This window comes from Nostoc sp. DSM 114161, from assembly GCF_052692665.1.
The window spans coordinates 7,395,172-7,452,842 of the sequence record NZ_CP195141.1; the positions used below are offsets into that span (position 1 = coordinate 7,395,172).

A 57,671-nucleotide genomic window follows, 5' to 3' on the forward strand; every position below is an offset into this window, starting at 1 on the left:
CCAGATCTGCTCAGATTCGCGAACAGTTGGGTTATCCCATCATCGATACTGATGTGCATACCCAGGAATTTGAGCCAGCAGTCTTAGATTATTTGGAGCAAGTTGGCGGAACTAAACTTGTTGAACGTTTCAAAGAAAATTTACCAGGGTCTTCCCGCTTTAAGTGGTACAAGCAAACTTGGGAAGAACGTTTTGCTTATCGGACTAATCGTCCTAATTGGTGGGGTCGTCCGACTAAAGATACTTTGAATTTGGCTACCATTAGCTTGCCTAAGTTGCTGCACGAACGCCTGCAAGAGGCTGGTACAGATTTTGCTGTGGTATACCCCAATTTGGCAACTATGGCGCCAAATATCGGTAACGAAGAAATGCGGCGTGCTGTTTGTCGGGCAGTTAACACTTACCATGCTGACATTTTCCGCCCATATTCTGATAAGCTAACACCGATCGCTGCCATTCCAATGCACACTCCCGAAGAGGGAATTGAAGAGTTGGAATATGCAGTTAATGTGTTGGGACTCAAAGCAATTCAAATCCCCGGTTATGTGCGTCGTCCGATTCCCGCTTTTGAGAAGTACGGCCCAGAAGTGGCTAACGAAGTGGTTTGGATTGATAACTTTGGTTTAGATAGCCAGTATGATTACGATCCATTCTGGGAGAAGTGCGTAGAATTGAAAGTTGTACCCACAACCCATGCTTCGAGTCAGGGTTGGACGACTCAGCGATCTGTGACCAATGCCCAGTACAATCACATTAATCACTTTGCTTTCGCAGCAGAAGCATTGTGCAAATCTCTATTCTTTGGTGGTGTAACTCGTCGCTTCCCCACCTTAAGATTTGCCTTCTTAGAAGGTGGTTCTAATTGGGGTGCTAGTCTATATGCAGATATTATTTGGCATTGGGAAACCCGCAACAAACAACATTTGTTGTCAGATAACAATCCTGCAATTATAGATAAGGAAGCACTAGTAGAGTTGTACGCTCGCTACGGTGGCGAACTTGTGGATGGACGCCTAGATCGAATTGGTGATGGACTGGGATTCCACCATCAACTATTAGCCCCAGAAGATCCAGGCGAACTCGATGAATTTGAACTGGCGGGAATTGAAAAGCCAGAGGATGTTCGCGATCGCTTTTTGAATCATTTCTACTTCGGTACAGAATCAGATGATACCCGTGTTGCCCAAGCCTTTAATTGTGCAGCTAATCCATTTGGCGATAGAGTTAAAGCCTTCTTGGGTTCTGATTCGGGTCATTGGGATGTGCCTGATATTACCACTGTCACTGCCAACGCTTACTCAATGGTAGAACAGGAAATCATTACCGAAGAAGACCTCCGCTACTTCCTATCAATCCACCCATTGGAGTTGTACACCAGCCTCAATCGTGATTTCTTCAAGGGTACAGGTGTTGAGAAAGCCGCAGATGAGTTTTTGGCTAAGAAGTAGGGAGTAGGGAGATGGGGAGATGGGGAGATGGGGAGATAGGGAGACAAGGGAGAAAAATTGCTACCTTGTGCCCAATGCCCAATGCCCAATACCCCATGCCCTTCTTTAAAGTGTTCCATGTTCCATTTCCTCTGTTTAGTCGTAGGGTGAGTTTTGCTCACTCTACATTTCTCCTAAATTCTATATAGCAAATTGGGAAAATATAACTAATAGGAAACTGCATATTAATAAACATTCTTCTGTATTTACTTTAGTTACGAATTATAAAAAGGATGATTTTTTATGGTGCTAGATATTACAAAACCAAAGGATTACATTGATGTAGCAGCTTCTTTATCTCAAGAACTTGCCCAATCGGCAGTTGAAAGAGATGCCGAAGCGGGAGTTCCAGAAGAGGAAATTAATAGGCTGCGCGAAACTGGATTGTTACCATTGATTGTGCCTAAGCAATATGGTGGAATTGGTGCAACATGGATTGATGCCTTAAAAATTGTGAGAAAACTATCAAAAGCTGATGGTTCAATTGGTCAGTTATATGGTAATCATTTGAATTTGACAGCTTTGGGTCATGTTTCTGGCACACCAGCCCAAAAGGAAAAATATTATACTGAAACTGCTAAAAATAACTTGTTTTGGGCAAATGCAATTAATACGCGGGATACTAGGCTTAAAATTAGCCCAGAGGGGGAAAATTTTCGGGTTAATGGTGTTAAAAGCTTTGGCACAGGTATTGCTGTTGCAGATTATCGGGTATTCTCGGCTTTGCAAGATGGTGTAGAATTACCCTTTATATTTATAATTCCTAAAGATAGAGAAGGCTTAGTTTCCAATCAAGATTGGGAGAATATTGGGCAACGTCGGACTGATAGTAGTAGTTATACATTTAATAGTGTTCTAGTAGAAAAAGATGAAATATTAGGGCCGCCAGAACCAGCTGATAATGCCTTTTCAACTTTTCTTGGTATTATTGCCCAGCTAACAAAAACTAACGTTTATCTAGGAATTACCAAAGGAGCTTTTGCTGCTGCTCGTGAGTACACCAAAACTAATACTCGTCCTTGGATTACATCAGGAGTAGATAGTGCTACTCAAGACCCATATATTCTGCATAATTACGGTGATTTTTGGGTTGAAATTCAAGGTGCGATCGCTCTGGCTGATTCAGCAGCCGAAAAGGTGCAAGCAGCTTGGGACAAGGATATAGCCCTCACTCATCAAGAAAGAGGAGAAGTAGCGATCGCAGTTTCCGCAGCCAAAGCGTTAGCTACCCGTGTAGGTATAGATGTTACCAATCGCATCTTTGAAGTTACGGGAACTCGTGCCACCGCAACCAAATATGGATTTGACCGTTACTGGCGGGATTTGCGAACCTTTACCCTCCACGATCCTGTGGATTATAAATTACGAACTATAGGCGATTGGGTACTTAACGACCAGTTACCTGTGATTACGCAATATTCTTAGGATATTTGTCTCTTTATCTACCCTACAAAGACGCGATGAATCGCGTCTCTACAAAATCTAAAATCTAAAATCGATATGACTCAAGTTAAAACACTTCCCACCTATGACCCGACCTTGTTTGAGGGAGCTGCTGAAGGCTACGCTCAATATAGAACGAAATATCCGGCTGTTGTATTCGACAAATTAGCGGAAATATTTAATCTCAATGGTCAAGGACGATTGCTAGATTTAGGTACCGGGCCGGGATTGATTGCAATTGGTTTGCGGACGAGATTTGAAGAAATTGTGGCGATCGATCCCGATCCCGATATGCTTGCAGAAGCTAAACGCCAAGCAGCAGCAGTCGAAGCAAATAATATTACTTGGCTGCAACAAGGAGCAGAATTCATCGACCCTAGTTTAGGAACATTTAAATTAGCCACTATTGGCCGAGCTTTCCACTGGATGGAACGTGAATTAGTGCTTGAGCGCCTTTATGAATTGCTTGCTGATGATGGTGCAATAGCACTGCTGAATACTGGTGATAATCCTTGGGAGAGTTCTCTACCTTGGAAACAAGCTGCTCTTGGAGTCGTGAAGAAATGGTTAGGCGATCGCCGACGCACTGGACTGCGAGGAGAAGGTACTCGTAAGCCAGTCGATCCTCCCCATGAAGTTGTTATTGCCAACTCAGCTTTTGCTCGTCAGGAAGTGTATCAAGTGCCATTTGAGAAATCTTGGACTGTCGATAGCTATCTTGGCTACTTATATACAACAGCTTTTTCTCTGAAAATTTTCTATGGTGATAATGCTCCAGCATTTGAAGCAGACCTCAAAGAAGCATTGCTACAAGTTGAACCCTCTGGGCATTTTACAGAAGAACTCAAAGCTACAATCTTAGTCGTTTGGAAGAAATAAGACTACTACTTTGAAAATTAAAATTCCAAAACTTTTGATTGCGGCATACATAACCTCAATTTCAAAACCAAATTATCAAGGTTTATTGTGAATTCTGAATCCTGAATTCTGCTACAATTTTCAACTTTCGACTAGCACAACCCTGGAGTGGGTTCTTCTCACTCCATTTTCTAATTTTCCGTTTCCTAACTGTTAAACTCAAGTTCCTCAAGTCGTTATAGAGTGGGCATAAGCCCACTCTAATTCCTATATTTGAATTAATTTTAGTTGCCAAAAATTAATAAATAATTTTTTTTTGCTTTTTAAGTTCGCGATCGATCATAATTTTGTAACTACCTAATACAACAATCAATAAAACAACCCATGCCAGCTATAAAACAAAAGTTTGATTTTAGTAAAAGTCACAAAATAACACGTCGTTCTTTATTATTTGCTCTAGGCTACTGCTTAGTATTATCGACGACCTTATCCAGTTGCAGTGAAGCCAAAAATAACGCTCAGCAATCTCCTGCTTCTCCTGATTCAGCAGCCTCATCTAACACTGCTTCATCTAACACTACAGAAAAGCAAGTAGTACGAATTGTCCGGTCAAAACAACTCACCGGTTTAGCTGTATTAGAAAAGCAGGGAAATTTAGATAAACGATTAGAATCTCTAGGTTTTAAGGTTCAGTGGCCTGAGTTTGCAGCTGGGCCGCAACAGCTAGAAGCTATAAATGCAAACGGACTTGATATTGCATCAACAGCGGAATCACCTCCTGTATTTTCGCAAGCAGCAGGAGCGCCTCTTGTTTATTTAGCTACTACATACCCCAGTGGAAAAGCAGTTTCACTTTTAGTTCCGGTAAACTCTCCAATTAAAAGTGTCGCTGACTTGAAAGGTAAAAAAATAGCTTTCCAAAAAGCTTCTATAGGACACTACTTATTAGTCAAAGCATTAGAAAAAGGAGGACTGAAACTAAGCGATGTCCAATCAGTTTTTCTCCCACCACCAGATGCTAATGTGGCTTTTAGTCAAGGAAAAGTAGATGCTTGGTTTATTTGGGAGCCATTCGTTACCAGAAATGTGCAAAACAAAGTAGGCCGTGTTTTGGTAGATGGAGGTGAGTTACGGGATACTGGCAACTTTTACTCAACTTCACGTCAGTTTTATGAGGCACATCCTGATGTAATTAAAGTATTTCTAGAAGAACTAGAAAAAGCAGAAATCTGGACTAAGGAACATCCGAAAGAAGTAGCACAATTACTTGCTCCTGTAACTCAATTAGACCCACCTACCCTAGAAATTATGCATAGTAAGTATAGCTATGGGGTGCTACCAATTATTGACAAAACTATTACCAAGCAACAAGAGGTTGCAGACAAATGGTACAGTCTCGGACTTATACCAAAGAAGGTGGATGTAAAAGTTGGTTTTTTGACGCCTGAAGAGTACGCCAAAATCACTCCTGCTGAGGTTTTAGCTAATAAGTAGGCATCGATTTTGGATTGAGAATCTCTTTTTTGGAAAGACTACTGTGAATGAATTTTTCAAACTGGTATTCTGACCAATAAAATACTAAAACAGAGGAGAATATTATGCCTACTGCAACTTTAACAGAAGTAAAAATCGCTCCTATTAATGCTCCATTAGGAGCGGAAGTTACTGGTTTGGATGCGAGTCAACCTATTGCACCTGAAGTCATATTACAACTTAAGGAAGCTTTGCGCGATCGCCATATCCTCATCTTTAAAAATCAACAAATTTCTGACGAACAATTGTTGAATTTTTCTCTATACTTTGGCGCACTTTTTGTACCGTCTCATGAAACTCCAGTACTAGCTTCTAAACCTGGAGAAATTCCTGTAGTGATTTTAATTTCTAATGTCGATGGTGGCTATACTGGTACTGGAGAATTAAGTTTTCATTCCGATCACAAATGGACTCCTACTCCATCTAGCGGTTCGCTTCTTTATGCTATAGAAGTACCTTCTCAAGGTGGAAATACTTATTGGTTAAATACCAATTTGGCTTATGAAGCTTTGGATGAAGCTACCAAAAAACGGATTGCTAATTTACAATTAATTACCTATAATCCGTTTTTACAAAATCGCAATGCACCCCGTCCCTTGTATCGTTGGGACAAAAATATCCCATTAGTCAGTCCAGTCTTCCCTCACCCTCTAGTACGGACACATCCTGAAAGTGGTAAGAAGCATCTTTACTTAGATATTGCTACTGAAGTAGAAATTGTAGGCTTAGAACCTGAAGAAGGATCTAAACTAATCGAACAGTTGCGTCAACATCTAAATCAGCCCCAATTCTACTATCAACACAAATGGTCTGTAGGTGATATAGTCTATTGGGATAATCAAGCTACTTTACACTACCGTCAAGCATTCGATCCCAATGAACGGCGGGTGTTAAAACGAGTTAGCCTTGCAGGTAGCCGTCCTTTTTAGTTTAGGTAATTGAAGTAGAGACGCAGTTGTTTGCGTCTCTCGAAAATTTAAATATTGCTGAGAATCATCAATAGTCACCGTGGCATTTTAATGATGCTAAATATTTAGTATCAATCTAAAGTTTTTCGCTATTACTATTTGTATATCGTGTTAATGAATAATTTTTCAAAATTTAAATTTTGAAAAGTATGTCCTGTTTAAAGTATAGCAAATATCAAATTTTATTTTTTAAATTTTGTCATTTATAATCAATATTATTTTATAGTATGTATGAAAGTATCTTATATTTTCTCGTAGTAATTAGTGTTGAAAAACACTTTATTAAAATACAAAACTAGATAATATTTAAACTTGAAATAACATTTTAGACTATTAATAATCAAAGGACAAAATGTGATTAAAGTTTTTTCTGATTTACTATACTTTCAGTCATTTACTAATAGCTCTTCACAATCTAAAACTGCAAATATCAAGCCAATCTCTAAACAAAATCTAAATATCTTAGATTTTAAAGCCAAATCTAAAATTAACCGAAATTATTATGTATCTTTACTAATAACTGCTTGTTATTTCGCAATACCGATCGGCATAGTAGGTTGCAGTAACGAAAATCAAGGTACTCAGAACCAAGCATCTTCTATTAGTAAACAAATCACAAACCAATCAGTTTCTAATACTACAGAAAAGCAAGAAGTACGAGTTGTTTATTCTAAGCTCGGTTCTCTTGCAGTTATGAGAAAACTGGGGACTTTAGAAAAAAGTTTAGCTGCACAGAATTTCACCGTTAAGTGGCTGGAGTTTGCTGCTGGGCCGCAAGCTTTAGAAGCGTTAAATGCTGGTTCTCTTGACATTGCGGCCACTGCTGAATCACCTCCTATATTTGCACAAGCGGCAGGTACACCTCTTGTTTACGTAGCTAGTACAGCCTTTAACGGTAAGGGAGTCTCTTTTCTTGTACCAGCAAATTCTCCCATTAAAACTGTTGCTGATTTTAAAGGTAAAAAAGTTTCTTTTCAAAAAGCCTCTATTGCCCATTATGTTTTACTAAAAGCATTACAAAAAGAGGGGCTAAAACTCACTGATGTGAAATCTGTTTTTCTACCGCCTCCAGATGCAAATGTCGCTTTTAGCCAGGGTGGACTTGATGTTTGGATAACTTGGGAACCCTACATTACAAGAGCTGTACAAAAAAATATTGGCCGTGTCTTAAGAGATGGGCAAGGACTCCAGAATCTCGGAGGTTTTTATTCTACGTCGCGTAAATTTGCCAAAGAACATCCTGAAGTTTTAAAAATTTTCTTGGAAGAACTTTTAAAAGCAGATGAATGGTCTCAGAAAAACCCCGATAAATTGGCAGAGCTTCTTTCTCCTGACGTTGGTATTGATATCCCTACCTTAAAACAAATTCAAGCCAAATCAGCGTATGGGCTGATACCAATTACTGAAGAAGTTGTTAATAAGCAACAACAAATTGCTGATTTGTGGTATGCTCAAGGACTTTTACCCAAAAAAGTTAATGTTAGAGACGGTGTATTAACTCCAGGAGAATATGCTGCTTTTACACCAGAATCAGTCAAGGCTAATTAACAAAGTAAAAATTACTTTGAAAGAATTATTTAAGGGAAATTCAATTATTGAAAATCTAATTACAAAGTAATTAGAGGTCAGATTATCCAAAGGTGTAAAAATGTTTAGCAATACTGTAAGAACAAAAGCAACAATAATTAGAAAACTAGCATTATTTGTAATGCCTGGTTTTTTGGCTTTATCTAGTACCTTAATAAGTTGCACTCCAAACAGCAATAATACAAATACTGCTAACGAACCAAAAGCAGATACAGCAGCAACAAAAACCGTTAGTTTTAAAACAAAAGTGTTGCGAATGGGGTATCAAAGCTCCGGTGATTTAGTTCGAGTCAGAGGAGTCTTAGAAAAACGTTTGGAACCCTTGGGCGTAAAAGTCGAGTGGGCGCAATTTGCCCAAGGGCCGCAACTTATGGAAGCGATGAATGTTGGCAAAATTGATGTTGGTTCGGTTGGGGAAACTCCTCCTATATTTGCTCAAGCTGCCGGTGCGAGAATAGTCTATTTGGCTGGTAGACGCATTACTCCAACTTCAGGTAAAGGAAGTGCGATCGTTGTTCCCAAAAATTCTCCAATTAAAACTTTAGCTGAAATTAAAGGTCAAAAAGTAGTCTTTCAAAAAGGTTCAGCTTCTCACTATTTTATTATTCAAGCCTTGAAAGAAGTAGGCTTAAAATATAGTGATATTCAAGTCTTAAGTATGCCCAATGTAGAAGCCCGTGGTGCATTTATTCAGGGGACTATTCCTGTTTGGGTAACAGGCGATCCTCATTTAGCTTTAGTGGAAAAACTCCACGGTGCGCGTGTGTTGCGAGATGCTACAAATATTGGTACTCCAGGTGGATATTATGTAGGAACACGCGAGTTTGCTAGAGACAATCCAGAATTAGTTCGCGTCATCTTAGAAGAAATTGACAAAAATGGTCAATGGGCAGAAGCAAATCGTAAAGAAGTTGCTAAGCTAATAGCACCTGTACTCAAAATCGATCTACCTATTCAAGAAGTAATTTCCGAACGCGCTAATTATCGCCTTAAAGGAATTACCCCAGAATTGATGAAAGCTCAACAAAACGTTGCAGATTTGTTTTATACCGAGAAAATTCTGCCTAAAAAGATTGATGTTCAGGAAGCATTGCTTACACCTAAAGAATATGCAGCGATTACTCCACCAACGCTAATTAGTGAGAAATAGAGGACTACTGGCTAAAGTATCCTGGCTCAAAAACTCAAATTCCCTACTTACCAATTCTTTGTCAACTTGCACTAAATAATTCTTAACATATTTCTTTGCTTGCGTATCTTCTATTTCGTTTAAGCAATATTAAGTGCATTTACATACAGAATTAGTACAAAAAGACAGTAGAAATTCATAATTTCTACTGTCTTTTTTATGTTGGTAGGAATTTTCTGTTTTGGCTAATAAAGGTATCTTACTTTTTCTCTTGTGGCAAAAATTAGACTAGCTTTGTTTTTGCAAAAGTCAGGAAACAAGGAACAAGCTCATCAATAATGTCATTTATTAAACAAATATTTAGTTTTATTGAGAAATTAATTTTTTCTTAAACTTATGGGCAGTTTAGTAAAAGAACAAAAAAATTTATTTGGCAACTTGACTTTTTTACTCTTACGAATGGATAAAGCTGAATGTAGCTATAAATTTTAGATTGTTCCTATTGGTGTTAAATCTATACTGAATAGATTTAACTATAGTTAATAACTCATATATTTTACCTTGCACCTATATAAAAAATATGCAAAACCTAAGTATGTTAACTTTACCTGGCTATACAATTTTTAATCAAATCTACGAAAGCAATAATTCTTCAGTTTATCGAGGACATCGAGATCGAGATTACCAACCTGTAATTCTCAAATTTTTAAAACAAGATTATCCCACTCCATCAGCATTAGTGAGATATAAACAAGAATACGAAATAACAAAAAATTTAGACTTGGATGGAGTAATTAAGGTTTATAGCTTAGAAAAATATCAAAATAGTCTGGTAATGATATTAGAAGATTTTGGTGGTGAGTCTTTAAAAACTCTAATTAATCGCCAAAGATTTACCTTAACAGAATTTTTATCGCTGGCTATTCAAATTACTAAAGCTTTAGGTAAAATCCACCAAAAAAATATTATTCATAAAGATATTAACCCTGGCAACATTGTTATTAATTCTACTACATCCCAAGTTAAAATCATAGATTTTGGCATTTCGACTGTATTAACTCATGAAAATCCCACTATTAAAAATCCTAATGTTTTAGAAGGAACTATTGCCTACATTTCGCCAGAGCAGACAGGTAGAATGAACCGGGCAATGGATTATCGCACCGATTTTTACTCGCTTGGTGTCACTTTTTATGAACTACTAACACAACAATTACCCTGTAATTATGTTGATGCAATGGAGTTAGTCCATTGCCACATTGCCAAACAACCAGCTTCACCTCATGAAATTAATCCGGAAATACCCAAACCTATTTCAGAGATTGTAATGAAGCTGTTAGCTAAAACAGTAGAACAAAGATATCAAACTACTTGGGGAATTATTGCTGATTTAGAAATGTGCCTAACACAATTACAAACTCAAGGTTATATTTCTGATTTTGTACTTGCACAACAAGATATTTCTAGTAAATTTCAGATTCCACAAAAACTGTATGGTAGAGAACAAGAAGTTGCTGCCCTGTTAGCAGCTTTTGAACGCGTGAGTGCTGGAACAAAAGAAATGATTTTAGTATCGGGATACTCTGGCATTGGCAAATCAGCATTAGTACAAGAAATATATAAACCAATTACTAAAGCTAGAGGTTATTTTATTTCCGGTAAATTCGATCAATTTCAACGTAATATTCCTTATTCAGGTATAGTTAAAGCCTTTCAGTCATTAGTTAAACAATTATTAACTGAAAGTCAAGAACAACTAAATCAATGGCAAGAAAAACTTTCCAACGCTCTTGGTGCTAATGGTCAGGTGATTATTGATGTAATCCCTGAAATCGAACTGATAATTGGTAAACAATCTCCAGTACAAGAACTAGGTGCTTCAGAAGCTCAAAACCGCTTCAATTTAGTTTTTCAAAATTTTATCCATGTATTTTGTTCGTTAGAGCATCCTCTAGTAATTTTTTTAGATGATTTACAGTGGGCTGATTTAGCTACTTTGAAATTGCTAGAAGTAATTATGACTGATGAGGAAATCCATTATCTGTTTTTAATTGGAGCATATCGAGATAATGAAGTCGATTCTAGACATCCATTGGTAATGACTCTTGATTCTCTGCGCTCTCAAGCAGCTATTATCAACGATATTACTTTAGTTCCTTTAGAAATTACACACGTTAACGAGTTAATTACTGAGACACTGCATAGTAACAATTTTACTATTCAACCGTTAGCTGAATTAGTTCTACGTAAAACTTCTGGAAACCCTTTCTTTGTTAATCAATTTATTAAAACTCTATATCAAGAAAATCTTCTAATTTTTCAACCTCCATCAGCAAGCAGTAAAGCTTTATGGCAATGGAATATATCCAATATTGAGGCAGTAGATATTACTGATAATGTTGTAGAGCTAATGATTGGGAAATTAAAGAAACTCCCTGATGCAACACAGCAACTTTTACAGTTAGCTGCTTGTGCAGGTAATACATTTGATTTGCATACACTTTCTATTATTAGCGAAAAATCAGCATCAGTAGCTTTTCAAGACCTTTTACCAGCAATTCAAGAAAGCTTAATTTTACCTCTTTCGGATCTAGAAATTACGTCAGAAGAAGTAATTAATGCTCGTCTGGTAATTTTCAGTTTTAGATTTCTGCATGACCGGGTGCAACAAGCAGCTTACGCACTCATTCTCCAAGAACATAAAAAACAAGTTCATCTCAAAATTGGTCAACTACTTTTTCAAAATACTAGTGCTACTGAACTGGAGGAAAAAATATTTGATATTGTTAACCATCTTAATAGCGGCGTGGAGTTAATCGATGATTTAAATCAAAAATTTCAATTAGCCGAGTTAAATTTAATTGCAGGTAAGAAAGCTAAAGATTCAATGGCTTATGCCGCTGCTAGAGAGTATTCGATCGCGGCTATAGATTGTTTAACTGTAGATAGATGGAAGCAAGATTATGATTTAACTTTTAAAATTTACAAAGAACTAGCAGAAATTGAGTACTTAAACGGAAATTTTGAGCAATCTGAAGCATTAATCAGATTAATATTAACTCAAGCAAAATCAGCTATTGAAAAAGCAGAAGTTTATAATATCCTGATTGTACAGTATACCTTACTAACTAAATATGAAGAAGCAATTCAAGCTGGACGGGAAGCACTAGCATTGCTAGGAATTAATTTACCAGAAAAGGTAGAAGATTTGGAAGCGGTACTTCCTGGGGAAATAGCTGAAGCTAAAGCTTATTTAGGAGATAAAAAAATTGCTTCATTAATTCATAAAGAAAAAATGAAATCTCCCAAACACAAAGTGGCATTAAAAGTATTGGGTCACATGGGGCCACTAACATTTTTTTCTCATCAAGCTTTATGGAAAATTACTGTTATTAAAGCAATTAACCTGTCTTTTGAATATGGTTTTGTGGCGGGGGGTTCTTATTGCTACTCTTGCTATGGCATTATGCTAAGTTGCATCTTAGAAGATTTTCAGTCTGGCTACGAGTTTGGACTGCTATCTTTAAAATTAAGCGAACTGACAAATAACTTAGCCCAAAACTGTCAAGATAGTGTGATATTTGCTAACTATTTAAATTGTTGGATGAATCACGTTAAAACTACTGCCGATATTAACAACGAAGGTTATAAAATCGGGTTACAGTCTGGAAATTTGCAATGGGCGGGATATAATCGCATGTTTCAAACCATAACCCTTTTCTTCCAAGGGCTAAATTTGGAACTTCTTTTAGAAAAAATAGCTAGTTTTATTTTATTTTGTGAAAAAACTCAAAACCAATGGGCTGCTGATATTATTTTAGCCAATAAGCTAGCTGTATTAAATTTGATGGGAGAAATAGATGAATTAAGAGATTCTCAGTATCTAGAGATGTTCCATCAGCATAAGAGTATGGCAGCTATTTGTGAATACCATGTTCTAAAATCTCAGGTTTTTTATAATTACGATCGCTACGATGAAGCCCAAAAATGGTCAAGCTCGGCTGCGGAAATTCTCGATTATTTAATGGGGCATATTTCTAGCTGTCATCATTATTTTTATTACTCATTAACTCTAACAGCAATTTATTCATCTGCTTCTCAATCAGAGAAAGAAAGATATTTTAATTTATTAACTGATAACCAGACAAAATTAAAAAAATGGGCAGAACAATGCCCAGATAATTTCTGGCATAAGTATTTGTTAGTAGAAGCAGAAATAGCGCGGATTTCTGGTAAAGTTGTAGAAGCAATGGAGTTGTATGATAAAGCGATCGCTTCTGCTAGAGACCATGAATTTATCCAAGATGAAGCTTTAGCTAATGAACTTGCAGCTAAATTTTGGTTATCAAAGGGTAAAGAAGATTTTGCTAAAACTTATATGATGAAAGCTCACTATAGTTACCGACTTTGGGGAGCTTTCGGTAAAGTAAAAGATTTAGAAACAAAATACCCGAAATTGTTGATTAGAGAAGTAGCCAAGACAACTACGAAAATTAAGGATATTGAAATTACAACTGCTTCTACTACTACTAGTATGGGAGTCACTCTAGATTTAGCCACAGTCATGAAAGCAGCACAGGCTATTTCTGGTGAAATAGTTTTGAGCAATTTACTTGCTAGATTAATGAGAATCGTAATTGAAAATGCTGGCGCTCAAAAAGGTTGTTTAATTTTAGAGAAACAAGGAAATTGGCTGATTGAAGCTGAAGGTGCAGTTAATAATGATGATGTAACTGTACTACAATCAATTCCTGTAAGTTCAAAAATAGCTTCTGAAGAAAAACCAAAACTCTCGGATGCCATTATTAACTATGTGATTCACACTCAAGAAAATGTCGTTTTAAACAATGCTACTCAAGAAGGGCAATTTACTTCCGATTCTTATATTATAGCTACTCAACCTAAATCCATTCTTTGCACTCCTTTACTATACCAAGGTAAAATTACTGGAATTCTCTACCTAGAAAATAACCTGACTGAAGGAGCTTTTACTACAGATAGGCTAGAGCTTTTAAGAATATTATCTGCTCAAATTACCATTGCAATTGAAAATGCCCAACTCTACAAAAATTTACAAGAATTCAATCAAAACTTAGAAGAATTAGTCACTAAACGTACTCAAGAATTATCAGAAACATTAGTTAATTTAAAAGCTACCCAAAGTAAGCTTGTAGAAGCTGAAAAAATGGCATCATTAGGAGGACTAGTTGCTGGGGTTGCTCATGAAATTAATACTCCAGTAGGAATTGGTGTTACTGTTGCTTCGGCTTTGGTAGAACATACTTCAGAGTTTTGTACTAAATATCAAAGTGGCGCGATGAAACGTTCTGATTTAGAAAAGTTTTTCGATTTAACTACGCAAAGCGGCAATACGCTTTTAATTAATTTAAATCGAGCAGCAGAATTAATTCAAAGTTTTAAGCAAGTAGCAGTAGATCAATCTAGCGAAGTACAACGTGTCTTTAACTTTAAAAATTACCTGAATGAGATTTTAATTCAATTGAGGCCTAAATTGAAAATGAGTAAACATAGAATTGAAATTTATGGGCAAGAAAATATTACTTTAGACTCTTATCCAGGTGCGTTGTCGCAAATTGTGACTAATTTGCTGATGAATTCTTTGACTCATGCTTACGAACCTGAAGATTCTGGGAAGTTGATTTTTAATTTCCAGCAAGTTAACGAACAACTGCACATAGAATATGCTGATGATGGTAAAGGTATACCTGCCGAAAATTTAAGTAAAATTTTTGAGCCTTTCTTTACTACCAAACGCAGTCAAGGTGGTAGCGGATTAGGATTAAATCTTGTTTATAACTTAGTTACTCAAAAACTTAAGGGTGACATTGAATGCCAAAGTGAGTTGGGAAAAGGAACAAAGTTTATTATTAATTTCCCTATGCGATTATAGAAATGTAGAGGAGGAGATAGGGGTTATATCTAGCTCATTGAAGACTTCAAGAAAAGCGATCGCATTAATTAAACAAGTCTCATTAATTTTTTATAGGATAATCTTTTTATGTTACAAAATAGTTTTAATGTTGTGCAAGAGAAATTATTTACAAATATAGTTTGCTTAAATAGCGATAGTTCAAACAACTTAGATGATGAGTTAGTGTTTGCTGCTGAAATAGATGATGAACTACCTACTGAAAGCTGGAAAATTTTAATTGTAGATGATGAATCTGAAGTTCATACTGCCACTAATATTGCCCTCACTAACTTTGTTTTTGAAGATAAATCTTTAGCTTTCTTCAATGCTTACTCAGCTAGTCACGCTAAACAGCTAATTGAAGAAAATTCGGATATTGCCATAATTCTCTTAGATGTAATTATGGAAACAGATAATGCGGGATTAGATTTTGTTCAATATGTCAGGGAAGTTTTAGGCAATCAATTAGTACGAATTATTTTACGTACTGGGCAACCAGGACACGTACCAGAAAAGGAAATTATTTTTAATTACGATATTAACGATTATAAAACTAAAACTGAATTAACGAGCCAAAAGTTATATACTACAATGCTAACGGCTTTAAGAAGTTATTCTTTAAGTCAAAGGTTACAGTTAGAAATAGAACGATGTCAACAAATAGAAATGGCACTGCGTGACAGCGAACGCAGAGAACGAGAAAAAGCAATTGCTTTAGAAAATTCTTTAAAAGCTCTGCAACATACTCAATTGCAGTTAGTACAAAGTGAAAAAATGTCTAGTTTGGGTCAACTTGTTGCAGGTATAGCTCATGAAATTAATAATCCGGTAAATTTTATTTATGGTAATCTCTTACCTACACAGGAATATATTCAGCAATTAATCGAGTTACTAGAAATTTACGAATTACACTATCCAAATCCTGCGCCAGAAATTACCGATCGCATTGAAGAAATAGACTTAGAATTTGTAATTTCCGATCTACCAAAACTACTGTCTTCGATGAAATTAGGTGCCGAACGCATTCGCCAGATTGTGCTATCTCTGCGTAATTTCTCCCGTTTAGATGACACTCAAAAGAAGCCAGTTAATATACATGAAGGTATTGATAGTACGCTGATGATATTACAACATCGGTTAAAAGCTAACTCGGAACGTGTAGCTATTGAGGTGATAAAAAAATATGGCACGTTGCCATTAGTCACCTGTTATGCTGGTCAGCTAAATCAAGTTTTTATGAATCTTTTAGCTAATGCGATTGATGCTTTAGAAGATGTTGATTGCGCTCAAGATTGCCTAACTTCTCAGCCGCAAATTATCATTGATACCGAAACAGTTGGAGGCGATCGCGTCAGGATATCAATAGCCGATAATGGTGTTGGAATGACAGAGAATGTCCGCTCTAGAATTTTTAACTCTTTCTTCACCACCAAACCTATGGGCAAAGGCACAGGTATGGGATTATCGATTAGCCAGCAAATTGTGGCAGAAAAGCACAGTGGTCAATTAGAGTGTGTTTCTTCACACTGTCAAGGAACAAAGTTTATTATTGAAATTCCAATTGCTTAAGAAACTGTAGTAGGAGAATTCAGAATTCAGAAGTGGAAAGAACGTTTTGATGGCTTGATTGATGCCACGGATTATTTCTGTTTTAAGCTGTTCTCTTTGCTCTAAAATGCTTATTGTAGTGGTTTCAATACTGTTCGGATAAGATCCCCCCGCCTGTGGCGACCTCCTTAAAAAGGGGGTAATTAGAAGAAAAAGCCCCCCTTTTTAAGGGGGGGTGGGGGGATCTTCGAGGGATAAACACGTTAACTGAACCGTATTGGTAGTGGTTCCCCATCGCATGAGTTACAAAAATTTGTAGGGGCGTCAAGCTTGGTGTTCCTGCCTTGTAAATCATCAAAGCGAGAATTGCTATAAACAATCGATGGTGTTATTTATGCCTAACGATCGCGAAGATTTAATTGAAGCTGTTAACAATTTAAGAACAACTATAATTAGTGGTTTTATAGTTACTTGTGGAGTTTTAATGATGTGTACTAGTTTAGTATGCATAATTACTACAAAAAGTTCTTTAAATTTTATAGATTATGGCTTTACATTCTTTGTTTTTTTGGTTGGTTTTTCATTTTGTTGTACTAATGTAAAAAACTTAGATTAATAGTGTTTCTTCTTATCTTTAGTTAAGTATTATGGACATGATATAAGCTGGCGATCGCTTCTATTAATTCCGCTGGCTCTACTGGTTTGGCGATATGTTTGTGAAATCCTGCTGCAAGCACTTGTTTGGCGTTCGCTTCTCCAGCATAGGCGGTAAGTGCAATCGCTGGAATTTGTCCTCCCTGTTCTGGCGGCAGTGTTCTCAACTCTCGGATAAACATACATCCATCTACCTCTGGCATTCCAATGTCACTTAATAGCACATCTGGTAGAGATTGCTTTAAGGCTATTAGTGCTTCATCTGCTGATGCCACAGATTTCACACTTGCTCCATATTCCTCTAGCAAAAAGACAATGAATTCTCGCGTATCGGCATCATCATCCACTACTAAAATTTTGAGATCGTTTAAATTTGAGGATGACTCGGAGTCGCTAATATCTTGTTTACTCTCTAATGGCTGTTGAATCAGCGGTAGTCTAACAGTAAAAGTTGCACCGCGATTTTCACCTTCACTTTGTACTTGGACTGTGCCGCCATGCAGTTCTACTAAGTGACGAACGATCGCTAATCCTAATCCCAATCCCCCGAATTTTCTAGTGGTGCTGCTGTTTTCTTGGCGAAAATATTCAAACACATAGGGCAAAAAATTAGGATCGATGCCTTTGCCTGTGTCGGTGACTGTGATTTGGGCATGGGGCACAAGAGGCGGAGGGGCAGAGGGGCAGAGGGGCAGAGGGGAAAGATTATTGCTCCCCTGCTCCTCTGCTCCCCTGCTCCCCTGCTCCCCATCTCCCCTACTTCCCTGCTCCTCTGCTCCCCTGCTCCCCTGCTCCCCATCTCCCCATCCCCCCACTGCTTCGAGCCGAATCTCAACTTGTCCGCCCTCTGGTGTAAATTTAACGGCGTTTGAAAGCAGATTCCAAACTACTTGTTGTAATCGGCTGGAGTCGCCTAAAACTTGTCCCAGATTTGGTTCTAAGCTAACGTGCATCTGAATTGATTTGGCTTCTGCTGAGAGGCGTACTGTCTCCATTGCTGCATAAATTACAGATGCTAAATCGACTTGCAGTATGTTTAAGCTGAGTTTACCTTGTAAAATCCGGGAAATATCCAACAAGTCTTCGATTAATTGAGCTTGTAATTGAGCATTGCGTTCGATAGTTTTCAGGGCTTGAGGAATTGTTTTTTCATCAAGTTTTCTGGTTTGGAGTAACTTCGACCATCCCAGAATTGGGTTGAGTGGCGATCGCAATTCGTGGGAAAGAACTGCTAAAAATTCGTCTTTAATGCGGTTGGCGTTTTCTGCTGCTTCTCGCGCAGTCTGTTCGGCTTCGTATAAACGCGCACGTTCCATTGCTTGAGCGCATTGCTGTGCTAGTGCCAGTATAAAGGCGCGGTCATCTTGGCTCAACTTGCGATTTTCGGCAAAAGCTACGGTCATTCCGCCGATGGCGCGTCCCTCAATTGTTAATGGAATCGAAATCCAAGCACCGTAATTATATCGAGTATATTCTTGAGTCAGATGTGAATAACGAGCCACCCTTGCTGCTGTTGACTCTTGCCAAATAGGTTGTTTGGTTCGTACTGCTTCTGCTAGTGGCGCGGCTGTATTAATGGAGAATCGCCGCCATAAGTTTACTAATTCTTCTTCATAACCAACTGCACGGATAATTTCTAGTTCTGCGCCGTTGTTAATTAGTTGTGCTACTAAAGCACAACTAGCTCCTAAAGCTGCCATACCTTGCTCGACAATTACTTCAGCTACTTGTGCAGAAGTTAAAGATTCAGAAAGGGCGGCGGTAATGGCTTGCAAACGAGTAGTGCGAGATGCGGCTCGTTCGGCAGCTTGTTGAGATTGCTGCGTTTCTGTGTAGAGTCGGGCGTTATCAACAGCGATCGCTGCCCGGCGAGCCAATTCTTCAGCTAACATTAAGCTCTGACTATCGTAGCGACGGTTGGTAGAAGATATTAAACTCATAGCTCCTAATACGCGCCCCCGAACTACAAGCAACACGGACATTCCACACCGAGGGTTTAGCTGTTGCAAGATTTGGAAATGATTGGCGTTTGAGCTTACCGTTTCTATCTGTTCTGAGGAAATAAAATGAGTAATTAGTGATTTGCCAGAGCGAATTACTTCAGCAACACCTTTTGCTTGTGCCAAATTGGGCGGATAATTTCGCAACTGTTCTACTAATTCTTGTTTCGCTGCATCGGCATGGACGGTTGCAACCCGGCGAATTGATTGATTTTCACAAATCATATCAATTACGCACCAATCAGCTATTTCGGGTACTACTAAACGCGCTAAGGTTGCTAGGGTTGTCTCATAATCCAATGAGCCAGCCAAAATTTCGCTAGCTTTTGCTAAAAAGCGCTGTTTATCTTCCGCTTGTTTGCGTTCGGTAATATCCCGCGAAGAGGCTTGCATTTCTAAAATTTCTTGAGTTTGGCGATGCCCACGGCGGGCTACGCCTACGCGAATCGCTCGCACTGTTGTTTCTAGCCAAATATAATGTCCGTATTTGTGACGAGTGCGATAAGTAACGGTATAAATATCTGGTAACTCAGCATTGATTGGGTAATTCTTGACAAGTTCGCCTAAATCCTCTGGGTGAAGTAACTCGCGGCCGTTACGACCAACTAGTTCTTCTGGTTGATACCCTAATACTGTGTAACAAGCTGGTGAAAGATATAGAAAAGTTCCATCTACTGTAGTACGTGAAATAATATCCGTAGAATTCTCCGCCAGCAGCCGAAAACGGGCTTCACTTTCTGTTAGTGCTGCTTGTGCTTGTTTGCGGACATTAATATTACGGAAATATAGCGATAGTCCTGTGGATGAAGGATAGGCGCGGACAGAAAACCACGTCTCAAAGGGTGGATAATAATCTTCTAATTCCAGGGGCACTCCCAAAGCGACTGCTCTTTGATAAAGCTGACCAAAACTAGTATCAGTCAATTCTGGAAACTCTTGCCATAAATTCTTTCCTAGCAGTTCTTCAGAGGAACGCCCTAAAGTTCTGCTTCCTTCATGATTGAGATAGGTAAAGCGCCACTCATTGTCAAAGGCAAGAAAGCCATCAGTGATACTTTCCAAAATTGTCGTCACTTGTTCTTTGGCGTTCTCAGCTTCAACACGAGCCAGACGTTCGCTCTCTAGCAGGCGATCGCGTTCGGCTTCTGCTTGCTTGCGTTCGGTGATTTCTTGACAAATTGCACCCACCCAAGTGACTTTACCAGGTAGTTGAATCGGATAGTAATTTACTGCCCAGTAGCGCTGCTTTCCAGGGGCGGCGGGTGTTTCTCCGCTAGTTTCTTGCAAAATAGATTCTCCAGTCTCCACCACATGACGGAAAGCTTCAGTAACTTCCGCTGCTATACCTGGTAGTAATTCGGCGACTGTCTTACCGATATGTATCTCTTCGGATAAACCGTTGATTTCGGCTAAAGCATTATTCAAGCGGACGTATCTAACTTTTTCATCCCATAGGCCAATGCCGATAGGAGCGTTGTTAAAGAGAGTATCAAGCAGCACATTAGCTTCTAATAAGCGAGTCTGTTCTGTTTCTAGTAGCGCCAACAGTTGCTCGCGTTCTGCTTCTGCTTGCTTGCGTTCGGTAATGTCTACACACATCCCCACCCATTCAATGATTTTCGCTGTTTCATTGAGTATGGGCACGCCGCGTATAGCCATGTGACGGTATTCGCCGTCATGGCGTCGGACGCGATATTCTGCAACTGCAACGCTGCGTCCATAAAAAGCTTGTTTCCAGATTCCAGCTACATATTTTCGGTCTTCTGGGTGCAATGCATTTACCCAACCCCAACCCTTGTATTCTTCAGGACTTTGCCCAGTAAATGCCTGCCAGTTAGGAATTTCGTCAATTACATTACCCCAAGGTGCCGCACTCCAAATAATCGATGCGCTTGCTTGTGCTAGCGAACGGTAGCGTGCTTCACTGCGACGCAGGTTTTCTTCTACTTGCAACCGATCGCGCAGTGCAGTTTGCTGTTCGATCAGACATTGCTGTAAACTTCCAGTATCTTCAACTGCGAAGTTATTAGTTAAATTTTTAACCTGTGTAAAATCTTGCTGGCAAATTGGAACATCGGCAGTTTCCACAATTTGGCGGTATTTTTCCTCTGTTGCTTGCAGTAATGACTTGGTTCGCTGCTGTTCGATGAACTGACCAATTTGAATGGCGATCGCATTCATCGTCTGGGGTAAATTTAAGTCGGGCTGTAAAATTTGGTTGGTGAAGAATTTCATTGCACCTAAAACTTTATTACCCAGTACAATGGGCAATTCCATAGCGGCTGCAAACAAATTCTGATTGGAAGCCAGTTCGCAAATCCAAACAGGTTGAGCAGTTATCCCGACTCCATCGCTTAAGCCTTCTCCCAAAGCCAGAGTTGAAGGCTGATTAAATACTTGGTAACTTTCTATGCTCAAATCGGATGAATGCCAACTACCAATGCGATGCAAGGCATTAATTTCTTCATCTACACTCCAAAAAATCCCAAGTTGCCATCCTAAAGTTTCGCATAGCGATCGCAAAAGCAGAGGAACAGCATTAGCAAGAAGAGTAGCATCAGCTAAAATCTGGCTGACTGTGTGGTGTGCAGACAAAAGCTGTTTATTACGTTTTTGTTCGGTAATATCTGTAATTAATATTGATACGCTATTTTCCCCAGGATAAACCCGGTATTCTAACCAACGATGCCATGTAGGCTCTAAATACTCAAAATTTACTGTAATTTTTTCAGCAATAGCACGATGCATCTCGGTGTAGAGTATGGTATTCACTGTGTGAGGAAATAAATCCCAAATACTCTTACCCAAGAAATCTCCTTGATTCATTTGAGCTAGTTGAGCTAGCTTGTCGTTTACATAGGTGTAGCGCCATTCACAATCTAATATGACAAAAGCATGACCGATCCTAGCTAAGATTTCTTCAACATTTTGAGGGATAGTCGCTCGAATTTCAGCAGTCACAGTTTCTGCTCCTCATTTTTGAATGTATTTGGCTAAAAGCACCTCATCAGTTTCTCCCTATCGGTTTATACTGTGAAACGAAACTCCTAGCATTTTTGCCAGTTTTACCAGTGAAAGTATAACGCTAAATATATCTTTATATTTATATCAGACACAGGGGATAAAGTAAGAGGCAAGAGGCAATAGGCAATAGGCAATAAAAAATAGGGAAAATATTAATAGTCTTTTGCCCTTTGCCCTTTGCCTTTTTTACAAATTAAATTTGATTCCTGTATAATCTTGGCTGCCTCTATCTAGGTTTGTAGAGATTATCGAATAGTTATAGTCTAATACATCCAGTATAGTCCAAGCTATTTAGGCTAATAATAGAGTTGTTTGAATGCAAAAGATAGAAAACATGAGAGTTTGGCTTGCTTGCTTTTTTGTACTGTTTGCGTTGGCAGAGTTTTTTGACTGGTTGCAAAAATTTAACTTGCCATTGCCGATCTATATTTTGGGCGGGGCTTTTTTAGCCGTTGCTTCTAACTACGACAAGATTGTTGGTTCTTCTTTTTCCGATACCAGTATTGAAGCATCACTCGATCGCCCGCAGTTAGATTCAAGCACTTCATCTACTGAGCCTATTTCTTTGGCAATTGCTAATTCTGTTGAAAATGCTCAACCAGTAAAGGCAGATGAATAAGAAGGCAGGGGGCAGGGGGCATTGGGTAAGATCTCGGTAACGGCTTTTGCTTAAGTAGGAATTTGATTGCGAGGCAATGCAATTGAGTTGTGAGGCGATGCAATTGAGTTGCAAGTCGATGCAATTAAGTTGCAAGCCTATGCAATTGAGTTGTGAAGCGATGCAATTGAGTTGCAAGCCGATGCAATTAAGTTGCAAGCCTATGCAATTGAGTTGCAAGCCTATGCAATTGAGTTGTGAAGCGATGCAATTGAGTTGCGAGGCGATGCAATTGAGTTGCAAGCCGATGCAATCAAATTATACCGATTCAAAAAACTTTGCAGTAGATACCCCACCCGCCTAACGGCACCCTCCCCTTGGCAAGCTACCGCGTACACACAAGTTATGGAATCACTACCAGTCATTGAATTACCCCTCCCTAACCCTGCCGTTGTAAAGGGGTTTTTGTTTACTTAAACACCTACTCACTGCTGAAGTCACTTTTTTACACTCCTACTTGCCTATTAATGCTTTATCCCCAGAGGTGCAAGATATAAGCTATGACGCAGCAGTTATCAACTACTTCCAAAATCTACGTTCTTTAAAGTTAGTCTGTGACAGGCAAATTCCACTTTGGATTAAGCCGATTGAACGTTTGACGCTGCGGCTTGAGGTCAACTTGCGGCAAGTGCTGCTCTACAAGGTCGAAGGTTTCCTCCACAAGTTGTCGTAACTCATGGGTTCCGCTTGCGGCATCAGATTGAAAAACACGCTCTAACCGCGCAAAAAACTCAGGCGGTTTGATGCTCATTACTTCAACCCAGTAACGTGTCCACTTGAAACCGGGATGATATATGCGGTTTAGCCCGAACAGCAAGTTGAGAAGCCATCGCACAATGGTGCATTTGTTTTCATACAGCATCGGAATCTCAAGGCGTTCGGTCAGAATTTGTTGACCATCGAACGGGCGGAATTTCAGATGCTTTTGAATCATTGCAATAGCAAGTTCTTCAGGATAAGGAGAAAGCTGAGTTTGCCAATGTTTGATAATATCCTCGCCGTAAAGAATAACCCCGCGTTGAATATGAGAGGCTATGGCTTGCTTCTCAAACACAAGCCCGTTTTGCGACACATCGTAACGCTCAATCACATCCATAATGATGTTGTCCATCGTATCTCGCGCCCAATGAGCTGCTTCGACTTTCATGCCGTATAGGTAGAATTGCGCCAACCATCCCTGTTTCGCTTCCCCATACGGCTCAATTTCCCAACCTTTGACACCAACCTTTTGTGCTGTGGCTTGTAATTCTTCGGCAGACGGTAGTTGTGACCAGATAAAGGCTAATTCCAGGTCAGAATATCGATCTGAAATACCTAATGCTGCCGAGCCAAATACAAAACACGCTGCAACTTTGGAGTTAGCAGTGAAAGCAGGAGCGATTTTGTGAGCCAAAGAAATCCGCCATACACTATGTTCACTCATGTTGAAAATCATACTTCCTCCGCTGAAACAATGCAGCGTGCAGCAGGCTAAAGACTCGCTTCACCCGCCGCAGATAACCTTTCACTCCCAATAGATAACGCTAATACGGTTGTTGTGCAAGCGGATTGTTGACCTGTTCTATTCCTCATATTTTCAAAGTTATCATTGCATCAGAGAATATATGGGTTCCCCGTTCCCCGTTCCCTCGAATCATTAGGTAAATTGCTAGATTAAATTAGAGGAATCTACCTATTGAGGCTAACGCCGCAACGTTGTGATTAGTGGACTTTTAGAAAAACTCCGTGTCCCGTTTGTTAAAGATCGAAATTCCGGTAAAACTTCCTTGGGCAATAGCTGGCTGCAAGTTATTTTCGTTAGCAGTGTAGCAGTCACGGCTTCGATTTGGGGAGTTCGCGAACTCAAATGGTTGCAGCCTTGGGAGTTGAGGGTTTATGACCAAATGTTGCGATCGCGTCCTACGGAAGGACCTGATGGACGGATTTTGCTGGTAACAATCACTGATGCAGATCTCCAACGAGAAAAATGGAATCTGTCAGATACTAAAATTAATCGACTGTTACAAAAAATCAATTCTTATCAACCGCGTATTGTTGGTTTATATCTTTTTCGACCGCAAGATAAAACTTTAGCAGCAAACAAACAAAGTCAAGAAAATATTATTAGTACTTGCTTGTTTAGCAGCGTCGGTAGATCTGAAATTCCACCACCCCCAAATTTTCCTATTGATAATGTTGGGTTTAGCGATGTTGTTCCCGATAATGAAAACGACCAAATCCTTCGCCGCAGCTTGCTATTTGCTCGTTCTACCGACGAAAGATGTACGACACCATTTGCATTTGGGGCGCTAGTTGCTATTAAGTATTTGGAAAAACAAGGGGTTGAATACGAATTCACAGACGCAGGAGAATTTCTCTTAGGTAAAACCATCTTTGAGCGTCTAAAACCTAATTCTGGTAGTTATCAACATTTAGATGCCAATGGTTATCAAATACTATTAAATTATCGTCACCCCAATTACCTCGCCCATCAGGTGACGTTGACAGAAGTTCTTAGCGATCGCGTTAATCCCAGTTTATTTAAAGACCGTCTGGTAATTATTGGCACTACCTCAGCTAACTTGGTTCCAGGTAGCTTTTATACACCTTACAGCAGTTTACCAGATCAACCAGCGAGAATGCCTGCTCTATTTATTCACGCACAAATAGCCAGTCAACTGATTAGTACGGTATTAGATGGGCGGGCTTTAATTTGGTATTGGCCTGACTGGGTAGAATTAATTTGGGTGTGGGGCTGGGCAATTTTAGGTAGCACTTTAGCATGGTGGTGGCGACATCCGTTAGTTTTGTTGACGCTAGGAGGGGTAACCCTAGTTGTATTGGTGGGAATCTGCGTTATTTTGTTTCTTCAAGCCGGATGGGTGCCGTTAATTCCTTCTGCTTTGGCTTTAACGTTTAGTATTATCGGCGTTATCGCTTATACTAATTATCAAAATCAGCGGCAGAGTCAGATAATTATTCTGCAAGTTGAAAAACAACAAGAAGCGATCGCCCAATTAAATTTACTCTTAGAAGATAAAACAGCAATTCCAGATTCGCAGCTTGATTTTCCTGACACAATCGATTCACCACCAACCAAATCTGGCGATTTGCTTTTGGGCGGACGTTATCAAATTTCAAAAGTCTTGGGTGCAGGTGGATTTGGTCGCACTTATTTAGCACAAGATACTCAAAGACCAGGTAATCCGACTTGTGTTGTGAAAAAATTAATGCCAGCCCGCCAAGATAGCAGATTTTTGCAAGTTGCTCGCAGATTATTTAATAGTGAAGCGGAAATTTTAGAAACTTTAGGCAAACATCCTCAAATACCCGAACTACTTGCATATTTTGAAGATAACCAAGAGTTTTATTTAATTCAAGAATATATTGAAGGACACACTTTAAGTGAAGAATTAGCACCTGTGCAGAACTTAAAAAGCGAATCATTTGTAATTGGGATGTTCAAAGAAATTTTAGAGGTTTTGGGATTTGTTCATCAACATCGAGTGATTCATCGCGATATTAAACCAACTAATATTATTAGACGAGCTAAAGATAATCAATTAGTATTGATTGACTTTGGGGCTGTGAAATTAATGCAGCCGCCGAGTAGCGAACAAACAGAATTAGCAACAGTAGCCATCGGAACGCGGGGTTATGCGCCTCCAGAACAATTTGCCGGTCATCCCCGCTTGTGTAGCGATATTTACGCTTTAGGAATGATTGGCATTCAAGCCATAACTGGGATACCACCACAGGAACTGCATCCAGATCCAGAAACGGGGAATGTGATGTGGCGACAAACAGCACAAGTCAGCGAAGAATTAGCAGCGATCTTAGATAAAATGGTTTGCTATCATTTTAGCGATCGCTATCAATCAGCCGCCGCAGTTTTACAAGATTTAAAACGTATTTCTATTAATTGAGTTAGGTATTAGTATCGTTATGAATCCGAATAATACAGCCGCCCGATACGATAAAATTGCTCAATGGTGGCAAATTAAGCATCAAGATTCGCTGTACGGAATCGCGCAATTAGAACGAGCTATTAAATTTACTTCTAAGCGCCACTCAGCTATCGATATAGGGTGTGGAAGTAGTGGACGTTTTATTAACATCTTATCCAAGCATGGATTTCAGGCTGAAGGACTTGATATTTCCCCAGAAATGATAAATTTAGCCAAGCAACTGCATCCAAATATCAAGTTTTACACCGAAGACATCTGCTGTTGGATTCCTCCAAAACTTTACAGCTTAATTTCTGCTTGGGATAGCACTTTTCATTTACCGCTCGATATGCAAGAGCCTGTTATGAAAAAGCTATGCGATGCTCTTGAACCCGATGGAGTACTTCTGTTAACCTGTGGCGGCGGACATACAAACCGCGAGATTTCAGGCTCATTTCAAGGTTTAAACTTTGACTACAGCACTTTGGGAGTAGATGCTTTCCTACAAATTCTAACTGAGCATCACTGCACGTGTCGCCATCTTGAATATGACCAATATCCTGAAAATCATGTCTATATAATTGCTCAAAAGGTTTAACTAAAAGACATCTCCGAAAAAGAATGTAGAGGCGTAGCACTGCTACGTCTCTACAAGGTTCTGGTTAACTTCGACAGTTGTCTTAAAATTTTGCTATACCCGGAGTAGAAACACGCCGCATTCATTGTTAATCTACTTTTAGAGTATTGAGGAAGCAAAGCGATGTTGAAAGTTTTTGCAGACAGAGGCGGTACATTCACAGATATTGTTGCTGTTACTAACAACCAAACAATTATAGATGGACTTTTAGAATATCCCGAACGTTTTTTAATTGTTCCTCTGCCTAATCAGCAATGGATTATAGTTTATAAATTACTTTCAGAAAATCCCGAACAATATCAAGATGCAGCCATTCAAGGTATTCGGGATATTCTGGGCATTTCCAGTAAGGAACCTATTCCTAGTGCAGCAATACAAGTAATAAAAATGGGAACAACTGTAGCGACAAATGCACTGTTGGAAAGAAAAGGCGATAGGGTTGTACTTGTGATTACCAAAGGGTTTAAAGATGCGCTGCGAATTGGCTACCAAAATCGTCCTAATATATTTGCTCGTCATATCGTTTTACCAACAATGCTTTACGAACAGGTAATAGAGGTAGAAGAACGGTATGATGCGAAAGGAAATGAATTAATTGCTGTAAATATCGAAGAAGTTAAACTTGATTTACAAGCAGTTTACCATACAGGAATTCGCAGTTGTGCTATTGTTTTTATGCACAGCGATCGCTATCCCGAACACGAACGCCAAGTAGCCACAATTGCCCAAGAAATAGGCTTTACTCAAATATCTGTATCTCATCAAGTTAGCCCCTTAATGAAATTAGTCAGCCGGGGAGATACAACAGTAGTCGATGCTTATTTAACTCCTATTTTACGCCGCTACGTCAACCAAGTAGCGAGTCAGTTACCGCAAGTAAAATTAATGTTTATGAAATCTGACGGCGGTTTAATTGCAGCCGAACAATTTCAAGGAAAAGATAGTATTTTGAGTGGGCCTGCTGGGGGTATTGTTGGCGCAGTTCAAACTAGTAAAAGGGCAGGTTTTGACTTGGCAATTACCTTTGATATGGGGGGAACCAGTACAGATGTTGCCCATTTTAAAGGAGAGTACGAACGACAATTAGAATCAGAAATTGCTGGCGCACGGATGCGAGTTCCGGTATTAGCAATTAATACTATTGCGGCTGGTGGTGGTTCAATTTTACTTTTTGATGGTTCTAGTTATCGTGTCGGGCCGGAATCTGCTGGTTCAATTCCGGGGCCTGCTTGTTATCGTCGTGGCGGCCCGTTAACGGTTACCGATGCTAATGTAATGTTAGGTAAAATTCACCCACAATATTTTCCTTCAGTCTTTGGAATTGATGGCAATTTAGCTTTAGATAAAGATGTTGTGATTCAGAAATTTACACAATTAGCTCAAGAGATTATCACTGCTACAGGAAATCATTGTACACCAGAACAAGTAGCGGCTGGATTTATGGCGATCGCGGTCGAAAATATGGCAAACGCAATTAAAAAAATCAGCTTGCAACGAGGTTATGATGTCACTAAATACGTGCTGTGTTGTTTTGGCGGTGCAGGCGGGCAAGTTGCTTGTTTAATTGCCGATACTTTAGGAATGAAACAGATATTTCTTCATCCTTATGCTGGAGTTCTCTCTGCTTATGGAATGGGATTAGCTGATGTTCGGGCAATTAGAGAAGGAGGAGTCGAGCAACCTTTAACTCCAGCATTAATTCCTCAATTACAACACTTAATAAAATCTTTAGAAACTCAAGCTAGAAGTGAAATTAAAGAAGCAGGTAGTCAAGTAGAAGTAATCTGCAAACCCAACTTAAAATATGAGGGTACTAACTCTATTTTGACAGTAAATTTTGCAGATGAAGTGGCAGCAATGCGACAAGAATTTGAAGCTGAACATAAATCTCGCTATGGTTTCATTCAATTAGAGAAAACCTTAATTGTCGAATCTGTTTCTGTGGAACTAATTCAGAAGATTGATACTTCCGAAGAACCTTTAATCACTCGTACCCGTTCTATTAGTGAAGCCCCCAAACCTGTTGAAACAGTCAAGATGTTTACTGCTGAAAAATGGTATGATACGCCTGTTTATCGGCGCGAAGATTTACAACCAAAAGATAGAATTACTGGAACTGCGATTATTGTTGAAAAAATTAGCACGATTGTAGTTAAGCCTGACTGGGAAGCAGTATTAACTGAACGCAATCATTTAATTTTATCTAGAAGGTAAAGAATAAGGACGGCAAATCAATCTTAAATAGGAATGATGGTATACTGCGATAAATTAGTATTTCAAAATTTTTGTATACATCTTAATAGCAAAAGTTGGTCAAATATTGATATTGATGAATAGTATATGAATTATAAACCGTACATTACCATTCCTCCAGAACTAGAACCTTATCGCGACAGAATTGAAGCGACGATACGGCCTTTTATTGAAGTCACAATTGAAAATAATGACCGGGTAGATTGGTGGCAAAGTAAATTTGGTGGTTTGCCTTATTTACCAAAAGGTTTTGATTATCCAAAAAGTTCCAAAGGTGACTATTTATTTTTTATTGCACAGATTAATTTTGCCGAAGTACCTCTATTGGAAAGTTTTCCAAATCAGGGTATCGTGCAGTTTTATATCAGTTATGAATTTCCGTATGGTTTGAACTATAACAATCAAACAGACCAATCTGGATTTAGAGTTTTATATTTTCCAGAACCAGACTTGAATGTAGAAAATATAATCACAAACTTTGATTTTTTGCCTAAAAGAGAAACCAATCTTATTGATGGTTGTTGTAGTTTAAATTTTACTCAAAAATATGCACCAATAAGTTACAGTGGCATCAATGAAATTGTTGGGGATGATTATTTTGACCTATTAAATACGAATGAAGGAATATCGGACGAGTATATAAATCTATCATATTCTTGGCGTAGTAAGATAGGTGGTTACCCAGACTCTATTAGAACAGAATTAATTTATACTGTTCATCTAGAAGAAAAAACGACAAAATTTCTTCGAGACGCAATTGAGCAAGACCCAGAAATTCTTTTGTTTCAAATGGTTAGCGAATCTAATGATGTGTTAAGTATTAACTGGATAGACGGTGTATGTAATTTTCGCATTTTAAAAGACGACCTTAAAAAATTAGATTTTAGCGATATTATCTATGACTGGGAATCTTAAAAATATAAAGAATACATGCTAATATAGATCGCAATGAAGTTGATGTCTCCGGTAAAGTTTCCGCAATATTTCATGCTAATTCAAGTTTTGTATGTAGAGAGCCAAGTAGCTCTGCTCAAGGAGGATGGCTGGTGTTAATAGTTCCAGCCAGGAACGGTTAGACGTTGAGGCTACGCTAACCGAAATTAAAAGGCTCCAATTTGACCGCGCACATCGTGACGCCTCTGGATTGTTTTACATTGAGGGTGTGCGTAACTTTGTAAGAGTAATTGACAACGGTTTTGATATTTCGGCGATCGCGTTTAGTGAGAAACTGCTAACAGCACCTGTAGCAAGGAAATTAGTTAGGCAATCTCGGCGTTCTGGTATTCCTTGCATCAGCCTTACACCGGAACAGTTTCGACATGTTTCTCAGAGCGAACGTGCTTCTGGTGTTGGTGCAATAGTCCGTCAGCGTTGGCTCAAGCTACGCGATATCTCGCCGCAACCTGCTTTATGCTGGGTGGTTCTGGAAACCGTTCGTTCGCCAGGAAACCTCGGAACCTTGATTCGCACATCAGAAGCAGTTGGCGGTGCTGGGTTTATCTTCATCAAAAATAGTGTAGATCCCTTTGCTCCCGATGTTGTTCGCGCATCTATGGGTTCGCTCTTTAACCAGAAGTTTGTACGCACAAGCTACTCTGCACTCCGCCATTGGATACGCAACCATCGCTGTCCTGTAATTGGTGCTTCACCAGATGGAATGGCTGAATTTCATCAATTTAATTACCCGAATTCTACTCTTCTTTTCCTGGGTGAAGAGCGCGAAGGTCTAACCCCAGAACAGCGAGACTTATGCCAGCATCTTGTTAGGATTCCGATGGTAGGCGCAGTTGACTCCCTAAATCTTGCTGTAGCAGGTAGCCTCTTAATGTATGAGGTTTATAGGTCGAGAACATGATGTGTGGAGTGACACCCAACATTAATCAATTGTTTTGTTGGGTTGCACTTTTCTTAAACCTAACTTACATCAGCAAATGTTAAGTAATTCATTGAATTTAAACAAACAGGAATCAAAAATGTACGCAATATCTCAACCCGACCCCGTTCGCTTAGAAATCTTCAAAAACCTCTATCAATTTATTGCCGAACAAATGGGAATTGTTCTACAAAATACGGCAACATCTGTAAATATCAAAGAAAGGCTAGATTTCTCCTGCGCTATCTTTGATTCTTCTGGATTATTAGTAGCAAATGCCCCCCATATTCCCGTACATTTAGGCTCAATGAGTGAAAGTGTCCGCAGTTTAATTAACGATAAAAGCGACACCATAAAACCAGGAAATGTCTATTTATCAAATAATCCATATAATGGCGGGACACATCTCCCTGACGTAACTGCAATTACCCCTGTTTTTTTGGAAAGTGGCGTAAATAATCCATGCCCCATGCCCAATGCTCAATGCCCAATGCCCATCTTTTTTGTTGCTTCTCGTGGACACCAAGCTGATATCGGCGGAATTACCCCCGGTTCTATGCCTCCCCACAGTACTACAATAGAAGAGGAAGGAATTCTTTTTGATAATTTTCTCTTAGTTGAAGAAGGTAATTTTCGAGAAACCGCAGTCAGAGAACACCTGGCAAATCATACTTATCCTGCTCGAAATCCTGACCAAAATCTAGCTGATTTCAAAGCCCAAATTGCTGCCAATGAAAGGGGAGTTCAAGAACTGCGGAAAATGGTTTTGCAATACGGACTTGATACTGTGCAAGCTTATATGAAATTCGTCCAAGCTAATGCTGAGGAGGCAGTGAGAAGGGCGATCGCAGTTCTCAAGGATGGTTCATTTATTTATAAAATGGACAATGGCGCACAAATTCAAGTAAAAGTAACAATTCACCCAGAAAATCGCAGTGCTACTATTGATTTTACTGGAACTTATCGGCAATTAAATAGTAATTTCAATGCCCCCAAAGCTGTAACTCAAGCAGCAGTTCTATATGTATTTCGGACTTTAGTTGATGATAATATTCCTCTCAATGCCGGGTGTCTTAATCCTTTAGAAATTATCATCCCGGTGGGCTGTATGCTAAATCCAACTTATCCAGCAGCAGTAGTAGCAGGTAATGTAGAAACTTCTCAAACTATTGTTGATGCTTTATATGGTGCTTTGGGTGTGATGGCTGCTTCTCAAGGAACGATGAATAATTTTACTTTTGGTAATGAAAGATATCAATATTATGAAACTATTTGCGGCGGTTCTGGAGCAGGAATTAATTTTGATGGCACTGATGCTGTTCATTCCCACATGACTAACTCGCGGTTGACCGATCCAGAAGTTTTAGAAACGCGTTATCCTGTACTTTTAGAAAGTTTTAGTATTCGTGACGATAGTGGTGGAAAAGGTGAATATTCTGGGGGTAATGGAGTTGTTCGTCGCATCCGATTTTTAGAACCGATGACGGCGAATATTTTGTCTGGACATCGGCTGGTTTCTCCCTTTGGGTTAAATGGGGGGGAAGCGGGAAAAGTTGGACGCAATTGGATACGGCGTCAAAATGGCAGTGAAGAAAGTTTGGATAGTAGTGGAACGGTGGAGGTGAATGTTGGGGATGTTTTTGTAATAGAAACTCCTGGGGGAGGGGGATTTGGTCACGCAGAGGCGCAGAGGCGCTGAGAGGAGGATAGGAGAGAAATTGAGGGTTTAGGCGGTTGCGCTTAAAACTGCATTGTTGGTTAATTTGCCATCTTCCATTTTGACGATGCGATCGGCAACATCTAGAATTCGATTGTCGTGGGTGACTAGTAGAATGGTGCAGCCTTGTTCTTTGGCTAATGTCTGCATTAGAGTGACTACATCTCGACCTGATTTACTATCTAAGGCTGCGGTTGGTTCGTCAGCTAGTACAATTTTAGGATGGTTGACTAAGGCACGAGCGATCGCAACTCTTTGCTTCTGTCCTCCAGATAAGTCATCAGGATAATAGTTGAGACGATTCCCTAAGCCAACGTGTTCTAACATTTGGGCAGAACGCTGTTGCATCTCTTTTAACGATAAATGGTTTTGTAGTTCTAAGCCCATTTTGACGTTTTGTAAAGCAGTTAAACTGTTATGCAAATTATGTGCTTGAAAAATATAACCGTTGTTTCGTCGTGCTAAGGTCAATTCTTTTGCACTCGCACCACAAAGTTCTCTATCTAAAACTTTCAAACTACCAGATTGAGCAGAACGCAGTCCACCAATCAAAGTCAATAATGTCGTTTTCCCAGAACCAGAAGGCCCGGTCATGATGACAATTTCACCAGGATTTATTTCTAGATTAATGTCAAATAAAACCTGTTTCCTTAATTGCCCATGACCAAAGTAATGATTCAGGTTATTGATAGAAATTACTACTTTATTATTCATAATATTTCCCTTTATTATTCACTAATGACTAATGAGCAATGACTAATTTCAAAACATATCAGCAGGGTCAGCAGATTGAAGCTTGCGAGTGGCGATCGCTCCAGAAATTCCGCACATAATAACGGTTAAAATTAAAACGAGTATTGCTCGCGATAATGTCATTAAAATAGGTAGTGCAGTTGCTTTTGCTGCCAGATTGTAAAGTCCAATTGGTAAAATAAAACCAGGAATAAAGCCAAAAAACGCTAAGATAATTGCTTCTTCAAAAACTACCGCCAATAGGTATTGATTGCGGTATCCCATTGCTTTGAAAGTTGCATATTCTTTAAGGTGAGTATTAACATCAGTTGAAAGTACCTGATAAACAATGACAACACCTACTACAAATGCCATTGCTGTTCCTAATCCAAAAATGAACCCAATCGGGCTTTCTTTTTGCCAGTAACTCTGCTCGAATTCGATGTATTCTTGTTTAGTTAGTACTCTCACATCATTGGGAAGATGTGAGTCTAATGCAGTAGCGACTTGCTTTGCATCGTAACCTGGTTGCAGTGTAACTAATCCCAGGTTGATGCTAGCAGCTTCTCGGCGAGGAAAGAAATGTAAGAAAGTTTGGTCGCTACCAATTAAAATTCCATCTGCACCAAACGACGCCCCTAATGTAAATAATCCAGTGATGGTAACGGTATGGCGCTCAATTTCTGTACTGACAATTTTTCCTTCTTCAACTTGAGCGATCGCATCTTTATAACTTCCTCTAGAATTGCGATCGAATAACACCCGATCCGGCAACTTAATTTTGCTTAATTGCTGATTTACTTCTGGCAAATTTAAAGCTGGTTGTTCCGGTTCAAATCCAATCACTTGCATAGATGTATCTTTGCGAGTTTCAGGATGTTTCCAAGTAATAGTATTGGAATAAAACGCTTGTGCTGATTTGACTCCCGGAATATCTTTTGCTTGATACAAACGTCGCCGTGAGAACGTCCCTAAATTCTGTGTATTCCGCGCTTGGGGACTAACTAACACAATATCTGCATTGAGAGTGCGGCTGAGTTTTGTGTTGCTATCGTACAATGCACTTTGGAAGCCAAGCTGCATGAACATTAGCACATCAGCAAAAGCAATTCCCGATAATGCTACTAAAAGACGCCCTTTTTCCTTACTCAGTTGTAGCCATCCAAGGGGAGTTCGCCGTTGAACTTGCTGAATAAATCCAATCATAATAATTCGTAATTAAACATTGGTGAATTTATGAAATTCAAAAAAAACTCTTCTCAACTCTTACTCTCTGCGCCTCTGCGTCTCTGCGTGAGATAAAATATCATTTTTCAATTTCCGCCGTAATTTGCAAATTAGTAAACTTAGCAGCCTTTTTACTCGATGCAGCATCCAAAGCCACATGCACCTCAACCACCCTTGCATCAATATTAGTACTAGGGTCAGTATTAACAATAGTTTGCCGTTTCACTTGAGAACCAATACGTTCAACTTTTCCCAGCAGTTCCCCAGGAATCGAATCGTTAGTAACCCGCACCCGTTGTCCAACTTTCACATCGCTGATGTCACTTTGATAAACCTCAGCAACCGCATACATGCGTTGAGTCTGCCCAATTTCCACAATCCCATCGCTGCCAACCACTTCCCCAGCGCGGGTATGAATTTCCAGAATTTCACCATCAATCGGCGATCGCACTGATGCTCGATCCAGTTCCGCTTGAGCTTGTTTCATGGCTGCAATGGCGCGATCTACTTCTACTTGGTTCTGTTTCACATCCACCGGTCGCACCTCGGCAATCCGATCTAGATTTGCTCTAGCTTGATTGAGTTGCGCTGGACTAGTAGATTGAATCCGCGCTAAGACTGCTTTTGCCTCTTGCAAACTCTTCTGAGCAGTTTCTAGAGTTAACTGTCTGCTGTCTCTATCGGCTGCGGAGATTGCGCCCTCTTGATATAACGACTGATAGCGGTTGTATTGTGTCTGTGCATTTGTCAATTCTGATGTTAACCGAGCCACCGTTGCGACTTGAGCATCAATATCTCCTTGCCGCTGTGCTTCTAAACGGTCAATTTCAGCACGTTGAGCGTTGATTTCTCCGGTTTTAGCTCCCGCTTTGGTAATCGCAAGTTTCGCTTGAGCAACTTTTACATCTTCCTGCGCTTGCTGATATGCTGCTAAAAGGCGATCGCGATTATCCAAAATTGCAATCACTTGCCCTGACTTGATGCGATCGCCTTCCTTAACTAACAATTTTTCCACTCGATTGCCGTTATTGGCGGTGGGAGCTGACAATTTAATCGCTTCTCCCTGAGGTTCCAATCGTCCCAAGGCTGTCACTGTGATGATTTCAGGTGAACTTACTACTGGGCTAGCATTTTGTACCTGTTGATTTGATGGCGATCGCGAGAGTACATAAGCAGAAGTTCCACCAATAATAATCAACGCGCTAGCAGCAATTCCAAACCATTGACGGGATTTAGCAGAGGTAGCGCTACCTGGTAAGTTTTGCAGCATTAGCAAGCTCCTAGTTACGTCTGATAGCTATACAAAACAGTTTCGTTTCGCGTACATTTATAAATTAAACGAAACAGTTTCGTTCTGTCAAGTGTATGCTGGAAATATACACGAACTAAGTTAATGGGTTCGCTAGTTTATCTGTAAAATCAACTCATGAGGAAATCTAAGAATATTGAGCGCGATTTATCTCCCGAAAAGACTGAGATGATTCTGGATGGAGCAATGCAAGAGTTTCTCGAAAACGGCTATGCAGCAGCCAGAATAGATAAAATTGCAGTGGCGGCAGGTGTTTCTAAAGCAACGATATACAGGCGTTATCCCGATAAGGAAAGCTTATTTACAGCATTGATGCAGCAATTAGCTTGCAAAAAAGAACTTTTTAATTCAGCACAAATCCAATCAGCTCAAGGCGATCCGGCTTCTTTGCTGAGATCCTTTGCAAATAGGATGCTGGAGCATATTGCAGACGATCCGCAAGCTCTGACATTTTTTAGGATTATTATTGGTGAGTCAGGGAGGTTTCCAGAATTAGCGCGAGCATTTGTCAAGAACATTGAAAAACCGATGCTGGAAGCTCTAACGCAATACCTAGCTTCTCACCCAGAATTAGAACTTCCCGATGCTGAAGTTACAGCGCGAGCTTTTGTTGGGACACTCGTTCATTTCGTCCTTTTGCGAGATATTATGCAAAGTGGCGATATCGTGCCGATGGAACGCGATCGCCTGCTCGATAATTTAGTTAAATTAATTATTAAATGAGAATTCAGAAGACTTTGATTCCCAAACTTAATATAGTGATTCTCATTTAAATGAGATAACAATTAGGGTAGGAATAAATTTGTAGGTTGGGTTGAGCAACGTAGCTTGCTTCCCGCAGGGTAACCCAACACCAAGATCTACTGTTTGAGTTGCAGTTAATCTTGTTTCAAATAAAATGACAGAAAAAGGCTCGATTATACGAGAATTTACTAATTTATCAACGCTAAATAATAAGCAACAAGCCAAAGGCAGGTTTTTGACTGCTCATTCCAGTGTTAAGTTTTTTGACATTGTGAAAGAGATGCTTCTCTAATAAAATCAACTAATTTTTTTGTGTCTTCTGGATTTAGTGATGTGGAATCATCATTATTAAGCTTGTTCCTTTGTATGATTGCTGAATCATCATTTATATTTAGGCAATCAATAGAAGCATACTTTAATTTATACAATGGCTTTGATTCCTGTGTAACACTATCTGATTGATTTACTGGTATAGAAATTTTAACCGAAACTTGATTCTTTTGTTTATATCGTATATCTCTACGTGCCATAACTTCTGTCTTTACAAGAAGACCAGCATTAATAGCATTGACAACAGCATTCCAAGTCGCCTGATTTTCTTGCAATTGCTTTCTTTCTTTTCTTGTAGCACGTAAATTTCTTGATAATCGTCGTTCTGTTTGATGTAAAACATCTGTATTTTTTGATAATTGGCTTCTTGTGTGTCGTACAACAGGTCTACAACCAAATTGAGCAAATACTAAAGCTATTAACAAAACTATAAAAGCCAAATTTTTGCCAACTTTTAAAAACATATATAAAATCTTAAATAGCAAACTCGATTTAACACTTGATACATCTTAGCTACACTTTAGCTGTTAAGCTCTGCGTAAAAACTCGGAAAATTTCTGAGCTTTATATCTTAACTCCTAGCGATCGCCTCAACAAAAATCAAGTTGAGACGCTCAAATACTTTGTAGCCTCAAGTCTAGATTTATGCAACGCCTGTTTTACAATAATTTTTAATTCTTACTTTTGGATTCTTTCAACTTGCTTTGGAGCTTTGATTTCAGTAAATAACTGGATTGCTCGATCTAAATTCATTTGACTTTCATCAGGCTTTGCCATTTTTTGATAAGTTAAACCCAATTGAAAATAAGCTTCAGCCAAGTCGCATTTAGCACCGATTTTTTCCAAAAGTTCGATTGCTTCTGTATGATTAGCAAGAGCTAATTCAAAATCTGCTTGATGTCGATGTATTTCTGCTAAACCATTAAGTGTTTTGGCTTTTACCTGCATATAGTGACTTTCTTCTGCAAAAGTCAAAGCTTGGTAAAACATTTGATTAGCTCGGTCAAAATCTCCTAAATTGACGTATGTTTGACCCAAGATTTGGATAAAATAAGCAAATCTGCCAGTCTGTTCTACTACTTTTGGATTTGTGATATTTTGATAAGCTACATCTGCTATTTGATAAGAAGCATCACGCAAACCTAAATAAGAATATACCAAAGCTAAACACACTGAAGCTTTTTCTGCCCAGCGATGATGCTTAGTATTTTGAGCGAGATAAATTACTTGTTGAAATAACTTTGCGGCTGCTTCTAGTTCCCACAAATCTATTTGATAAAGACCAATACTTAATAAAGAATCTACCTCAAGCATCCTGAGATAGTAAACTGTATGCTTATTTTCTGGCTGAGGTACAAGAGATTTGAGTGCTTGGGTTGCTAAATTAATAGTCTTTTCTTGACAGGCGATCGCTTGACTAATTTTACCTGTTATCCAGTAGAAATCGCCTAATATATTGTAAAGTTCGCTGAGATTTTGGCGATTCTCTAGATTATTCACAACTCGATTAATTGCCGTAAGTATAGGTTGAATTAAACCCATACGATACAGCGTACTTCCAAGAGGTAAAAACTGCTGCCATTGATTATTTCGGCTTTTGAGAATAATCTTTCCTGCTAACTCAAATTCCTGAATTTCGATGTAGTGATAATATGCTTCTAGAGCTTGCAAAGCATCTTTGAAAGTTTCAATTTTTTTAATACTATCTGTCCAAAATTCTGCGGCTTTGTTGTTGGTAATTTCCCATTCATCGCTGGGGCGCAAACGAGCGATCGCTTCTTTTTGAATCACTGGATGCAGCCAATATTTACCTTTATCGCACTCTATCAAAGACCGATTTCTTAAGGAAGTAATAATTTGACGATGTTGGTCGGGTGGAACATCCCAAAGCAAACAAAATAAACCTTGAGATGAGATACTGGGTATATCTTGATAGCGATAACATCCCAAACGACAAAGCAAACGATAAGCTTGGGGGTCGAGATTTTGTAAACGATTAATTTGACTAACTGCTAAATTTTTTAAATCGGTTGCGGCTAGAGGATCGGCATGATTTTCTTGCCAATAAGCAGCCATATCGCCGTCAAAATCCTCTTGAATCGAACCACAGAGAATCCCCATTGCTTTAGCATTCCCGCCATAAGTGCGATGCATGATTTCTAAAGTTGGCGAATCTATGGATAATCCACGGTTGCTAAAAAACTGTTGCCATGCACTTTTATCCAAACCAGGAAGCCGATAGTGATTCACATTTAGCCCAGGCTCGCAAAGGCGATCGCGGCTAGTAATTAGAGTCACAGATTGCACCCTAGCATCAGCTAAAATCCGTAATAGCTCTACATAGTTGCGGTGCGAAGCAATCAACCCACCTTTACCATCTAATGCAGGTTCGAGATTGTCAATTAACACTCCAATCCGCCGATTGTGCAGTTGGCGTTTGAGTCGTGCCAAACTGACGCCAAATTCTACCCCAGGTTCTTCATTAAAATCTTGTTTGAGCCATTCCTCTACAACTCGTTCGGCGGGAGTGATGTTTTGCATTTCCTTCGCCATCAGCAGTTCCAAAACAAACTCAAAATCCTGAGTTTGGAGATATTGCTGCGCCAGAGTAGTTTTGCCTAAACCGCCTTCACCTTGAATGACAATGACTTTCGAGCCTTGATTTACCAAAGAATTCAGGTGAGCGATCGCTTCTGTTCGTCCAATAAAATTGGTATCCTCTAATTTTGGGGCGGCGTGTGGCGTTCTAGAGTAATCAATCAGACTGGATATCGTATTGCTTTTTCTCAGAACCCGTTCCAAAGTAGCGCGACAATTACTTTTGGTAATCTTCTGGCGCAGTACCTTAGAAAGCAACTTCCACAACTGAGAACCAGCATCCTTAGCGTGTCCTTCCGTACAACCGTAAGAACGAGCGATATCCAAGTATTTCCTACCCAACCAAACTTGCCCAAGAATAACTTTTTGCAAATCGCTCAACCGTTCCCCGGTTTGAGCAGGAACTATGGTGTCTAACCATGCTAATGCTGCTTGGGCGTCCATTTGTAACAACTAGGATAGTTCAGACTTTAGAGACAACTATAAATCACTCTACAGTTATGCTTGTCAAATTTTCGGATAAGATTTTGTAAATCCGACTTTTTTCCCGACTTTTTCGACCTTGGTTCAAAAGCGAAACTATAAAAGCCTTGCGGTCTAATAAAATAAAAAGGAATCAGAATTCAGAATAGGCAAGCTTTGAAACCAATATTTCAGACGCTACCGGACTCGCTACCCCTGCGCTATCATCCAGTTAGACTACTATTTATTCTGACTTCTGAATTCTGAGTTCTAAATTCTTCTTCATATTAGGTCACCTCAGCACCATCATTACTTATGGTGAAATCAGACCCCCGTCAATCTTTGCCTAGCAGTGCTGAACTTCCTTGTTCAGACGATACGCCAGTGGATAACGAAGACCAGAATTTTATTCCCAATCTACTTTTGTTCTTGCTGCAATATATTTGGGCAGACCGTAATGATTGGTTTTTCAGCGTTGATATGGGCGTTTACCATACCACAGGCGTCAGCCCACTTGTGCCAATTGTTCCAGACGGATTTTTGAGCTTGGGTGTAGAACGCCGCAAAGCAGGTAAATCGCGTAAGAGTTATGTCCTTTGGGAAGAAAACGAAATTCCACCCATTCTTGCTTTAGAAATTGTCTCTTTAACTCCTGGTGGAGAATATGACAAGAAATTAGACACTTATGCCAAGTTAGGGGTACTTTACTACGTTATTTATAATCCAGAGTATTGGCAAAGAGACCGTCGCCAACCTTTTGAGGTTTATCGCTTAGTAGATGGTAGCTATCAACTACAAATTGGCGAACCTTTTTGGATGCCAGAAATCGGTTTAGGAATTGGTAGAGGGCAATACGTATCTGGTAATATCCCGCGTCAGGTTTTGTATTGGTATGACCGACAAGGAAAGCGCTATCTGACACCAGAAGAACAATTAGAATTAGCCCAACAACAACTTGAGCGTTATCGTCAACAATTTGGGGAACTATCATAAGACTAAGTAGCTTTTATTACTGAAGATAAAATTTTTACGGTTTGCCAAGCATTACATTGTTAGAATGTAATACCAATTCTGTATGAAGATGCATTTAATTTTTTTAACGAACCGCCAAGTACGCCAAGAGCGCCAAGAGCGCCAAGGTAAGAGTTTGAAAGAGTTTGGCGCAGCTTCACAAAGAAACGGTATAACAATTGAATCTAATTTCAAACTAGAGAATAAAAATTAAATGACTACTTATTTAAGTACTAACTATCAATTTAAACCGTATAAAAAAGTAATGCTATTTATTGATGGTGAGAATTTAGTTTGTCGTTATCAGGCAATGATTACTCAAGGTTCTGTTCCTAAACAACCTGAAATACACTTTCACTATAAAGATGTTTATATTTGGACGCCTCTCAAAAATTTTATAGAAGAGCTTGAATATCATAATGAGATTATAAGAGCTTACTATTATACTTCACTAGTTGGTGATGATCGTAAGCTTAATAGTGTCTTTGATAATCTAAAAAACATACAAATATTAGCAGGTAAAGCTCAAACACTTTATCCAGTTATTTTTAAAAAAACTAAACAAGAGATTAAATCTAAAGGTGTAGATATACAAATGACAGTTGATATACTGAGCCATGTTTACCAAAATAATATTGATACAGTTTTTTTATTATCTGGGGATGGTGACTACTTACCTGTCGTTAAAGAAGTTATTAGTAAAGGGAAAAGAATTTTAATTGGAGCTTTTTCCAATGGTTTCAACTCTAATTTAATTCAATTAGCAGATGCAGTAATTAATTTAGATACTGTTTTCTTTAACTGATATCCTTTTTTTATCATTTTTGAAATTTAGATCTGTAATGGTGATATATGTTTTATAAGCGTTCATGATTTATCCTGTTACTCAACTTTTATTTACCCTTGTTCTAACAATTTCGCCACATTCTCTGCAATTCTCTCTTTTAAGTTTATAACGCCCTAGAAGAGTGAGGTTTTAAACACAAATTTTCTATAACCAACTTTTTCCCCGACTTTTGTAACTACATCGGATAAAACTCCCTACTTTCGCCGACTGACAAAACAAAGTGCGATCGCTTAGGCTATTGGGCAAAGAGATAAAAAGTAAAGTATAAAAATTATGCTTCACACCCTCAGCCCAGTTATACAAGACTCAGCACCTCAAAGCTATCCCAGTCCTGGCTATTTCCAAACACAGCAGCGCATTCGTTACCTGGTAGATAGATATGTTGCAGCTGAAAAACTACACGATCGCTTGCAAGATTTACCGATACAGTTTCAAAATCCCCAACCGCGTCCTTGGAAACTCATCGACTGGCAAACAATTAATCGCAATCAAATCATCGGCATAGAACCAGAAGTATTTTTGTCGATTTTGATAGGTGCAATGGATACAGAAGCCCCCATTCGCGGCTACACACAAACCAGTCGGCAGTATTTAGAAAAATTGCATCCTCAGATGGCGCGGTTTGTTGGCGGAACAGTCAGCGAAGACGACAACCTTTTAGAACTTGGCTTATGGGAAAAAGAAGAACGCCAGCACACACCAGCATTAATTAAGGTTTACACCCAACTTACAGGCGAGAAAATTACCGCCAAACATCGCACAGTTCGAGGCTACCTCCCGACAGATGATCCTTACGAAGATTTATATCGCCACGGCTTACACCGCATTGCTACAGAATACGGTGCAACCTGTCTTTATCTTTGGCTAATGGCTCATACCACAGGCGCACTCCACGACGTTCTCGAAGAACTAGCACAAGACGAAATCAATCACATGACGAAATTCTGGGGCTTTGGAGTTTGGGCTTTCCCAGATACAGGGTTAATCAGAATTGGACGCACCCTCATCAAAACCCGTTCTCAAAACTATCAGCGCAACAACCTCATACGTACCCTCCGCCGTATGATGGCTACCCTCAACTGGAACGCCTGGTCATTAACCAACAAAACCACCCTCCTTTTCACCTTCACCTACACAATGCATCGCCTGTGGACTTGGAACAACACCCTCACCCCAAAATACCTACAAACTTTATTTGAAATTAGTCATTAGTCATTGGTTATTAGTCATTAACAAATAACAAATGACAAAGGACAAATCACAAAGGACAAATGACAAATCACAAAGGACAAATGACAAAGGACAAATCACAAATAACAAATGACAAATCACAAATGACAAAGGACAAATCACAAAGGACAAATCACAAATGACAAATGACAAATCACAATTACCCACCGACTTAAACCCCCAACTCCTACCCCACCACATCGCCGTCATCATGGATGGTAACGGCCGATGGGCAACCAAGCGAGGCTTACCCCGCATCGCCGGACATCGCCAAGGAGCAAAAACCCTTAAAGAACTGTTACGTTGCTGCAAACATTGGGGAATCAGAGCATTAACAGCCTACGCCTTCTCAACAGAAAATTGGCAGCGTCCCGTTGAAGAAGTAAATTTTCTGATGCTTTTGTTTGAGCGATTACTCCACCGCGAGTTAGCACAGATGCATCAAGAAGGAGTCCGAATTTCATTTATTGGAGATTTATCAGTTCTACCCAAATCTCTGCAAAGCCAAATGCAACGTTCAATGGCAGAAACGTTAAACAATCAGGCAATACACTTTACCGTTGCAGTCAATTACGGTAGCCGCAACGAAATTACAAAAGTCTGCCGTCAAGTAGCCGAACTAGTAGAACAAGGCGAACTCAGCGCCGAACAAGTAAATGAAAGCCTGATCGAGAAACACCTCTACACCGCAGATACCCCCGAACCAGATTTGCTGATTCGTACTAGCGGTGAAATGCGGTTGAGTAATTTCTTGTTGTGGCAAATGGCCTATACAGAAATGTATTTTACTGATATCCTTTGGCCAGATTTTGACACAGAAGCATTGCATCAGGCTTTGTTGAGTTACCAAAAGCGCGATCGCCGTTTTGGTCAAGTTAAAACTTCAATCTCAGCTTAGTACGCACAAGTTCTCCTTACACTTCCCCGAAAGGGGACTAAAACTTTGAGTAATTTTTCTGCCGTTCATATCATTTAGTAAGTTGGTGCTTTAAAAATCAGTAAATCTATGTAATTTTACTAAGCTAACTGAATCATATTTATCATTTATATCAAAAACCAGACTTTTTGGGGTTTTATCTCGTAAACCTCGTTTTTTATCCCAAAAGTCCGGTTTTTTAGTTTGTGGAAAATAATCCTAAACCACGTTTACTTGAAATTCCTAGTTTCTTCTAATCGGATTTTATTCCCAAATCCTGCACCCTTCCCTGTTCGCTTTTGCCTATTCCCTTTTAAAAACCTCCAGTTATCAACTTGGAAGAGGTTTAAATATTAATTCTTAATAAATATACTACTTAATATTTGTTTGCCAAAATGATATCTCTCAATTGAGATATTTATCCCAAAATATATTTTAATATATAAACTGCAATAATTAAGCCAAAAAGACTTATGGTAATGTTTTCGCAAATATTAATTTTCTAATACTGGCGATCGTAGAGAATATAAATAAATATTATAAATAAAAATATGGAAAAAAATGGTATCAGTGCTAGCCTTTCAACTGAAAACCTAACCTTTCGTCCAGGCGATACTCCTGCGTCATTTGAGGTAACTGTCAATAATGACAGCGATCGCTTTGTAAATTTTCAGATAGAAATTACCGCAGCCGGAGAAACTCGCAACCCAGGATATCGCTGGTATGGGCTTCAACCAGAAGTGGCAGCAGCTAAGCCACCGGGCAGTAGTACAATATTCCAAGTCTTGATTTTCAATACACCCATAGTCGGATTTGTCGGCACTGTTAACCTGATGGTGAAGATTTTTTCACCACAATTAGCACAACAATGCAGACTTGTGCTGCGCCTAAAAATTGAGCGAGACAATAGACCAACACATTTAAGTTTAGAATTACCCGTGCGAGAGTTCCAAGTTTATCCTCGCAATTCTGTAGATATACCAGTCAGGGTGCGGAATTTAAGCCAACAACCAACAAATGTGGTGCTACGTTTTACAGGCGTCGATCCCTCTTGGGTGACTAACAGTGCAGAACGACGATTAGCTGTAGAACCTGGTGGTTTAGCAGAAGTCACATTCCAATGCCAACCTCCTTCTGTCGTTCAAGCACCGAGTCAAAACTATCCTTTTGTCATTGAAGCTGTTAGCAATAATGGTTACCCAACTAGTATTCAAGGCAATATTGAAGTTTTGCCTGTGGGTTTTGTAGAATTTAGCGTTACAGAAAAACAGCTAAAAATTCCTAATAAATCGGCATGGTTACCTGATTGGAAAACTAATACAGCCGCTTTTGAATTGCTATTTAAAAATGCTAGTAACTTAAATCAGCAACTCGATGTGCAAGTTCAAGGTAGAGATGAACGAAAATGTAGTTTTAAAAAGCTGCCTGAAATCGCCAATTTAAATTTAGGAGAAACAACAAAAGTTATTCTCGATGTTAAAACAAAACGTCCTTGGGTAGGAATAGGCAAAACTTTGTTGCTGGAGGCTAAATCAGAGTTATCCGACCAACGTCTAGGTAGTACAGACCCCGCCACCCAGACATTAGAAGTGCGGGTTTTGCCGATTATACCTCTGTGGTTACAATTAGCGGCGATCGCCGCCCTTGCAGCACTGATAGCATGGATAATACAACCAAGGGGCGTCATGCATACGCGTTCTGTAAACTCAGTGCGTTTCAGTGGCATTGGTTTGTCTGTTGTCAGTGGTTCAGATGATTGCACATTAAGACTTTGGAGCATCGGCAGCGATCGCTTAGACCCCGATGACAGAGTAACATATACCGGGCAGCCTCTGGCTTGCGATAAAGCGCAACAGCCAAAAGGTCTAATGGCTATTACCGATGACGCCGTAGAAGTCTTACGCTTTATGCCATTAGAAAATAACCGTGTTGCTGTTGGTTTAGATAATGGTGTAATTGAACTTAGGGATGTACCCTCAGGTGCTAAGATTAGCCAACTTCAAGATTTTAAAGATCCAAAAGCAAAAGGCGATCGCGTTTTTGATTTAGCTTTTACCCCCAATTCTCTTAATTTATTTAGTGGTTATGGCAGTGGTAAAGTTAGATTATGGTCGAGACCAACGTCCAATACTGATTTTCTGCCAGAACCGCAAGCGATCGACGTACAAAGTAGATTAAAACTATCAGGTTTCCAAGTCCGCGCCTTAACTCTCAGTCCAGATGCCACAACTGTTGTAATTGCTGGAAACTTTAAGCGCTTCATATTATGGCAGTGGAATCAAAATCAAACTAATAAACAATTTCCAGACTTATCAGTGCAAAATCTGGAAAAATTCGATGAAAGAGTCGGTCGTGAAGACTATATTTGGGCACTAGCTTTTGTGCCTAATTCGGCAGAAAAAATTCTCGCAACCTCTGATTCTGCGGGATACATTACGATTTGGAATTTAAATCGCTGCCAAATTTTGAAAAATCCCCAAGTACAACTAAATGAACTCAATTGCCAACCACTAGACCGCTGGTCAGCCTCGAAAACATCTGTGCGTAGTCTGGCATTTAGTGAAGATGGTAATCTGCTAGTAAGCGGTGGCGATGATGGACGAGTAGTTGTTTGGTATTTAACCCCAGAACATCTACTAGATAAAGCAAAAGCAGCAGAAGGTCAAACAATTTATCAAACCTCAAAAAAAATCAATAGTATCGACTTGAAAACTAATCAAGGAACCATGATTGTGAGTGGCAGTGAAGATTTTCAGGTCAAACTACACCGCATCAAATAAGGGAGTCGAGACATGCAAGCTAAATTCAACCCACTACAAGTTTATATCAACCCACCCGATATTCAATTTGGGATGCCAGGAGATACCGTTGTTCTCTATGTAATTGTGAGCAATCAGGGAGATAGAAGTGCGGTTATTGACTTATATTTTGTTTTTGATGAGGTATTTCAAAATTTAACAGGCTGGTCTAGTTCTCCTAGAGAAAGCTTAGCATTAGATTCAGGGCAAAATAGCGACGAAGTAGTATTTGAATTTCAAATTGCCCCTGATGCTTTCGTAGGAACTTATGACTATACCCTAGTTGTAGACTCTCCTCTTCATTATCCCCAAGATACTCCTCTAAGTTTCCCGAATAAAATTAAGGTTCTACAAAAAGAACAGACTGCAATTCGGCTCAACGACCCGACATTTTTCATTAGACCTAACACTAACCCCAACAAACAATTAATTTTTAATTTTAGCGAACCTTTACAAGTTGAGGTAATAGTTGATAATCGTTCTGCTCGTGTAGACCGTTTTCGCTTGACTTGCCCAGATTTAGACGATGACTGGTTCACAATTAATTATCCCGCAACTGGATTCGAGGGACAAGGGCTAGTATCTGACGTAACCGCACTCGAACTCAACCCTGGTACTCAAGGTCAAATATTGTTGAAATTTCATCCACCTGCGGATACTTTAGCTGGAAATTATTCTCCAACAATTCGCTTGTATTCGGAAAACTCTCCAGATTTAGTGCTACTGGATTTGGTATACATTCAAATTCCCACAAATTATCGCTTAGATATAGAACTTAATACCATCTTGGGACAAGTTAGCCGTAGCCTTGGTAAGTATGAATTATCACTAGCTAACCGAGGTAATATTGTCCGCGAACTAATATTGAGCTTAAAAAATCGAGACGAAGAACAACTTTATACTTATAGTTTCGATCCTACTGAGGTGAGATTATTACCTAGTAGAAGTGCGATCGCCAATTTAACGGTCAAACCTAGACCTTGGTGGCGACGACCGTGGTTTGGTACAGGATTAATTGTCAACTTTAAAATTGAGATTCAAGATCAACAAAGTTTACCTTTACCTAACACATTCCCCCAAGGAACATTGGTATGGAAACCTCGTCCTTGGTGGCAATTTCTCCTGTTGCTTTTAGGAATTCTAGGTTTATTGGGAGGGCTAGGCTTTATTATTTGGCGAATTTTAAATCCCGAACCTTTGAGATTGGAATCTTTCGATCCCACTAACTCTCGAATTACTGAAGGCGATGAGGTAGCCTTGAATTGGAAAATTCAACAATATAAACAGTTGCAAAAGTTAATTATCACAACTAAAGGTTCACAACCGATTGAACCGATTACTTATGATTTCAGCAATGGTATTCCTGAACCACTAAGTAAAGGAGCCGGCGATCGAATACCTCCTTGTCAGGTGCGAGAAAAACAAGAACTCATTTGTAGCAATGTAAAAACTGGAGTGAAGACCAAAGGTAGTTATACTTTTGAATTACAAGCTTTTTATCGTAATAATATACAATTCTCTCGAAAAGAGCAAGTAGCAAGCAAAACAACTCAAGTAGAAATAGCTGAGAAACCCATTGCCCAAGTGATTAACTTTCAAGCAGATAAAACACAATATACAAAAGGTCAAAACATTCTTTTAAGTTGGGCAATTGACCGTCCTTTTCTCCTGGGACAAATTCAAATTACCGGCAGTGCAGATGATGGCACATCATACAGCGAACCAATTACTTATAAATTTAATAAAGGAAATATTACCGACCCGAAACTGCAAAAACTTTGCACGCAACAAAATCAACAACTGCAATGTGCAAATATTCCTCTCCTAGCATATAAAGCCGGTAAATTTGCTTTTGAAATCAAAGCTTTTCCTAATAATGGAAGTCAAAAAACTGATTCTAAAAAGACCGAATCTAAAATCGAAATATTACCAAAACCATTTAAGATAACCTCTTTCACAATCAACGGTAGCGAACAACCAAATTTAGAACTCAATGAAGGAACAACTGCTACTCTGCGTTGGAGAGTAGAAGGAGAAAAAGAAAACATTCAGGTTAAACTTCAGCCCTATGGGGACGTTGAACTAAGCGGCTCAAAGCAGCTTATAGTCAATCGAGCCTTTCCAACTCAAATTATACTGCAAGTTAATGATATATCTGGTAACCAGAAACCCCAGGAGAGAGGATTTGCAATCCAATTCATTCCAAAACCACAGCCTACTCCCATACCTCCCATTAACCCGATTCCACCTAATCTCCCACCCAGCAACCCCTTTAAGAGTCCTTTACCTCAGAGGTAATCGTCCAAAAAATTTGATAGTTTATACTTTTTGGGCTACATGAAAAGCAGAGATATACGAAAGTTGCAAACTACCTCCAAAATTATCTTCGATGCGATGCCTCAATGCTGAAAATAAACACTCTTTGGTATGTGGATCTAATTTTATGTATGCCGAGTAAGTGTTTAAAAGTGTTAAATATTCATCAACAGCGTAGGTTACTTCTGATATAATCTGCCCAGATTTTAGATCTTTGAATTGTCCCGAATCAATGGCCATGTTTCCTAATTCTCTCAAGATATATTCTTGAGTTGCTTGGTCTTCATAGCGATCGAGAGATGGAGTATGTAATTGATAGATTTCGGATAAATTTTGGTATACTTCGTAGCTAGGTTGAAGTTCTTTGTTCCACAACAAAATTAAATAGCCATTTTCTTTGAGAGCATTTGCGGCTTTGGGATATCCCACCTCCGGCGATATCCAATGAAAAGAACTCGCTGCTAAAACGGCATCAAATTCAAGTGGTTTAAGTTGCCACTCTTCAAAGGATGTGTTTTCAATCTTGACATTGGAATAGGTTTGACAATTGTATTGAGCTAGCTGAAAAAAATCTAGGTTGGGTTCCAAGCAAATCGTTGAGCAACCCAATTTAGCAAATGCTACCGTTGCAGTTCCAGGCCCGCAACCCAATTCTAGAATTTTTGATTCAGTAGAAAGTTGAGCAACTTCCACAACTTGCTCAATCAAAGCTTGAGGATAGCGAGGCCTTGCCTGATTATAAGCCTGTGCTGCCGGAGAATACCAATTTTTGCGCTGTTCGAGGTCTGTGCTAGAGTAGCTGATTATTGTTTGTTTTAAGTCTTTCATTTTTTCAAAAAGCCTCAGACTTGGCTTTTGATAGCTCAATTCCTAGTTTTATGAAAAGTTCGGCGTCTTTGCCCATTTGACAACAGTGGTTTTCGCAACGGTACTACCTCAGCTTCGCTACTTTCGCGTGCTACCCGAATCAGCAACCCAGCAGCTATCAAGCTAGCAATCATGGAATTACCACCATAACTAAACAACGGCAAGGGTAACCCAGTAGTTGGGAGAGAACCTGTAGCAACACCAATGTGCAGCAATGATTGTCCTACCATCAAAATCGTCACACCGATCGCCACCAATCGATGCACTGAATTTTTCGCCTTCAACGCCACCACTAATCCCAGAGTCGCAAATATCGCTAAAAGTGCCAACAGCACCATACTGCCAACAAAACCAAACTCTTCAGCAAACACAGCAAAAATAAAATCCGTGTCTTGAATTGGTAAATAAAACAGCTTTTGTTGGGAAAGCCCAAATCCGGCCCCCCAAGTTCTACCAGAACCAACAGCTAGTAGACTCTGCACCAACTGGTAACCATCTCCTGTTGCATCTGCCCAAGGATTGAGGAAGGACATCACTCGCTTACGCTGATATTCTTTGATACTAATACTCAGTAGCGCCAACAACACTCCACCGATCGCTGTCCCTCCCAAATACTTGTAAGGTAACCCACCCGCTAAGGCAATTAGCCAAATAGTCATACCACAAAGTGCTGTCGTACTTAAATTAGGCTGAGCAAGAATTCCTAAAAGTACTAGACCAAAAATCACCAGCCAACCGCAGCGAACCCGCCAACCAATTCGTTCCCAATTACCAAAAAGCCGCGCACTTTGCAGCACCAGAAAGGGTTTAATCAATTCCGAAGGTTGAATGGGAATTGGCCCGATCGCTATCCAACGCGCTGCATCAAAAGCCTTTTTTCCCAATCCAGGGATCAGCGTCACGAAAATCAATGTCAAAAACACCATCAAAAACCAATGGGATTGTCCCAAAATTTTCTGCAATGGCGAGTTAACAATAGTATTGAATCCGAATAAGGCAACTAAGACCCAAAGTAGCTGCCGTTTAAAGTAGTACAATCCATCGTCATGACGTGCGTCCGCAACGGGATAGGATGCTGAAAATAGCATAATCAAGCCGACGAACAGCCAAATGAATGTTAGCCAGCGCAACAACCGCGCTTCTAATGCCCAGTTGGAGACGGAATTATCGAAAAATGGAATCAGGTGGCGTAGATTCACGATCGCTATAGGTGAAAAGTTAAGAATTAAAAGTTAGGAATAAAACTCATAAATCATAACCCATAACTCAGTAATCTGATGCACCGTTTTTACAATACTAGGAGTGTAAGTTGCTACAGATACTCAAGCCTTAGCAATCAGTAATTGCCAGCTGTTTTTATATAGCGATCGCTAACTCCTGCTCAACCAATGCTACCAAAGCACCATCTATAGCAATTTGCATCCAGAAGCGGAATTTATCCAAAATGGTATAATATTCAAAAATCAAATAAAAATTTTAATATATCTAAAAAATAATTCGATCTTAAAAATAGCGAATTTCCAGCTAATGAAGTACAACAAATAGGTTTAGCAGCTAGGCATCAAACCTGTATTGCTTCAGAATTCTGAATTCTCAATTCAGAACTCTGAATTATAAATTCTGAGTTAACTGCTTGCTTTTTTACAGATAAAGGAATTTCAATCCAAAACTCAGTTCCTTGTCCTGGTTCTGATATACATTTGAGTGTTCCTCCGTGTTTTTCAACCACAATTTGATAGCTAATTGATAAACCCAATCCTGTACCTTTTCCAACAGGCTTAGTCGTAAAAAATGGATCGAATAGTCGTTCTTTCACTGCTTCTGGTATCCCTGAGCCATTATCAGCAATTCGGATCGCACAGTTAGTTCCAATTACTTCTGTAGTAATTGTAATAGTATTAGGATAAGCATGAATTTCTGCGATTCCTCGTTTACTGTTATGCTGATCGAGAGCATCGACGGCATTACTAATAATATTCATGAATACTTGGTTTAGTTGACCGGGGTAGCAATCTACTAAAGGCAAATTACCGTAATTTTTAACTATTTTGATACCAGGATGATCGACGCTGCTCTTGAAGCGATTTTGTAAAATCAGCAAAGTACTGTCCAATCCTTGGTGAATATCAACACTTTTCTTCTCCGCTTCATCAAGGCGCGAGAAATTCCTTAGAGACAAGACAATTTCTGATATTCTTTCGGCTCCTAATTCCATTGAATCGAGGATTTTGGGCAAATCTTCTAGTAAAAAATCTAACTCAATTTTCTCAATATATTTTTGAATTTCTGGCGTGGGATTGGCATAAAATTGCTGGTAAAGATGCACCAGCTTCAGCAAAGATTCCGTATAATCCTTTACAAATTTTATATTACCGTAAATAAAGTTAACGGGATTATTAATTTCATGAGCAACTCCCGCAACTAATTGCCCTAAACTAGACATTTTCTCAGCTTGAACTAATTGGGCTTGAGTTTGCTGGAGTTCCTTGAGGGAATTTTCCAATTTTTTAGCTTGAGCCTCAGCAATTTCCGCAAGATTTTCTTTAATTTGTAGGGCACTGCGTAGTTGCGTTCTTTGTTGTTTGAGTTCACCTGTTAACTTTTTGGCATCAGCCAAAGCAGTGTTCTGTGCTTGTAACAAAAACAGAAAATCAACAATTGGGTCGTGAATTGCAAAGTCTTTAAGCTTGATACCCAAAGGAGCAAGACTAGTCGTATCTGTAATCCAGGGAGAACCTAAAAAAAATATCACCTCCTGCTCTGGGTGATACATCATCTGACCTTTGAGCTGCATTCGATTGTGGAGAAATTCTAAGATAAACAGGGCACGAGACTGTTTACTAATAGAATCAAAATCCACCAAAATTTTTGGACGATTGATTTGGAAATGCTGCTCAATCAATTTATCAACTAGTGGTTCTGGACTAATACGTTCTAAAACATCGCCAGCTTGTACAATTTTGCGATCGCGGTTAAATACAAAATGGAAAGGAAAAGCTTTCGCCAGTAACTCTGGTGAAAGCGTAAGGTAAGGAGGAGCCATGTTCCTTGTCCTGCGGTCAATTTGGTTTATAAATCACTAAAAATTCATCGTGTTCGCCACCTTCATCTCGACTCTGGGTTTGGGTAATATGAACTTGTGTATCAAACCTAGTTCCCAATCCCTTGACTAAACCAAGAATCATCGGCGTCAACCCTTCTCTATCAGAGCGATAGTGTAAGTTGAGAGAATTTTCCTCCATATCAGTACACTCAAATGATGGAGGCTGGAGTTTGGGAAAACTAACTCCTACACGAGCATGAAGATTGTCGAGGTTTTCTAAAAACTCAGGTAGTGTATCTCCACTCATATCCATCATTTCGCCATAGCCTTCTTCGGCTGTGTACTGAACCCAAAATTCCCCAAAGGCTTGCATAATTTCTGTGGGAGATAAACCCAGAACATGACTAGCAGCTTTTACTAGTCTATGTGTGATGTCATCAGGATAGCCTTCCATACTGATGAAAACATCTACATCCACCTCTGCTTTGTGCTTAATTACTTTCCAAGTTTCTTCGCTAAAGCGACTGTACACCATGTCTTGAATCGCCTTGTTCACTAATCCATACATGGAAGTCTCCTCTTGTTGCACCTAATTTTGCTTCGTGAATTTGACCGAGACTAAAAATGACGATATTTCCTGTAGTTAAACCTTAAAATGTCTGATTACAGTTTTAAAACCCAAAAATCAGTAAAACTGTTCGCATTTTAATACTACGTTCTAGCAAAGTCACAACCGTATTTACACGCTTTACTTTTGCCTACGATTATGCAGTTGCAAGAAGCAATGAATTACTAGACAAGTTATATTTAGAAATTTGGTGTTGAATTCCGTTAAAAAATTGCACTCTCGCATCCATAGCTTCTAAAATTGCTTGTTTAATCTTGATATCGTCTTCAATCATTCCAATTTGAGCTTCAATCACCGCTGCTAGCTTTGCGGCGTGACTGTCATCGATATTAATATGAACTTCAAAAAAGATCAGTGATTCTTGAGGTAAGGGAGCAGCGCCGACAATTCCTTTATATAGTTGTGTGTACAACGAGCTAACAATCCCTTCAGAAGCATAACAGACAGCACCCAGCGCAGCTAAATAGCCATACTTGTGAGGTATCTGTAAGTAAGTATCAATCAAAGCGCGGGTTTCGGGTGCAGTAGGTAATGCTGCTAAAGCTTCGTCCTGGATACCAAGTGCGCGGGTAAATTGACGAAACAGTTCTGGGTGGGACTTACTTACATCTCCTTGTCCCATTTCGTCAAACAGATTTTCTAAGATGACTAACTGAGTAGTTTCATCTTGGCAGCAAGACAAGATGCTAGCCAGGATACGATTAAATTCTTTTGAGAATTTGTACATTTGAACAGCTAGTATCTGTACATCTGGTAGAAATAAATTTCCAGTACGACACTGCATTAGGAACTCATGGTTCCATAAAGGATGATTATCAGCTATTTTTTGAAAAGAATTTTTAGCTAAAGAAAGTGTTTGTGTCATCGTGATACTTGTATGGCTAAATGGAGAGGTTGGTCAAGTAAGGGGCTAAAGAATGACTCATCTAATGTGATATGTTCTGGAGTCACACGCAATTCCTGTAGAATTGGCATCGTATTGAAGCCAGCAATTTTAAAAGCATTAAAATAATCTTCAAGAGTTTTGTGAATCAATTGCACATTTAGCCAGGAACCATCTCGTTTCCAAATACGACCCGGAAACTGCCGATCTCGCTTGCTGAAGTAGCCTTTACCCTCAACTTCAAAATAAAATGGATATCCTGGCTCCCGCATATATGGAAAGGATGGATGGGGAACGCTGAATACAAATCGGCCACCAGGACGAAGAATCCGTGCAATTTCTGTCATGCATTCTTCTGTCTGAGCAATTGTTAAATAATTAAATAAAAAAACTGCAACAACTAAGTCAATTTCACCATCATTAAATTGCTTAAGGTTGGTAGCACATCCGACTTCGTAGCTAATACCCAAACCATCTTTTACTTCTTGCAAAGTTGCTGCTTCAATCATGCCTTGAGAAAGGTCTATTCCATGTACTTGTGCAGCTCCACGTCGGCGTAATTCTCGGCTGCAATAACCTTCTCCACAACCTATGTCCAGTACTCGCAACCCACTAACAGGCTCACAAAGCCCTAGTACGAAAGGGCGTGCTGTAAAGTCTGATAAAGAAATAGGTTCTCCTCTAATCCACTCTGATGCTGTGCGATTATATAAGTTCCTAGTTGAGTTTTTACGATCCAAAGTTGACATTTTAAACTATTTCTTTATATTTGATTTATGTTTGGCTTGAGAAATTACAACCTATCAGTATTTAATACCGATAATATATATCTTTTAGCATTTACAAATTTAATTATTAACGTTGATTGTACCGATTTTTATCTACAACATTTACTGTATTTTCAAATTGAATATTTTCAAGCTTTATGGGAAATAAATCTAATTTACTTTGCAGTTTCTTCAAAAAAAGCAATTAAAAATTATTCGCGCTCATGAAATTTTAATATTTTCAATTGAAATATACTTTACATATAAACAGTTTTATTCTTCGATATTTCAGTTTATCTCTACTTTATTAAAATAGTTAAATTTGCTTTTTTCATCAAGAAAAATGGCAAAAGTAAAACAGTAGATTTTACGAAGTATCAGTAAGATAATCTTGTTAATTTATAATAACCAGGCTCGTTTTGACAAGAAACTAGCTTGGGATACATCAAGTTATTTAGTTAATTTAGAATAAATTTGTGGGGAAATAATGTTAACAAAACTGGCAGTAGAATCACCAGCGTCTAGCTTAGAACACGAATGTGCGCTCGCATTTTCTGAACTAGGCGATCGCCTCTTTGATGAACTGGCTGATAAAATGGCTACCAAACGCCAGTATCGACTGCTGTTTGAACACACATTAAAGCCTGAGTTATTCCAGCAAATCCGAGTTGCTGCTGCCGGTTACATCTCAGCTTGCCTGGATAGTCCCATCATTCTTTCAGAAGCTGAAATGCTTCAACGGTTACTCGAAGCAAGAAATACTTTGGCGAACTACACCGGCACCGGTCTTTTAATGCCTAAGCGAGAACACACTTTAGCATTTAACCTCTTTCAAAAAAGCGTAGGTGAGGCTTTTTATCAATTAGGAGCAAATGACTTAATCGATGCAGTAGATTTACCAGTAAACCTCCGTATGGTTTACGGCAAAACAGACGCAACGAAGTTGGGTTTGCCCTTCGCTAGCTCGAAGTGCCATAGCGACGTTTGGGCAGGTGTTCCCGCTGATGCCACTGTAGTAGTTCTGCCACTATTTGGCGATATCGATAATATAACCATCGAAGCTGGTGAAATGCCCCGCGAAATGGAACTACAGGCTATGCAGGTAATGTCAGACTTCGATGAAGGTCGAGATATTCCAATGGTTGTTTCCTACACTGAAGCACAATTACAACACGGTACGATGTACTTTAATGATGCCCGTGGATTACACCAAACTGTAAGACGAAAGAACGAAGGTCTGAGAATTTCAGTAGATTTTCGCTTCCGCAGGAAATTCAACGAAGCTTACCGAGCAATGATACCACCTAGTATTGCTGGTGTAGAAGAAGATATGAGCGTGCCTTATGAAGACTGGTTGAAAGTTGGCAATGAAACGCTGATTGTGTTTGATGAGACTGTTGAACAAGCTAAAAATAGGCAAAATATTGGCGCTCCAGTTCCGCTTTACACTCGCGGGTATCGCCTAGTAAATATGTTTAAATTCTAATTTTCAAAAATACGAACAACAAAAAAGAAAGAGGTCTAATATAGACCTCTTTCTCAATTTTGATAGAACTTGAAAATCCTTGTAACAATCTTGGTTTAGCGCAATCATGACAACACGTGTTTTCTTAGCAATACCAGATTTGTTGTAGTATAAATCCTTACCAAAAAAGAGGTCGAAAATGACCTCCTACCAATTCCCTAAAAAAATGTTCTGTCTACGGCAATTACGACAAACCAGTATTAGCACCTTG

The 57,671-nt window shown here is 39.3% G+C and carries 39 protein-coding genes (2 of these 39 only partly in view); 25 read left to right on the forward strand and 14 right to left on the reverse strand.

From position 1 onward, the window contains the following. From NSTC745_RS30795 to NSTC745_RS30840, 10 genes are all read left to right on the forward strand, one after another. Positions 1-1,448 carry the 3' portion of an amidohydrolase family protein gene (locus tag NSTC745_RS30795; protein WP_445634395.1) on the forward strand. It extends 31 nt beyond the left edge of the window, so 1,448 of the gene's 1,479 nt are visible here — the last part of the coding sequence; the start codon falls outside the window, past its left edge; the stop codon is at positions 1,446-1,448. A gap of 282 nt (positions 1,449-1,730) precedes the next feature. Continuing rightward, positions 1,731-2,912: an acyl-CoA dehydrogenase family protein gene (locus tag NSTC745_RS30800; protein WP_445634396.1), complete on the forward strand. Its 1,182-nt coding sequence runs from the start codon at positions 1,731-1,733 to the stop codon at positions 2,910-2,912. A gap of 75 nt (positions 2,913-2,987) precedes the next feature. Further along, a complete protein-coding gene (locus tag NSTC745_RS30805) occupies positions 2,988-3,809 on the forward strand; it encodes a class I SAM-dependent methyltransferase (protein WP_445634397.1) in 822 nt (273 codons plus the stop codon). Positions 3,810-4,172: 363 nt separating this feature from the next. Then, positions 4,173-5,282 carry an aliphatic sulfonate ABC transporter substrate-binding protein gene (locus NSTC745_RS30810; protein WP_445634398.1) on the forward strand — a complete coding sequence of 370 codons (1,110 nt, stop codon included), beginning with the start codon at positions 4,173-4,175 and terminating at the stop codon, positions 5,280-5,282. Positions 5,283-5,386: 104 nt separating this feature from the next. After that, complete coding sequence (locus tag NSTC745_RS30815) at positions 5,387-6,250, forward strand: TauD/TfdA dioxygenase family protein (protein WP_445634399.1); 864 nt, start codon at positions 5,387-5,389, stop codon at positions 6,248-6,250. A gap of 393 nt (positions 6,251-6,643) precedes the next feature. Then, complete coding sequence (locus NSTC745_RS30820; protein WP_445634400.1) at positions 6,644-7,837, forward strand: aliphatic sulfonate ABC transporter substrate-binding protein; 1,194 nt, start codon at positions 6,644-6,646, stop codon at positions 7,835-7,837. A 100-nt stretch (positions 7,838-7,937) separates the two neighbouring features. Further along, on the forward strand, positions 7,938-9,026 hold the full coding sequence (locus NSTC745_RS30825; protein ID WP_445634401.1) for a sulfonate ABC transporter substrate-binding protein: 1,089 nt from the start codon (positions 7,938-7,940) through the stop codon (positions 9,024-9,026). A 574-nt stretch (positions 9,027-9,600) separates the two neighbouring features. Further along, complete coding sequence (locus NSTC745_RS30830) at positions 9,601-14,916, forward strand: trifunctional serine/threonine-protein kinase/ATP-binding protein/sensor histidine kinase (protein WP_445634402.1); 5,316 nt, start codon at positions 9,601-9,603, stop codon at positions 14,914-14,916. 108 nt (positions 14,917-15,024) lie between these two features. Next, positions 15,025-16,506: a hybrid sensor histidine kinase/response regulator gene (locus NSTC745_RS30835; protein ID WP_445634403.1), complete on the forward strand. Its 1,482-nt coding sequence runs from the start codon at positions 15,025-15,027 to the stop codon at positions 16,504-16,506. A 373-nt stretch (positions 16,507-16,879) separates the two neighbouring features. Continuing rightward, on the forward strand, positions 16,880-17,101 hold the full coding sequence (locus NSTC745_RS30840; protein ID WP_096538133.1) for a hypothetical protein: 222 nt from the start codon (positions 16,880-16,882) through the stop codon (positions 17,099-17,101). 22 nt (positions 17,102-17,123) lie between these two features. Here the strand turns inward: NSTC745_RS30840 and NSTC745_RS30845 are convergent, their stop codons facing one another. Further along, positions 17,124-22,100: a PAS domain S-box protein gene (locus NSTC745_RS30845; protein WP_445634404.1), complete on the reverse strand. Its 4,977-nt coding sequence runs from the start codon at positions 22,098-22,100 to the stop codon at positions 17,124-17,126. Between the two features lie 397 nt (positions 22,101-22,497). Between NSTC745_RS30845 and NSTC745_RS30850 the strand changes: the two genes are divergently transcribed. Beyond that, on the forward strand, positions 22,498-22,782 hold the full coding sequence (locus tag NSTC745_RS30850; protein WP_445638726.1) for a hypothetical protein: 285 nt from the start codon (positions 22,498-22,500) through the stop codon (positions 22,780-22,782). A gap of 586 nt (positions 22,783-23,368) precedes the next feature. Here NSTC745_RS30850 and NSTC745_RS30855 read toward each other — a convergent pair. Beyond that, positions 23,369-24,256, reverse strand: coding sequence for a DUF4037 domain-containing protein (locus NSTC745_RS30855; protein WP_445634405.1), 888 nt, complete (start codon positions 24,254-24,256; stop codon positions 23,369-23,371). 262 nt (positions 24,257-24,518) lie between these two features. Between NSTC745_RS30855 and NSTC745_RS30860 the strand changes: the two genes are divergently transcribed. From NSTC745_RS30860 to NSTC745_RS30885, 6 genes are all read left to right on the forward strand, one after another. After that, entirely contained in the window at positions 24,519-26,726 is a 2,208-nt protein-coding gene (locus NSTC745_RS30860) for a CHASE2 domain-containing protein (RefSeq protein WP_445634406.1), read from the forward strand. Between the two features lie 19 nt (positions 26,727-26,745). After that, positions 26,746-27,345, forward strand: a complete 600-nt coding sequence (locus NSTC745_RS30865; RefSeq protein WP_445634407.1) for a class I SAM-dependent methyltransferase — start codon at positions 26,746-26,748, stop codon at positions 27,343-27,345. Between the two features lie 162 nt (positions 27,346-27,507). Continuing rightward, positions 27,508-29,598 (forward strand): hydantoinase/oxoprolinase family protein, encoded by a 2,091-nt coding sequence (locus tag NSTC745_RS30870; protein ID WP_445634408.1) that lies wholly within the window; start codon positions 27,508-27,510, stop codon positions 29,596-29,598. A gap of 126 nt (positions 29,599-29,724) precedes the next feature. Beyond that, positions 29,725-30,552 (forward strand): YwqG family protein, encoded by an 828-nt coding sequence (locus NSTC745_RS30875; RefSeq protein WP_445634409.1) that lies wholly within the window; start codon positions 29,725-29,727, stop codon positions 30,550-30,552. 124 nt (positions 30,553-30,676) lie between these two features. Next, a complete protein-coding gene (locus NSTC745_RS30880) occupies positions 30,677-31,492 on the forward strand; it encodes a TrmH family RNA methyltransferase (protein ID WP_445634410.1) in 816 nt (271 codons plus the stop codon). Positions 31,493-31,610: 118 nt separating this feature from the next. Next, a complete protein-coding gene (locus NSTC745_RS30885; protein ID WP_445634411.1) occupies positions 31,611-33,209 on the forward strand; it encodes a hydantoinase B/oxoprolinase family protein in 1,599 nt (532 codons plus the stop codon). Between the two features lie 27 nt (positions 33,210-33,236). Here NSTC745_RS30885 and NSTC745_RS30890 read toward each other — a convergent pair whose 3' ends face one another. The 3 genes from NSTC745_RS30890 to NSTC745_RS30900 form a co-directional block, all read right to left on the reverse strand. Next, positions 33,237-33,941: a DevA family ABC transporter ATP-binding protein gene (locus NSTC745_RS30890; RefSeq protein ID WP_445634412.1), complete on the reverse strand. Its 705-nt coding sequence runs from the start codon at positions 33,939-33,941 to the stop codon at positions 33,237-33,239. A 48-nt stretch (positions 33,942-33,989) separates the two neighbouring features. Next, positions 33,990-35,165: an ABC transporter permease DevC gene (gene devC / locus NSTC745_RS30895; RefSeq protein ID WP_445634413.1), complete on the reverse strand. Its 1,176-nt coding sequence runs from the start codon at positions 35,163-35,165 to the stop codon at positions 33,990-33,992. 100 nt (positions 35,166-35,265) lie between these two features. Further along, positions 35,266-36,456, reverse strand: a complete 1,191-nt coding sequence (locus tag NSTC745_RS30900) for an ABC exporter membrane fusion protein (RefSeq protein WP_445634414.1) — start codon at positions 36,454-36,456, stop codon at positions 35,266-35,268. Positions 36,457-36,612: 156 nt separating this feature from the next. Here NSTC745_RS30900 and NSTC745_RS30905 point away from each other — a divergent pair, with 156 nt between their 5' ends. Continuing rightward, complete coding sequence (locus NSTC745_RS30905; RefSeq protein WP_445634415.1) at positions 36,613-37,218, forward strand: TetR/AcrR family transcriptional regulator; 606 nt, start codon at positions 36,613-36,615, stop codon at positions 37,216-37,218. Positions 37,219-37,493: 275 nt separating this feature from the next. Here the strand turns inward: NSTC745_RS30905 and NSTC745_RS30910 are convergent, their stop codons facing one another. Then, positions 37,494-38,033 (reverse strand): hypothetical protein, encoded by a 540-nt coding sequence (locus NSTC745_RS30910; RefSeq protein ID WP_445634416.1) that lies wholly within the window; start codon positions 38,031-38,033, stop codon positions 37,494-37,496. A gap of 214 nt (positions 38,034-38,247) precedes the next feature. Next, positions 38,248-40,611, reverse strand: coding sequence for a tetratricopeptide repeat protein (locus NSTC745_RS30915; RefSeq protein ID WP_445634417.1), 2,364 nt, complete (start codon positions 40,609-40,611; stop codon positions 38,248-38,250). A gap of 333 nt (positions 40,612-40,944) precedes the next feature. On the opposite strand from NSTC745_RS30915, the gene NSTC745_RS30920 reads away from it, so the two are divergent. The 6 genes from NSTC745_RS30920 (at position 40,945) to NSTC745_RS30945 (ending at position 49,729) form a co-directional block, all read left to right on the forward strand. Then, positions 40,945-41,622, forward strand: coding sequence for a Uma2 family endonuclease (locus tag NSTC745_RS30920; protein WP_445634418.1), 678 nt, complete (start codon positions 40,945-40,947; stop codon positions 41,620-41,622). Positions 41,623-41,854: 232 nt separating this feature from the next. Further along, positions 41,855-42,445: an NYN domain-containing protein gene (locus tag NSTC745_RS30925; protein WP_445634419.1), complete on the forward strand. Its 591-nt coding sequence runs from the start codon at positions 41,855-41,857 to the stop codon at positions 42,443-42,445. A gap of 315 nt (positions 42,446-42,760) precedes the next feature. After that, a complete protein-coding gene (locus NSTC745_RS30930) occupies positions 42,761-43,699 on the forward strand; it encodes a ferritin-like domain-containing protein (RefSeq protein WP_445634420.1) in 939 nt (312 codons plus the stop codon). Positions 43,700-43,856: 157 nt separating this feature from the next. Next, positions 43,857-44,615 carry an isoprenyl transferase gene (locus NSTC745_RS30935; RefSeq protein ID WP_445634421.1) on the forward strand — a complete coding sequence of 253 codons (759 nt, stop codon included), beginning with the start codon at positions 43,857-43,859 and terminating at the stop codon, positions 44,613-44,615. Between the two features lie 569 nt (positions 44,616-45,184). Further along, on the forward strand, positions 45,185-47,413 hold the full coding sequence (locus tag NSTC745_RS30940) for a hypothetical protein (protein WP_445634422.1): 2,229 nt from the start codon (positions 45,185-45,187) through the stop codon (positions 47,411-47,413). Between the two features lie 12 nt (positions 47,414-47,425). Next, positions 47,426-49,729, forward strand: a complete 2,304-nt coding sequence (locus tag NSTC745_RS30945) for a COG1470 family protein (protein ID WP_445634423.1) — start codon at positions 47,426-47,428, stop codon at positions 49,727-49,729. Positions 49,730-49,750: 21 nt separating this feature from the next. On the opposite strand, the gene NSTC745_RS30950 is transcribed toward NSTC745_RS30945, so the two are convergent. The 6 genes from NSTC745_RS30950 to NSTC745_RS30975 form a co-directional block, all read right to left on the reverse strand. Next, positions 49,751-50,575 carry a class I SAM-dependent methyltransferase gene (locus tag NSTC745_RS30950; protein WP_445634424.1) on the reverse strand — a complete coding sequence of 275 codons (825 nt, stop codon included), beginning with the start codon at positions 50,573-50,575 and terminating at the stop codon, positions 49,751-49,753. Positions 50,576-50,610: 35 nt separating this feature from the next. Then, positions 50,611-51,813, reverse strand: a complete 1,203-nt coding sequence (locus tag NSTC745_RS30955; RefSeq protein WP_445634425.1) for an FtsW/RodA/SpoVE family cell cycle protein — start codon at positions 51,811-51,813, stop codon at positions 50,611-50,613. A gap of 362 nt (positions 51,814-52,175) precedes the next feature. After that, positions 52,176-53,657 (reverse strand): sensor histidine kinase, encoded by a 1,482-nt coding sequence (locus NSTC745_RS30960; protein ID WP_445634426.1) that lies wholly within the window; start codon positions 53,655-53,657, stop codon positions 52,176-52,178. A 16-nt stretch (positions 53,658-53,673) separates the two neighbouring features. After that, positions 53,674-54,225 (reverse strand): heme NO-binding domain-containing protein, encoded by a 552-nt coding sequence (locus tag NSTC745_RS30965; RefSeq protein WP_445634427.1) that lies wholly within the window; start codon positions 54,223-54,225, stop codon positions 53,674-53,676. Between the two features lie 196 nt (positions 54,226-54,421). Next, positions 54,422-55,150 (reverse strand): TenA family transcriptional regulator, encoded by a 729-nt coding sequence (locus tag NSTC745_RS30970; RefSeq protein ID WP_445634428.1) that lies wholly within the window; start codon positions 55,148-55,150, stop codon positions 54,422-54,424. After that, on the reverse strand, positions 55,147-55,917 hold the full coding sequence (locus NSTC745_RS30975) for a class I SAM-dependent methyltransferase (protein ID WP_445634429.1): 771 nt from the start codon (positions 55,915-55,917) through the stop codon (positions 55,147-55,149). Before NSTC745_RS30975 ends, NSTC745_RS30970 begins: the two co-directional genes overlap by 4 nt. Before the next feature lie 505 nt (positions 55,918-56,422). Between NSTC745_RS30975 and NSTC745_RS30980 the strand changes: the two genes are divergently transcribed. Continuing rightward, positions 56,423-57,421 carry a hypothetical protein gene (locus tag NSTC745_RS30980; RefSeq protein ID WP_445634430.1) on the forward strand — a complete coding sequence of 333 codons (999 nt, stop codon included), beginning with the start codon at positions 56,423-56,425 and terminating at the stop codon, positions 57,419-57,421. 223 nt (positions 57,422-57,644) lie between these two features. Here the strand turns inward: NSTC745_RS30980 and NSTC745_RS30985 are convergent, their stop codons facing one another. Then, on the reverse strand, positions 57,645-57,671 hold the final stretch of the coding sequence (locus tag NSTC745_RS30985; protein WP_073640732.1) for a phycobilisome linker polypeptide. The gene runs 180 nt beyond the window's last position; 27 of the gene's 207 nt are visible here — the last part of the coding sequence; the start codon falls outside the window, past its right edge — the gene reads right to left on this strand; its stop codon occupies positions 57,645-57,647.

Bases quoted from the DNA above. Each gene is read 5' to 3' on its own strand.
- NSTC745_RS30855 (WP_445634405.1), bottom strand. From the start codon at position 24,256: ATGATTTTCAACATGAGTGAACATAGTGTATGGCGGATTTCTTTGGCT.
- NSTC745_RS30940 (WP_445634422.1), top strand. From the start codon at position 45,185: ATGGAAAAAAATGGTATCAGTGCTAGCCTTTCAACTGAAAACCTAACC.
- NSTC745_RS30960 (WP_445634426.1), bottom strand. From the start codon at position 53,657: ATGGCTCCTCCTTACCTTACGCTTTCACCAGAGTTACTGGCGAAAGCT.
- NSTC745_RS30865 (WP_445634407.1), top strand. From the start codon at position 26,746: ATGAATCCGAATAATACAGCCGCCCGATACGATAAAATTGCTCAATGG.
- NSTC745_RS30925 (WP_445634419.1), top strand. From the start codon at position 41,855: ATGACTACTTATTTAAGTACTAACTATCAATTTAAACCGTATAAAAAA.
- NSTC745_RS30870 (WP_445634408.1), top strand. From the start codon at position 27,508: ATGTTGAAAGTTTTTGCAGACAGAGGCGGTACATTCACAGATATTGTT.
- NSTC745_RS30815 (WP_445634399.1), top strand. From the start codon at position 5,387: ATGCCTACTGCAACTTTAACAGAAGTAAAAATCGCTCCTATTAATGCT.
- NSTC745_RS30980 (WP_445634430.1), top strand. From the start codon at position 56,423: ATGTTAACAAAACTGGCAGTAGAATCACCAGCGTCTAGCTTAGAACAC.
- devC (WP_445634413.1), bottom strand. From the start codon at position 35,165: ATGATTGGATTTATTCAGCAAGTTCAACGGCGAACTCCCCTTGGATGG.
- NSTC745_RS30825 (WP_445634401.1), top strand. From the start codon at position 7,938: ATGTTTAGCAATACTGTAAGAACAAAAGCAACAATAATTAGAAAACTA.
- NSTC745_RS30805 (WP_445634397.1), top strand. From the start codon at position 2,988: ATGACTCAAGTTAAAACACTTCCCACCTATGACCCGACCTTGTTTGAG.
- NSTC745_RS30885 (WP_445634411.1), top strand. From the start codon at position 31,611: ATGTACGCAATATCTCAACCCGACCCCGTTCGCTTAGAAATCTTCAAA.
- NSTC745_RS30800 (WP_445634396.1), top strand. From the start codon at position 1,731: ATGGTGCTAGATATTACAAAACCAAAGGATTACATTGATGTAGCAGCT.
- NSTC745_RS30915 (WP_445634417.1), bottom strand. From the start codon at position 40,611: ATGGACGCCCAAGCAGCATTAGCATGGTTAGACACCATAGTTCCTGCT.
- NSTC745_RS30975 (WP_445634429.1), bottom strand. From the start codon at position 55,917: ATGTCAACTTTGGATCGTAAAAACTCAACTAGGAACTTATATAATCGC.
- NSTC745_RS30970 (WP_445634428.1), bottom strand. From the start codon at position 55,150: ATGACACAAACACTTTCTTTAGCTAAAAATTCTTTTCAAAAAATAGCT.
- NSTC745_RS30890 (WP_445634412.1), bottom strand. From the start codon at position 33,941: ATGAATAATAAAGTAGTAATTTCTATCAATAACCTGAATCATTACTTT.
- NSTC745_RS30880 (WP_445634410.1), top strand. From the start codon at position 30,677: ATGGCTGGTGTTAATAGTTCCAGCCAGGAACGGTTAGACGTTGAGGCT.
- NSTC745_RS30945 (WP_445634423.1), top strand. From the start codon at position 47,426: ATGCAAGCTAAATTCAACCCACTACAAGTTTATATCAACCCACCCGAT.
- NSTC745_RS30930 (WP_445634420.1), top strand. From the start codon at position 42,761: ATGCTTCACACCCTCAGCCCAGTTATACAAGACTCAGCACCTCAAAGC.
- NSTC745_RS30965 (WP_445634427.1), bottom strand. From the start codon at position 54,225: ATGTATGGATTAGTGAACAAGGCGATTCAAGACATGGTGTACAGTCGC.
- NSTC745_RS30830 (WP_445634402.1), top strand. From the start codon at position 9,601: ATGTTAACTTTACCTGGCTATACAATTTTTAATCAAATCTACGAAAGC.
- NSTC745_RS30850 (WP_445638726.1), top strand. From the start codon at position 22,498: ATGAGAGTTTGGCTTGCTTGCTTTTTTGTACTGTTTGCGTTGGCAGAG.
- NSTC745_RS30900 (WP_445634414.1), bottom strand. From the start codon at position 36,456: ATGCTGCAAAACTTACCAGGTAGCGCTACCTCTGCTAAATCCCGTCAA.
- NSTC745_RS30920 (WP_445634418.1), top strand. From the start codon at position 40,945: ATGGTGAAATCAGACCCCCGTCAATCTTTGCCTAGCAGTGCTGAACTT.
- NSTC745_RS30910 (WP_445634416.1), bottom strand. From the start codon at position 38,033: ATGTTTTTAAAAGTTGGCAAAAATTTGGCTTTTATAGTTTTGTTAATA.
- NSTC745_RS30935 (WP_445634421.1), top strand. From the start codon at position 43,857: ATGACAAATGACAAATCACAATTACCCACCGACTTAAACCCCCAACTC.
- NSTC745_RS30950 (WP_445634424.1), bottom strand. From the start codon at position 50,575: ATGAAAGACTTAAAACAAACAATAATCAGCTACTCTAGCACAGACCTC.
- NSTC745_RS30840 (WP_096538133.1), top strand. From the start codon at position 16,880: ATGCCTAACGATCGCGAAGATTTAATTGAAGCTGTTAACAATTTAAGA.
- NSTC745_RS30835 (WP_445634403.1), top strand. From the start codon at position 15,025: ATGTTACAAAATAGTTTTAATGTTGTGCAAGAGAAATTATTTACAAAT.
- NSTC745_RS30905 (WP_445634415.1), top strand. From the start codon at position 36,613: ATGAGGAAATCTAAGAATATTGAGCGCGATTTATCTCCCGAAAAGACT.
- NSTC745_RS30810 (WP_445634398.1), top strand. From the start codon at position 4,173: ATGCCAGCTATAAAACAAAAGTTTGATTTTAGTAAAAGTCACAAAATA.
- NSTC745_RS30875 (WP_445634409.1), top strand. From the start codon at position 29,725: ATGAATTATAAACCGTACATTACCATTCCTCCAGAACTAGAACCTTAT.